53 protein-coding genes and 3 pseudogenes are annotated in these 55,122 nt (G+C 70.6%); 24 read left to right on the top strand and 32 right to left on the bottom strand.

Translation table 11 applies throughout. The features are described from left to right. Window positions 1–16 precede the first annotated feature (16 nt). From ACZ4SA_RS15265 to ACZ4SA_RS15250, 4 genes are all read right to left on the bottom strand, one after another. Window positions 17–313, bottom strand: a complete 297-nt coding sequence (locus ACZ4SA_RS15265; protein ID WP_468274167.1) for a TFIIB-type zinc ribbon-containing protein — start codon at window positions 311–313, stop codon at window positions 17–19. Window positions 314–381: 68 nt separating this feature from the next. Continuing rightward, complete coding sequence (locus ACZ4SA_RS15260; protein ID WP_468274164.1) at window positions 382–1,377, bottom strand: phosphotransferase family protein; 996 nt, start codon at window positions 1,375–1,377, stop codon at window positions 382–384. A 152-nt stretch (window positions 1,378–1,529) separates the two neighbouring features. Continuing rightward, entirely contained in the window at window positions 1,530–1,736 is a 207-nt protein-coding gene (locus ACZ4SA_RS15255) for a hypothetical protein (RefSeq protein WP_468274162.1), read from the bottom strand. Between the two features lie 221 nt (window positions 1,737–1,957). Further along, on the bottom strand, window positions 1,958–2,188 hold the full coding sequence (locus ACZ4SA_RS15250; RefSeq protein ID WP_468274161.1) for a hypothetical protein: 231 nt from the start codon (window positions 2,186–2,188) through the stop codon (window positions 1,958–1,960). Window positions 2,189–2,417: 229 nt separating this feature from the next. On the opposite strand from ACZ4SA_RS15250, the gene ACZ4SA_RS15245 reads away from it, so the two are divergent. After that, window positions 2,418–3,584: a protein kinase domain-containing protein gene (locus tag ACZ4SA_RS15245; protein WP_468274159.1), complete on the top strand. Its 1,167-nt coding sequence runs from the start codon at window positions 2,418–2,420 to the stop codon at window positions 3,582–3,584. 27 nt (window positions 3,585–3,611) lie between these two features. Here the strand turns inward: ACZ4SA_RS15245 and tnpA are convergent. Continuing rightward, window positions 3,612–4,127, bottom strand: a pseudogene (gene tnpA, locus ACZ4SA_RS15240) (IS200/IS605 family transposase). Between the two features lie 735 nt (window positions 4,128–4,862). Between tnpA and ACZ4SA_RS15235 the strand changes: the two are divergent. The 3 genes from ACZ4SA_RS15235 (at window position 4,863) to ACZ4SA_RS15225 (ending at window position 9,126) form a co-directional block, all read left to right on the top strand. Continuing rightward, complete coding sequence (locus ACZ4SA_RS15235) at window positions 4,863–7,658, top strand: ATP-binding SpoIIE family protein phosphatase (protein ID WP_468274157.1); 2,796 nt, start codon at window positions 4,863–4,865, stop codon at window positions 7,656–7,658. A 51-nt stretch (window positions 7,659–7,709) separates the two neighbouring features. Then, the gene (locus ACZ4SA_RS15230) at window positions 7,710–8,471 is read left to right on the top strand and encodes a DeoR/GlpR family DNA-binding transcription regulator (protein ID WP_468274155.1); all 762 of its coding nucleotides are present in this window, start codon (window positions 7,710–7,712) and stop codon (window positions 8,469–8,471) included. Window positions 8,472–8,943: 472 nt separating this feature from the next. Further along, window positions 8,944–9,126: a hypothetical protein gene (locus ACZ4SA_RS15225; protein ID WP_468274153.1), complete on the top strand. Its 183-nt coding sequence runs from the start codon at window positions 8,944–8,946 to the stop codon at window positions 9,124–9,126. A 274-nt stretch (window positions 9,127–9,400) separates the two neighbouring features. Here ACZ4SA_RS15225 and ptsP read toward each other — a convergent pair whose 3' ends face one another. Beyond that, window positions 9,401–11,050: a phosphoenolpyruvate--protein phosphotransferase gene (ptsP, locus tag ACZ4SA_RS15220; RefSeq protein ID WP_468274151.1), complete on the bottom strand. Its 1,650-nt coding sequence runs from the start codon at window positions 11,048–11,050 to the stop codon at window positions 9,401–9,403. After that, complete coding sequence (locus tag ACZ4SA_RS15215; RefSeq protein WP_468274149.1) at window positions 11,047–11,313, bottom strand: HPr family phosphocarrier protein; 267 nt, start codon at window positions 11,311–11,313, stop codon at window positions 11,047–11,049. Before ACZ4SA_RS15215 ends, ptsP begins: the two co-directional genes overlap by 4 nt. A 317-nt stretch (window positions 11,314–11,630) precedes the next feature. On the opposite strand from ACZ4SA_RS15215, the gene ACZ4SA_RS15210 reads away from it, so the two are divergent. From ACZ4SA_RS15210 to ACZ4SA_RS15190, 5 genes are read left to right on the top strand one after another with little or no spacing between them, the layout of a single operon-like run. Next, a complete protein-coding gene (locus ACZ4SA_RS15210; protein WP_468274146.1) occupies window positions 11,631–12,392 on the top strand; it encodes a DeoR/GlpR family DNA-binding transcription regulator in 762 nt (253 codons plus the stop codon). After that, the gene (gene pfkB, locus ACZ4SA_RS15205) at window positions 12,389–13,411 is read left to right on the top strand and encodes a 1-phosphofructokinase (protein WP_468274144.1); all 1,023 of its coding nucleotides are present in this window, start codon (window positions 12,389–12,391) and stop codon (window positions 13,409–13,411) included. Before ACZ4SA_RS15210 ends, pfkB begins: the two co-directional genes overlap by 4 nt. After that, window positions 13,404–14,795 carry a PTS mannitol transporter subunit IIBC gene (locus ACZ4SA_RS15200; RefSeq protein WP_468274141.1) on the top strand — a complete coding sequence of 464 codons (1,392 nt, stop codon included), beginning with the start codon at window positions 13,404–13,406 and terminating at the stop codon, window positions 14,793–14,795. The genes pfkB and ACZ4SA_RS15200 overlap by 8 nt, the downstream gene beginning before the upstream one ends. Then, window positions 14,788–15,234 carry a PTS mannitol transporter subunit IIA gene (locus ACZ4SA_RS15195; RefSeq protein WP_468274139.1) on the top strand — a complete coding sequence of 149 codons (447 nt, stop codon included), beginning with the start codon at window positions 14,788–14,790 and terminating at the stop codon, window positions 15,232–15,234. The genes ACZ4SA_RS15200 and ACZ4SA_RS15195 overlap by 8 nt, the downstream gene beginning before the upstream one ends. Continuing rightward, window positions 15,231–16,271 carry a zinc-dependent dehydrogenase gene (locus ACZ4SA_RS15190; protein WP_468274137.1) on the top strand — a complete coding sequence of 347 codons (1,041 nt, stop codon included), beginning with the start codon at window positions 15,231–15,233 and terminating at the stop codon, window positions 16,269–16,271. The genes ACZ4SA_RS15195 and ACZ4SA_RS15190 overlap by 4 nt, the downstream gene beginning before the upstream one ends. 549 nt (window positions 16,272–16,820) lie before the next feature. Here the strand turns inward: ACZ4SA_RS15190 and ACZ4SA_RS15185 are convergent. The 9 genes from ACZ4SA_RS15185 to ACZ4SA_RS15145 all read right to left on the bottom strand — a co-directional run bounded on the left by ACZ4SA_RS15185 (window position 16,821) and on the right by ACZ4SA_RS15145 (window position 29,029). Further along, a complete protein-coding gene (locus tag ACZ4SA_RS15185) occupies window positions 16,821–17,717 on the bottom strand; it encodes a TrmH family RNA methyltransferase (protein WP_468274134.1) in 897 nt (298 codons plus the stop codon). Window positions 17,718–17,797: 80 nt separating this feature from the next. Further along, entirely contained in the window at window positions 17,798–19,030 is a 1,233-nt protein-coding gene (cobA, locus tag ACZ4SA_RS15180) for a uroporphyrinogen-III C-methyltransferase (RefSeq protein ID WP_468274132.1), read from the bottom strand. Window positions 19,031–19,236: 206 nt separating this feature from the next. Further along, window positions 19,237–22,812, bottom strand: a complete 3,576-nt coding sequence (cobT, locus tag ACZ4SA_RS15175; RefSeq protein WP_468274129.1) for a nicotinate-nucleotide--dimethylbenzimidazole phosphoribosyltransferase — start codon at window positions 22,810–22,812, stop codon at window positions 19,237–19,239. A gap of 308 nt (window positions 22,813–23,120) precedes the next feature. Then, complete coding sequence (gene cbiE / locus ACZ4SA_RS15170; protein ID WP_468274127.1) at window positions 23,121–24,392, bottom strand: precorrin-6y C5,15-methyltransferase (decarboxylating) subunit CbiE; 1,272 nt, start codon at window positions 24,390–24,392, stop codon at window positions 23,121–23,123. A 130-nt stretch (window positions 24,393–24,522) separates the two neighbouring features. After that, window positions 24,523–25,152, bottom strand: a complete 630-nt coding sequence (locus ACZ4SA_RS15165) for a GNAT family N-acetyltransferase (RefSeq protein ID WP_468274124.1) — start codon at window positions 25,150–25,152, stop codon at window positions 24,523–24,525. A 177-nt stretch (window positions 25,153–25,329) separates the two neighbouring features. After that, window positions 25,330–26,190 carry a MetQ/NlpA family ABC transporter substrate-binding protein gene (locus ACZ4SA_RS15160; RefSeq protein WP_468274122.1) on the bottom strand — a complete coding sequence of 287 codons (861 nt, stop codon included), beginning with the start codon at window positions 26,188–26,190 and terminating at the stop codon, window positions 25,330–25,332. A gap of 76 nt (window positions 26,191–26,266) precedes the next feature. Next, window positions 26,267–26,938 (bottom strand): methionine ABC transporter permease, encoded by a 672-nt coding sequence (locus ACZ4SA_RS15155; RefSeq protein WP_468274119.1) that lies wholly within the window; start codon window positions 26,936–26,938, stop codon window positions 26,267–26,269. After that, window positions 26,935–28,005, bottom strand: a complete 1,071-nt coding sequence (locus ACZ4SA_RS15150; RefSeq protein WP_468274117.1) for a methionine ABC transporter ATP-binding protein — start codon at window positions 28,003–28,005, stop codon at window positions 26,935–26,937. Before ACZ4SA_RS15150 ends, ACZ4SA_RS15155 begins: the two co-directional genes overlap by 4 nt. Window positions 28,006–28,384: 379 nt before the next feature. Then, window positions 28,385–29,029, bottom strand: a complete 645-nt coding sequence (locus tag ACZ4SA_RS15145) for an HAD-IA family hydrolase (protein WP_468274114.1) — start codon at window positions 29,027–29,029, stop codon at window positions 28,385–28,387. 86 nt (window positions 29,030–29,115) lie between these two features. Between ACZ4SA_RS15145 and ACZ4SA_RS15140 the strand changes: the two genes are divergently transcribed. Together ACZ4SA_RS15140 and ACZ4SA_RS15135 are read left to right on the top strand one after the other, a co-directional pair. Beyond that, window positions 29,116–29,475, top strand: a complete 360-nt coding sequence (locus tag ACZ4SA_RS15140) for a hypothetical protein (RefSeq protein WP_468274112.1) — start codon at window positions 29,116–29,118, stop codon at window positions 29,473–29,475. Between the two features lie 2 nt (window positions 29,476–29,477). Continuing rightward, on the top strand, window positions 29,478–29,918 hold the full coding sequence (locus ACZ4SA_RS15135; RefSeq protein ID WP_468274110.1) for a hypothetical protein: 441 nt from the start codon (window positions 29,478–29,480) through the stop codon (window positions 29,916–29,918). A 24-nt stretch (window positions 29,919–29,942) separates the two neighbouring features. On the opposite strand, the gene ACZ4SA_RS15130 is transcribed toward ACZ4SA_RS15135, so the two are convergent. From ACZ4SA_RS15130 to ACZ4SA_RS15120, 3 genes are all read right to left on the bottom strand, one after another. Continuing rightward, window positions 29,943–30,446, bottom strand: a complete 504-nt coding sequence (locus ACZ4SA_RS15130; protein ID WP_468274107.1) for a GNAT family N-acetyltransferase — start codon at window positions 30,444–30,446, stop codon at window positions 29,943–29,945. A 38-nt stretch (window positions 30,447–30,484) separates the two neighbouring features. Continuing rightward, the gene (locus tag ACZ4SA_RS15125; RefSeq protein ID WP_468274106.1) at window positions 30,485–31,024 is read right to left on the bottom strand and encodes a sigma-70 family RNA polymerase sigma factor; all 540 of its coding nucleotides are present in this window, start codon (window positions 31,022–31,024) and stop codon (window positions 30,485–30,487) included. A gap of 433 nt (window positions 31,025–31,457) precedes the next feature. Then, a complete protein-coding gene (locus ACZ4SA_RS15120) occupies window positions 31,458–32,606 on the bottom strand; it encodes a glycerophosphodiester phosphodiesterase (RefSeq protein ID WP_468274103.1) in 1,149 nt (382 codons plus the stop codon). 226 nt (window positions 32,607–32,832) lie between these two features. On the opposite strand from ACZ4SA_RS15120, the gene ACZ4SA_RS15115 reads away from it, so the two are divergent. Next, on the top strand, window positions 32,833–33,504 hold the full coding sequence (locus ACZ4SA_RS15115) for a lysophospholipid acyltransferase family protein (protein ID WP_468274269.1): 672 nt from the start codon (window positions 32,833–32,835) through the stop codon (window positions 33,502–33,504). A gap of 406 nt (window positions 33,505–33,910) precedes the next feature. On the opposite strand, the gene ACZ4SA_RS15110 is transcribed toward ACZ4SA_RS15115, so the two are convergent. Genes ACZ4SA_RS15110 through ACZ4SA_RS15100 form a run of 3 tightly spaced genes read right to left on the bottom strand, consistent with a single transcriptional unit; the run spans window position 33,911 to window position 37,379 of the window. Then, on the bottom strand, window positions 33,911–35,455 hold the full coding sequence (locus tag ACZ4SA_RS15110) for an MFS transporter (RefSeq protein ID WP_468274101.1): 1,545 nt from the start codon (window positions 35,453–35,455) through the stop codon (window positions 33,911–33,913). Beyond that, a complete protein-coding gene (locus tag ACZ4SA_RS15105) occupies window positions 35,452–36,003 on the bottom strand; it encodes a TetR/AcrR family transcriptional regulator (protein ID WP_468274099.1) in 552 nt (183 codons plus the stop codon). The genes ACZ4SA_RS15110 and ACZ4SA_RS15105 overlap by 4 nt, the downstream gene beginning before the upstream one ends. 38 nt (window positions 36,004–36,041) lie before the next feature. Next, the gene (locus ACZ4SA_RS15100; protein WP_468274096.1) at window positions 36,042–37,379 is read right to left on the bottom strand and encodes a BTAD domain-containing putative transcriptional regulator; all 1,338 of its coding nucleotides are present in this window, start codon (window positions 37,377–37,379) and stop codon (window positions 36,042–36,044) included. A gap of 114 nt (window positions 37,380–37,493) precedes the next feature. Between ACZ4SA_RS15100 and ACZ4SA_RS15095 the strand changes: the two genes are divergently transcribed. Together ACZ4SA_RS15095 and ACZ4SA_RS15090 are read left to right on the top strand one after the other, a co-directional pair. Further along, window positions 37,494–38,039, top strand: a complete 546-nt coding sequence (locus ACZ4SA_RS15095; RefSeq protein ID WP_468274093.1) for a hypothetical protein — start codon at window positions 37,494–37,496, stop codon at window positions 38,037–38,039. Between the two features lie 24 nt (window positions 38,040–38,063). Next, window positions 38,064–38,567, top strand: a pseudogene (locus ACZ4SA_RS15090) (hypothetical protein). Between the two features lie 9 nt (window positions 38,568–38,576). Here ACZ4SA_RS15090 and argH read toward each other — a convergent pair. Beyond that, window positions 38,577–40,004, bottom strand: a complete 1,428-nt coding sequence (gene argH / locus ACZ4SA_RS15085; RefSeq protein WP_468274092.1) for an argininosuccinate lyase — start codon at window positions 40,002–40,004, stop codon at window positions 38,577–38,579. Between the two features lie 86 nt (window positions 40,005–40,090). Beyond that, entirely contained in the window at window positions 40,091–41,284 is a 1,194-nt protein-coding gene (locus ACZ4SA_RS15080) for an argininosuccinate synthase (protein ID WP_468274090.1), read from the bottom strand. 141 nt (window positions 41,285–41,425) lie between these two features. On the opposite strand from ACZ4SA_RS15080, the gene ACZ4SA_RS15075 reads away from it, so the two are divergent. From ACZ4SA_RS15075 to ACZ4SA_RS15060, 4 genes and pseudogenes are all read left to right on the top strand, one after another. After that, complete coding sequence (locus ACZ4SA_RS15075; protein ID WP_468274088.1) at window positions 41,426–42,841, top strand: hypothetical protein; 1,416 nt, start codon at window positions 41,426–41,428, stop codon at window positions 42,839–42,841. A gap of 7 nt (window positions 42,842–42,848) precedes the next feature. Continuing rightward, window positions 42,849–43,016: pseudogene (locus tag ACZ4SA_RS15070) on the top strand (pyridoxamine 5'-phosphate oxidase family protein); the annotation flags it as partial. A 127-nt stretch (window positions 43,017–43,143) separates the two neighbouring features. Continuing rightward, window positions 43,144–43,617, top strand: a complete 474-nt coding sequence (locus ACZ4SA_RS15065; RefSeq protein WP_468274085.1) for a hypothetical protein — start codon at window positions 43,144–43,146, stop codon at window positions 43,615–43,617. 97 nt (window positions 43,618–43,714) lie between these two features. Continuing rightward, a complete protein-coding gene (locus ACZ4SA_RS15060; protein ID WP_468274082.1) occupies window positions 43,715–45,595 on the top strand; it encodes a site-specific integrase in 1,881 nt (626 codons plus the stop codon). On the opposite strand, the gene ispF is transcribed toward ACZ4SA_RS15060, so the two are convergent. Beyond that, window positions 45,579–46,112 (bottom strand): 2-C-methyl-D-erythritol 2,4-cyclodiphosphate synthase, encoded by a 534-nt coding sequence (ispF, locus tag ACZ4SA_RS15055; protein ID WP_468274080.1) that lies wholly within the window; start codon window positions 46,110–46,112, stop codon window positions 45,579–45,581. The genes ACZ4SA_RS15060 and ispF overlap by 17 nt on opposite strands. Before the next feature lie 140 nt (window positions 46,113–46,252). Between ispF and ACZ4SA_RS15050 the strand changes: the two genes are divergently transcribed. Together ACZ4SA_RS15050 and ACZ4SA_RS15045 are read left to right on the top strand one after the other, a co-directional pair. Continuing rightward, a complete protein-coding gene (locus tag ACZ4SA_RS15050) occupies window positions 46,253–46,786 on the top strand; it encodes a hypothetical protein (protein WP_468274077.1) in 534 nt (177 codons plus the stop codon). Beyond that, window positions 46,783–47,328 carry a hypothetical protein gene (locus ACZ4SA_RS15045; protein ID WP_468274075.1) on the top strand — a complete coding sequence of 182 codons (546 nt, stop codon included), beginning with the start codon at window positions 46,783–46,785 and terminating at the stop codon, window positions 47,326–47,328. Before ACZ4SA_RS15050 ends, ACZ4SA_RS15045 begins: the two co-directional genes overlap by 4 nt. Window positions 47,329–47,386: 58 nt before the next feature. Here ACZ4SA_RS15045 and ACZ4SA_RS15040 read toward each other — a convergent pair whose 3' ends face one another. Genes ACZ4SA_RS15040 through ACZ4SA_RS15030 form a run of 3 tightly spaced genes read right to left on the bottom strand, consistent with a single transcriptional unit; the run spans window position 47,387 to window position 49,433 of the window. Further along, window positions 47,387–47,674 carry a hypothetical protein gene (locus tag ACZ4SA_RS15040; protein WP_468274072.1) on the bottom strand — a complete coding sequence of 96 codons (288 nt, stop codon included), beginning with the start codon at window positions 47,672–47,674 and terminating at the stop codon, window positions 47,387–47,389. Beyond that, window positions 47,671–48,132 carry a hypothetical protein gene (locus ACZ4SA_RS15035; RefSeq protein WP_468274069.1) on the bottom strand — a complete coding sequence of 154 codons (462 nt, stop codon included), beginning with the start codon at window positions 48,130–48,132 and terminating at the stop codon, window positions 47,671–47,673. The genes ACZ4SA_RS15040 and ACZ4SA_RS15035 overlap by 4 nt, the downstream gene beginning before the upstream one ends. After that, window positions 48,072–49,433 carry a hypothetical protein gene (locus ACZ4SA_RS15030; RefSeq protein ID WP_468274067.1) on the bottom strand — a complete coding sequence of 454 codons (1,362 nt, stop codon included), beginning with the start codon at window positions 49,431–49,433 and terminating at the stop codon, window positions 48,072–48,074. Before ACZ4SA_RS15030 ends, ACZ4SA_RS15035 begins: the two co-directional genes overlap by 61 nt. Before the next feature lie 71 nt (window positions 49,434–49,504). Here ACZ4SA_RS15030 and ACZ4SA_RS15025 point away from each other — a divergent pair, with 71 nt between their 5' ends. Continuing rightward, on the top strand, window positions 49,505–50,260 hold the full coding sequence (locus ACZ4SA_RS15025; RefSeq protein WP_468274064.1) for a Tn3 family transposase: 756 nt from the start codon (window positions 49,505–49,507) through the stop codon (window positions 50,258–50,260). A gap of 85 nt (window positions 50,261–50,345) precedes the next feature. Here ACZ4SA_RS15025 and ACZ4SA_RS15020 read toward each other — a convergent pair whose 3' ends face one another. From ACZ4SA_RS15020 to ACZ4SA_RS15010, 3 genes are read right to left on the bottom strand one after another with little or no spacing between them, the layout of a single operon-like run. Further along, entirely contained in the window at window positions 50,346–50,582 is a 237-nt protein-coding gene (locus ACZ4SA_RS15020) for a hypothetical protein (protein ID WP_468274266.1), read from the bottom strand. A 44-nt stretch (window positions 50,583–50,626) separates the two neighbouring features. Beyond that, the gene (locus ACZ4SA_RS15015) at window positions 50,627–50,842 is read right to left on the bottom strand and encodes a hypothetical protein (RefSeq protein ID WP_468274062.1); all 216 of its coding nucleotides are present in this window, start codon (window positions 50,840–50,842) and stop codon (window positions 50,627–50,629) included. Window positions 50,843–50,902: 60 nt separating this feature from the next. Further along, a complete protein-coding gene (locus ACZ4SA_RS15010; protein ID WP_468274060.1) occupies window positions 50,903–52,159 on the bottom strand; it encodes an MFS transporter in 1,257 nt (418 codons plus the stop codon). Between the two features lie 107 nt (window positions 52,160–52,266). Between ACZ4SA_RS15010 and ACZ4SA_RS15005 the strand changes: the two genes are divergently transcribed. Further along, window positions 52,267–52,797, top strand: a complete 531-nt coding sequence (locus tag ACZ4SA_RS15005; protein ID WP_468274058.1) for an ArsR/SmtB family transcription factor — start codon at window positions 52,267–52,269, stop codon at window positions 52,795–52,797. Window positions 52,798–52,897: 100 nt separating this feature from the next. On the opposite strand, the gene ACZ4SA_RS15000 is transcribed toward ACZ4SA_RS15005, so the two are convergent. Next, a complete protein-coding gene (locus ACZ4SA_RS15000; RefSeq protein WP_468274056.1) occupies window positions 52,898–53,833 on the bottom strand; it encodes a helix-turn-helix domain-containing protein in 936 nt (311 codons plus the stop codon). Between the two features lie 159 nt (window positions 53,834–53,992). Between ACZ4SA_RS15000 and ACZ4SA_RS14995 the strand changes: the two genes are divergently transcribed. Together ACZ4SA_RS14995 and ACZ4SA_RS14990 are read left to right on the top strand one after the other, a co-directional pair. After that, a complete protein-coding gene (locus ACZ4SA_RS14995; RefSeq protein ID WP_468274054.1) occupies window positions 53,993–54,529 on the top strand; it encodes a hypothetical protein in 537 nt (178 codons plus the stop codon). Between the two features lie 162 nt (window positions 54,530–54,691). Beyond that, window positions 54,692–54,973, top strand: a complete 282-nt coding sequence (locus tag ACZ4SA_RS14990) for a hypothetical protein (protein ID WP_468274052.1) — start codon at window positions 54,692–54,694, stop codon at window positions 54,971–54,973. Window positions 54,974–55,122 lie beyond the last annotated feature (149 nt).

Genomic DNA, 55,122 nt, shown 5'->3' with positions numbered 1-55,122 from the left:
ACGCACGACGCCGGACTCACGAAGAGAAGAGCATCCGCCCGAAGCTGCGCTGGCGGTGGTGCCCGTGGTGGCCGCCGTGGTGACCGCCGTGCTGCGGTGCGCCCCACGCCGGCGCCGCGGGAGCAGGCGCGGCCGGGTAGCCCTGGACCGGCGGCGCGGGCGGCGCCTGCTGGGTCCACTGCGACTCGAGACGGGTCAGGGACTCCAGCTCCCCGTAGTCAAGAAATATGCCCCGGCAGCCGCTGCACTGCTCGATCTGGACGCCATTGCGGTTGTACGTGTGCATCGCTGCATGGCATTTGGGACACTGCATCGTCGGCTCAGCTCCTCGCCGTTCGGTCGACATCGCCGGAATGCATGCCCGGCGACGAGAACTTCACCCTACGACGGAGCCGCGGCTTCCAACTCGGGTGGCAGTGTCCCGATTCGGGTACAGGCGTCGATCACCGCCTGCTCCACCTCGTCCGGTTGACGCTGCTCCGACGCAGCCCTCGCCAGCGCGAGCGCGGCCGTCTGAACAGTCAGCGCCCGCGCCGGAACGTCCAGTTGAGGCCAGGGGTCACCGGCCGCCGGGACCGCCGGACCGTGTGCGGCGGTGTACGCCCCGAGGAAGCGCTGCCAGACCTCCGGCGGCAGCAGCCCGGCCGCGAACCAGGCAGCCGGGCGGGCGAGGTCCCACGCGGGATCGCCGACACCGAGATCGTCGACGTCGATCAGCAGCCAGGGGCCGTCCGGCACCGGGTGACGTACGAGCTGGCCCAGATGCAGGTCGCCGTGGCACACGGCGTCCCGGCGCGGGGAGAGTGCCTCGCCGCGCGCCCAGGCGGGCAGCCGCGCCCACGCGCGCCGGACGTCGGGCGCAGCCCGGTGGTCCCCTGCGGCCGCCTCCATGCGGGCCATCGCAGCGGCGGCCTTCACCGTGCCGCGATGGTCCGGGAGCGGACCGGGGAGGCGCGCCGGCTCGAGGCGGTGCAGACGCGCCAGCAGGACGGCGGCGTCCTCCCAGGGGGCGGCGTCCGGGTCCGCCGGGTCGATGGGCGTGCCGTAGGGCCACGCCGTGACGGGCCGGTCCTGCGGCGCGGCGACGGTCCCGCGCGGGAGCGGCAGTGGCGGCAGCAGGATCCCGGCAAAGGCCGGGTGGGCGGCCAGGGCGAGGCGGGCGCGGTGGGCGAGGCGGTCGGTGTCGGGGGCGTGGGCCTTGGCGACGGCGGCGCCGTGACGGACGACGATGCCGTCGGGGCGGTCGGCGAGTGTCTCGCCGCAGTGTGAACCGGGGACGTCGTGGGTGGCGCAGGCTCGGCAGGAGGCACGGGGGACGGTGAGGTGGGCGGCGTCGCGGGCGACGTCGGCCAGGGCACGTACGACTGGACCGGTCACCGGTGGAGCGTATCCCGGGTCCGCAATGCGCGATGGCCGGTCAGCTCCCCAGCTGACCGGCCAAACGCTGCCGTCCGCCGCACCCCCGTCCCCACGGGGCTGTTGGCCGGATGTCCCCGACCCGGACCGCTCTTCCGGGCCCGGGGCGCCTTTCAGCGCCCCAGCATCACGCCCACGGACGACGCCTGTGTGACCACCGCATCCCAGCCGCCGAAGACGACCACGAGCAGTGCCGCGAGGGGAAGGACCATGGCCGTCGCCACCAGCGGGTGCCGGGTGCCGGACGGACGGGCGCCGAACGCGGCGGAAGCCCTGCGTCCCTGCGCGCGGATCATCGTCCGCGATGCCGTGTCCGCCATGGTCCTTCTCCTGTCGTGATTGGCAGCGGCGGGTGTCTGACCTCGGGGGACGAGTGCTGCACCCGCCGCTTGACATCAACATTAGGGAAGCGGAGGGGTCCGGGCGTCATGCCCTCGTACCGATTGGCGGGCCTCCCGGAGGATGAGCCGTCACCCCCCGGCGTACTCCCCAGGGTGGAGACGCCGCTTCCGGAGTTGGGGTCTTCCCTGAGGGGGCGCGGTCAGTCGGTGGCATCCTCGCGCGGGATCGGCTGCTCGACCAGGGCCAGTACGCGATTGGCCATGAACCGGGCCGTGCGGACGACGGTCCCGGTGCGAGTGACTTCGCTCACTTCGACCACCCCCCTGCGCACCGCCGTCTCGACCCTGCGGCCCGCCCTGCTTGCCACCACTTCGTACGTACGGGTCGTGTCCCCCGCATCCACGACGATCTCCACGCGGTCACCCTTCATCGATCCAATCCCCCTTCTGCGACAAGGCGTTGACATCTCGAACGGACGGAGCTGGATCCGGCCTCCGCTGACCACTCCTCAAGTGTCCTATCGGGCACTGACAATCGATCGGCTCACGAGGGCGCGGCCTATGAGCGCACCGGCGCGGCGGTACGTAAGCTGTGCCACGTCAAAAGCGGACGACCGGGCAGCGGGGTGGGGCCTTTCCCACCGTAGGTAGGGGACGGACATGGCGATGATGCGGCTCCGGCGCGAGGACCCGCGTGTCGTCGGCTCGTTCAGGCTGCACCGGCGGCTCGGCGCGGGCGGCATGGGCGTCGTGTACCTGGGGTCGGACCGGCGGGGCCAGCGGGTCGCGCTGAAGGTGATCCGGCCGGACCTGGCGGAGGATCAGGAGTTCCGATCGCGGTTCGCGCGCGAGGTGTCCGCCGCGCGTCGGATCCGCGGCGGCTGCACGGCCCGGCTGGTGGCCGCGGACCTGGAGGCCGACCGGCCTTGGTTCGCCACCCAGTACGTCCCCGGCCCCTCACTGCACGACAAGGTGGCGGAGGAGGGCCCGCTGCGGGCGGCCGACGTGGCCGCGATCGGCGCGGCGCTGTCGGAAGGTCTCGTCGCGGTCCACGAGGCCGGTGTGGTGCACCGCGACGTGAAGCCGTCGAACATTCTGCTGTCGCCCAAGGGGCCTCGGATCATCGACTTCGGCATCGCCTGGGCGACCGGCGCGAGCACGCTGACCCATGTGGGCACGGCCGTGGGGTCGCCCGGGTTCCTGGCTCCCGAGCAGGTGCGCGGTGCCGTGGTCACGCCGGCCACGGACGTCTTCGCGCTGGGTGCCACGCTGGCCTATGCGGCGGCGGGCGACTCACCGTTCGGACACGGCAGTTCCGAGGTGATGCTGTACCGGGTGGTGCACGAGGAGCCGCAGCTGCACGAGGTGCACGACGCGCTGGCCCCGCTGGTTTCCGCCTGTCTGGCGAAGGATCCGGAGGAGCGTCCCAGCACCCTGCAACTGTCCATGCGGCTCAAGGAGATCGCAGCCAGGGAGGCCCAGGGGCTGCACGACGCACGGCCGCCGGCGCAGCGGGAGCGGGTGGAGCTGGACCGTGCCACCGCGCGCTACCCGCAGCACATGGAGCGTACCGAGCGCATGGAGCGGCGTACGGGTGGCTCGACGAGGCCGCAGGCGCCCTCCCGTACCGGCGGCGGGTCCCGGCCTGCGCAACCGCGCAACACGGGCCGTACGAACGGCCGGCAGGGCGGTACGCGGCCGGGCGCGAGGACGACGTCGACGGGGCGGCGACCGGCCAATCCGCGGCTGCTGCGTCAGCGGATCACCGTATTCTTCGTGGTGACGCTGATCGTGGCGCTGGGCATCGCGGCGGCCCAGAAGCTGTAGCCTCTATCAGCTGTACGGGGAGGCCGGCTACCGGGGGCGGCCGGTCGCGACCGCGTAGAAGGCGACCGCGGCCGCGGCGCCCACGTTGAGCGAGTCGACGCCGTGTGCCATGGGGATGCGGACCCACTCGTCGGCGGCCATCAGCGCCTTGGTGGACAGCCCGTCGCCCTCCGCGCCGAGCATGAGCGCTACGCGCTCCAGGCGGTGCGGGGCCGCCTCTTCGATGGAGGCGGCCTTCTCGTCGGGGGTGAGGGCGAGCAGCCTGAAGCTTCCGTGCATGACGGCGCGGTTGATCCGGCCGGTGGACTCCTGCCGTATCCGGCGAGCGGAGACGCCCTTGAGGCTGTTGACCAGCTTCGAGACGGCGACCTTTGGGCGGGCAGTGCACCAGGAGGTGGACGTGATCGCGTTCGCCGTTGAACTCCTTCGGTTCCCCTTCGAAGTCCTCGCACACCTTGCGCCTGATCTCTTCGCAGCGCGTCAGCATCTCGTCGTTGAACACCCCGCCCGGTACTTCGTCACGAAGACCAAGGGCACATGCATTGCCGAAACAACATGTCCGCCACGCCGCCGGACGGGCGGAGACGCTAAACGCCTGTGGAGCGCCGGTAAGACGGGCACACGTGCCCGCGCAGCGCGGTGAAGCAGGAAGCCCCCGGAAGGGTCAGACGCGCCAAGCCGGAATCCCTGGATTCCAGGCCAGGGAGCACGTCAAGGGAAGTGGCATGCGGCATCATCTGCCTCCGCCGACTCCGCACCTCATGCTGAAACAATCTGTTGGTCGATTTCCCCGGCGGCAGACGAGAATCGTCGCTGCCACCTCCTGCCCGACTGGCATCGCCCACCCGCACATGGCTGCCGAGGCTCTGGAGTAGGCCGCCATCCACGCCGGGCACCAGATCACGGTGGAGACGCAGGGCGCGACGGGCGCACTCCCGCTGACGGCCGAGCAGGTGGCCGCCGCGGGCCCGAGGCCGCCGCTCGCTGGATGCGCCGCGCGGTGCACCTCTGGCCAGGCCTGCGAGGCAGCGCAATCCAGCCATCGGAGTATCGTGAAATCGGGTACGAGGGCGAGCGGAATCATGGTCGCCGAGCCGGGTCCGCTGCCCTCAGGCGAAGGGCATCACATGCCGAGTCCTGGCGCCCAGGACGTTTCTCCTGCGCATTCGGAGTTCTCGGCGGGATCGCCCGCCCGATCCACAGGTCATTCTCGCTCACAGTCCCAGAGAGTGAGCCGAGCCCGTTCAGGCTCCTCGTCCGGGGAAGGAAGTGATCCCGGTGGCGGACATCTGGGGCGACCGTGATGTCGTAGCCCGCAGCCGTGAGCGGGTGCTGGCCGGCGAGCGGGCCGTGACAAGCCTGAGGATCCCGGTCCTGCGTTCATGGCGGCGCTGCCAGTCCCTGGCACTCACACCGGATGTGATCGCACCCCCCTACCAGTCGGATCTCGCCCCGGAAGCCCACCTCTTCCAGGCTGCCGTGCCCGTGCTCGAGCGACTGGAATCCGAGGTGGCGGGCACCCGCGTGGGCGTGGTTCTCGCCGACCGACACGGAGTGGTCCTCCGCTGCCGGGCCGGGGAGAAAGCCCTCTACAAGCACCTCGAAGCGGTTCGTCTCACACCCGGTTTCAACTACTCCGAGCAATACGTCGGCACCCACGGTATCGGCACGACGCTCGAGGAGCGGCGGGCTTTCCACGCCTTCGGCGCCGAACACTTCGCCGACTGCCTGCAGCCGTTCATGTCATCGGGCGCCCCCGTACGGGACGCCCTCAGCGGGCGCCTCGAAGGCGTCGTTGCTCTCACGTGCTGGTGCTCCGATGCGGATCCGGCCATGGCGGCCATGGCCCGAGAGGCAGCCGAAGCCATCGAGCGGCGGCTACTGGCGCAGCGCACGGAGCGGGAGCGCGGCCTGTTCCAGGAGGTTCTCCAGGTCCCGCGCCACCTACAAGGAGAAATGGCCGATGTGGAACAGAGCCTCGCGCGCTCGCAGGACGCGAGCCTCACCGACAGTGACAGGCACGTTCTGCGGGAAAGGGCCACAGAACTGATCTCCGCGGCCCGCACCGCTACGGTGCGCGTGCCGCTGTCCGGAGGCCGGCTCGCCACACTCGTGTGCCGACCGGTGGCGGGTTCCGCAGGCGAGGACGGTGTGGCAGTCAGGGTCAGCCTCCCCGGGGAGGTATCGCCGCATCACGAGGCGACTGCTGCTTCCGAATCGTGTCACTTCACCGACGCCGCGCCGAGCGACACGCAAACCGCGGCACCTCCGGCGGAGGGCGAGCCAGAGCCTGAGGGCACGCAGGAGGCCGCGGAGACGGATGCTCCTGTCGACTGGTTGCTGTCAGTTGGGCACCCGGAGGTGGGACGGCTCGCGATGGCCGCGCGGGAGCGTCTGGGACTTCTGTACGACGCGGGTGTGCGCATAGGCAGCACGTTGGACGTCACGCGCACCTCAGAGGAGTTGGCTGAGCTCGTCGTCCCGCGGTTCGCCGACTTCGTCACGATCGATCTGCTGGAGCCCGTGCTGCATGGAGACGAACCTCTCACCCCTGACGTCCCACTGCAACGGGCGGCGTTCGGCGCCCGGCGCGCCGACTCGCCGCTGGACCCGGTGGGCGGGCGGGTCAGCTTCGCCTCCTCCGCGCCGCAGGCCCGATCCTTCGCCGACGGACAGGCCATCCTGGAACCGGACTTGAACGCCGTCCCCGAATGGCTGGCCCAGGATCCCGATCGCGTCCGGAAGGTCCTGGAGTACGGTATCCGCTCCCTGATCACCGTCCCGCTCTGCACACGCGGGGTGGTCCTCGGCCTGGTCAGCTTCTACCGCTGCCAGGAGTCCAGGCCCTTCGAAGAGGACGACCTGCACCTGGCCGAGGAGCTCATCGCCCGCGTCGCCATGTACATCGACAACGCCCGCCGCTTCACCCGCGAGCAGACCATCGCCCTCACCCTGCAGCACAGCCTGCTGCCGGGCGTCCTCCCAGAGCAGACCGCGGTCGAAGTCGCCCATCGCTACATTCCCGCCCAGGCCGGCGTGGGCGGCGTGGGCGGCGACTGGTTCGACATCATCCCACTGCCCGGAACGCGCGTCGCCCTGGTCGTCGGCGACGTCGTCGGCCACGGCCTTCATGCTGCCGTCACCATGGGCCGCCTGCGTACCGCGGTACACAACTTCGCCGCCCTGGACCTGTCCCCCGACGAGCTCCTCGGACGCCTCGACGACTTGGTCATCGCTCTCGACCAGGAGGAGGCCGCGCACCCCGGCGGAGGCGACATCATTGGCGCCACCTGCCTGTACGCCATCTACGACCCGGTCTCCCAGCGCTGCGCGGTGGCCCGCGCGGGCCATCCCCTGCCCGCGGTGGTCCACCCCGACGGCGCCGTGCGCCTCCCGGATCTCCCCTCCGGCCCTCCCCTCGGCCTGGGCGGCCTGCCCTTCGAATCCGCCGAACTGCACCTGCCCGAAGGCAGCCAGCTCGTCCTCTACACGGACGGGCTCATCGCAGACCGCGACTGGGATGCCGACTACGGCCTCGAACAGCTGCAGTGCGCCCTGTCGCATCCCGACCGGCCCCCCGAACAGACCTGTGAGGCGATCCTGCAAGCCTTGCCCGGCCCCCGGTCCAGTGACGACGTGGTCCTGCTGGTCGCCCGCACCCACGCCCTGCCGGCCGAGCACATCGCGAACTGGGATGTGCCCGACGACCCGTCCGCGGTCTCCGGCGTACGCGCAGCCGCCGTCCGGAAGCTGACCGAATGGGGCCTGGACGCATGCGCCTTCACCACGGAACTCCTGCTCAGTGAGCTGGTCACCAACGCCATCCGGCACGCCAGCGGCCCCATTCAGGTACGACTGCTCCGCGACCGCGCTCTGATCTGCGAGGTCTCCGACGCCAGCAGCACCTCCCCTCACTTGCGCCGTGCCGCCGAAACCGACGAGGGCGGACGCGGTCTGTTCCTCATCGCCCAGCTCGCTCAGCGGTGGGGCGCTCGCTACACCCCCCGAGGCAAAGTCATCTGGACCGAACAGCCCCTGTGCCCAGCACCCTCTCTCGGACGGCCCTCCCGGTGACTCGCCCCACCGAGTGCACTCAGAAGGGCCACGACAGCAAGAGGTGATCACATGCAGGCCGAGGAACGCCAGCGAGAGATCGTCGCTCTGGCTCGCCGGGAAGGGCACGCGAGCGTAGAACGGCTGGCTGCGGCGTTCTCAGAGACACGGGAGACGATCTGGCAGGACCTGGCCCTGTTGGAACGCCAGGGCCTGATGCGGCGGGTACAAGGTGGGGCCATCCCGCTCAGGCGGCTCGGCTTCGAACCGGACCTGCCCACCCGTGGCGGGTCCATGGAGGAAGAGAAGAAGAGGATCGCCCAGGCCGCGTTGGACGAGGTGCCCGCCGACGGGGCGATCCTGCTCGACTCCGGGTCAACCACCTCACACCTTGCCGAACTGCTGCCCCTCAACTGTGAGCTGACGGTGATCACCAACAGCCTGCCGATCGCCCAGCTGCTCGCAGGGCATCCTCATCTCACGGTCATCACCCTGGGGGGCCGGGTACGAGCCCGCACACTTGCGGAAGTCGACGTGATAGCCATCCGCACCCTGAGCACGTTCCTCATCGACGTGTCCTTCCTGGCGACCAACGGAGTCTCGGTCGAACACGGCCTGACCACCCCGGACCTGGCCGAAGCGGAGGTCAAACGGACGATGTGCCAGCGAGCGCGGCGGCGGGTGCTGCTCACCGACAGCAGCAAGATCGGGAACGACACCTTCTGCCGATTCGCCGACCTCCGCGACTTCGACGTCGTGGTCACCGACACCGCGATGGAGGAAGAGGTCGCGGCGGATTTCGCCGCGATGGGGCCACGCGTCGTGCGCGTGTAAGGCAATGCCGACGAGGCGCGGGTGGCCCCGGCTTCGATGCACGGGCGCACTGAGGTGCTACGGCTCTTGGGCAGCGGGGGTGCTGACAGTGTACGTGCCATATGCCGCATCCACGCCGGCCACCGGCCCCAAGGGCGATCAGAGACGAGCGGCATCGAAGACCAGCCTCCACCGCCTCGTGCGCCGCCACCACGGAGGACGCCCCAGCCGACCTGCACCCCGCCCGGCCGGCCCGCGCGGCCTTCGTCCAGCAGACCGCCCGCGGATCTGATGGAGGGGCACGCCCCGCGCGTGGTCGCCGACCTGGGCGCCCACTGGCGTGCCCGCGCCGACCACGACCGCCCAGCCCGGGGAATGGTGCGTGCCACCGCCTACCTGACGGCCAAACAAGCCCTGCCCCAACTACCACATCCCCCTCGCCCTGGGCTGGCCGATCGCCACCGGCGTCGTCGAAGGGTCGTGTCGCTACCTCGTGAAAGACCGCCTCGATGTGACCGGGGCGAGATGGAGCCTGGACGGCGCCGAAGCCGTCCTCCTCCTGCGCGCGGTCATCGCCAACGGCGGCTTCGACGCCTGCTGTCGATTCCATGTCGATCGCGAGGACCGGCACACCCACACCGCCCGCTTACGGCAGAACTTCGACCTCACAGCGTGATCGTCAAGAAAGCAAGGTCACTCGAGACGAAACGCACCCAGGCTGACGGCCGTCCGGTCGTCTCGCAGGCCGGTACGGTCCTGCTGGTGGAGACGGCCCGCAGGATCGGTCTTGACCAGGAGAGGGGGCCGAAGTCACCGCAGGCCGATCCCGGCTGCGGGACGCTCTGTTGGGCGGGCGGTTGGCTCGTCGGGCCTGATGACTGGGGCGGTGTGGGAGGGCAGCGGGACCGGTGAGGTTTGAGGGTCCCGGTGCCGCGGCGGATGCCGGCTGCTCAGGACATCCGGCGGCGGACCTCCGCACGTGCTGTGGCCGCGTCGGGTGCCTGGCGGGCCATGTCGGCCAGGGCCTGACAGTGGGCGTGGGAGTGTGAGGCGAGGGCGGCGCGGACTTCGGGCAGGCAGGCCGGGGCCATGGACAGGCTCGTGACACCGAGCCCTACCAGGACCAGGGCGAGCGCCGGGTCGGACGCCGCTTCGCCGCACACGCCGACGGGTCGGCCGAGGTCCGCGGAGGCGCGGGCGGTGGTGGCGACCAGGTCGAGGAGGGCGGGTTGCCAGGGGTCGAGAAGTTCGGCGAGGGCGCCGAGGGTTCGGTCGGCGGCGAAGGTGTACTGGGCGAGGTCGTTGGTGCCGATGCTGAGGAAGTCGCAGACGTCCGCCAGCCGGTCGGCGCGCAGTGCGGCGGCCGGGACCTCGACCATCGCACCGGCCACCGGTAGTCCGTATGAGCGGACCCGGGCGGCGAACTCCGCGGCCTCGTCGGGCAGGGAGACCATCGGCGCCATGACCCAGACGTCGGCGATGTTGCCGCGGGCCGCCTCGGCGATGGCGGCCAGTTGGGTGTCCAGCAGTCGTGGATCCCGCGCCGCGGTCCGCAGGCCGCGCACGCCGAGGGCCGGGTTCTCCTCGTCGTCGGCGGTGGCGAAGGGGAGCGGCTTGTCCGCGCCCGCGTCGAGGGTGCGTACGACCACCCGGCGGCCGTTGAAGGCGTCGAAGACCTGGCGGTACGCCTTTGTCTGCTCGTCGAGGCCGGGTGCCTCGGTTCGGTCGAGGTAGAGGAACTCGGTGCGGAACAGCCCGACGCCTTCGGAGTCAGCGGCGGCGGCGCGCGGGAGCTCGTGCGGTGCACCGAGGTTGACGAGTAGCGCCACCGGGTGCCCGTCCGCGGTGAGGCCGGGTCCATGGACGGCCGCCGCCCGGCCGCGGCGCCGTCGTTCCCGGCAGGCTGCCTCGGAGACCGCTTCCGGTGACGGGTCGACTTCCACCGTGCCGTCGTTGACGAGCACGGTCTGGCCGTTCTGCAGGTAGGCCGCCGAGGAGCAGCCGACGACGGCGGGCAGGCCGAGTGCCTTGGCGAGGATCGCGGTGTGGCTGGTGGGGCCGCCGCGTGCGGTGACCAGCGCCAGCACCCGCTTCGGGTCGAGGAAGGCGGTGTCGGCCGGGGCGAGGTCGTCGGCCACCAGAATGTACGGGTGGCCGGGGTCGGGCAGCCCCGGTAGCGGGAGTCCGAGCAGGTGGGCGACGGCGCGGTCGCGCAGGTCGTCCAGATCCGCAGCGCGTTCGGCGAAGTAGCCGCCGGCGGCCAGCAGCCGGGTGCGGAAGCCGTCGAAGGTGGCGGTCAGCGCGTGGGCGGGGTCGGTGCCCTGGTGGACCGCGTCTACCGCCTGATCGGCCAGGGCTGGGTCGGCCGCCATTTGCGCCTGGGCGTACAGCACGTCGGCGGCGGTCTGGTTGGGGGCTCGCGCGGCGCGGTGGTCAAGGTCTGCGACCAGGCTGGTCAGGGACCGGCGCAGGGCGGCCGCGTCGGCTTCGGGGTCGGTGACCGGGCGGGGGGCGGGCAGTTCGGGCGGTGGCGTCATCCGGGCCACCGGACCCGAGGCGCTTCCCGTGCCGACGCCGATACCGGGCAGGACCGCGCTCATGCGTCCAGGTCCTGAGACAGCAGCAGGGCCAGCTCTTCGAGGGCGGCCTGGGCATGCTCGCCCTCGGCGGCGAGCTGCAGGGTGTCGCCGTGCTCCGCCGCGAGAGCCAGCACGGACAGCAGACTCCCGGCGTCCACGGGGGGCTGGCCGGGGCGGCCGACGGTGACCTTGACGGGCTGGCGGGCTGCGGCCTGCACGAACAGGGTGGCCGGGCGGGCGTGGAGCCCGTGCCGCGGGCCGACGGTGATCAGGAGGTGGGGCATCGCGATTCCTTCGACGGTGATGGCGAGCGGCAGCCTTCAGGAAGGGGTCGGCTACCGCGTATGTGTGTGGTGGTGGGGCAGTCCGAAGGCGGTCGGACTGCCCCAAGTCCGGACCCGCGGTCAGGGGGGTACGTGTCCGGACGTCTGTGGTTGCCGCCCGAGGGAGGCGGTTTTGACGGTTCTACGTCCGCCAGCCCGGTGATGTCAACACATTCAGAAATAGAATCAACGCACTCAGACGTATTGCCTTTCCTGCGGATGCGAGTAAGGTCCGTCGTAGACAGGCATCACCCCACATGAAACGGACCTGAACCCACATGTACGCACCCGAGCGTCAGCAACGGATCGTTCAGCTGGCCCAGGAGCGCGGCCGGGTCGAAGTCCCCTCGCTGGCAGAAGACTTCGGCGTCACACAGGAGACCGTCCGGCGCGACCTGACCGTTCTGGAACGGGCGGGACTGCTGCGCCGGGTGCACGGCGGCGCACTGCCCGCCGGCGGACTCCACCTTGAACCGGGGCTAGCGGAGCGGGACTCCACCGCCGCGGCCGACAAGGAGCGGATCGCCAAGGCCACCCTGGCCCTGCTGCCCGAAGAGGGCAGCCTGTTGCTGGATGCCGGCACCACCGTCTCCCGGCTGGCCGTCATGCTGCCCGTGGACTCCACACTCACCGTGGTCACCAATGCGCTCCCGGTGGCCGCCCGGCTCGCGGATCACCCCCAGCTGGACCTCCACCTGGTCGGCGGCCGGCTGCGGCACCGTACCCAGGCGGCGGTGGACGCCTGGGCCCTGCGCGACCTGGCCGACCTGGATGCGGACACCGCTGTCATCGCGACCAACGGCTTCTCACCGGAAGGCGGACTGACCACCCCGGACCTCGCCGAGGCCGCGGTGAAGCGAGCCATGGTCGCCAGCGCCCGCCGGGTCATCCTGGTAGCAGACTCCTCCAAGTACGGCGCCCGGCACTTCGCCCGGTTCGCCACGCTGCGGCAGGTGGACGTGCTGGTCACGGACACCGGGCTGACCGAGGAACAGGCCGACGAGATCGCCGGCCTCGGACCGGAGGTGATCCGGGCATGATCGTCACCATCACCCCGAACCCGAGCCTGGACCGCAGTTTCGAACTGGAACGGCTGTCCCGGGGCGAGATCAACCGTGCGGCAGCCGACCGGGTGGACCCCGGCGGCAAGGGCGTCAACGTGTCCCGGGCATTGAACGCCGCCGGGCACCGGACGACAGCCGTGCTGCCGCTCGGCGGGTTCTCCGGAATGCTGCTGTCCGAGCTGCTCAGCCGCCAGGGCATCGAGGTGGCATCTGTATCGGTGCGCGGCGACACGCGGATCAACGTCAGCGTGGTCGAGAAGAACGGCGCACTCACCAAGATCAACGCGCCGGGCCCTGAACTCACCGCAGACGAATCGGACGCCCTGCTGAACGCCGTGCGCGACCTGATCGGGCCGGACACCGACTGGCTGGCCTGCTGTGGCAGCCTGCCGCGCGGTCTGGCGCCCCAGTGGTACGCCGATCTGGTGGCGCGGGTCCACGACGGCGGCGCCCGTATCGCGCTGGACACCTCGGGTTCCGCGCTGCTGGCGGCGCTCACAGCCCGTCCCGACGTGGTCAAGCCCAACCGGGAGGAACTCGCCGAGGCAGCCGGCCGCCCGCTGGCCACCATCGGCGAAGCGGTGGACGCGGCAGGCGAGCTGCGCAGGCTCGGTGCCCAGCAGGTGCTGGCCAGCCTCGGCGCGGACGGGATGCTGCTGGTCGCGGAGGAGGGCAGCTGGTACGGCAGCGCGCCCGTGGCCACGGTTCGCAGTGATGTAGGAGCGGGTGATGCCTCGCTCGCAGGCTTCCTCGGCGCAGGCGGCGCCGGACCGAAGGCCCTGGCAGCGGCGGTGGCACACGGTGCCGCCGCGGTGAAGCTACCGGGCAGCGCAATGCCGACACCGGCCGATCTCGATCCGGCCGGAGTCACTGTCACGGCGGACATTCCGCTGGACCGGCCGCTCGGCGGCCAAAACGGCGGGCCCACGGCCGGCCGGAGGTCGGGGACGTTTCACATCCCTACACCGAAGCGGATCGGAGAATGTCATGACTGACACCGCGCAACTCAAGCACCTGGAAGGCCATGGGTTCAGGGCCAGGGTCCAGCGTCTTGGGGGCCACCTGGCCGGCATGGTGATGCCGAACATCGCGGCCTTCATCGCCTGGGGCCTGATCACCGCGCTGTTCATCCCGACCGGCTGGCTGCCCAACGAGACGCTCGCCAAGCTGGTCGGGCCGATGATCACCATGCTGCTGCCGGTGCTGATCGGCTATACCGGCGGACGCCTGGTACACGGCCAGCGAGGGGCGGTGGTCGGCGCGATCGCCACGGTCGGCGTGGCGGTCGGCTCCGACGTCCCGATGTTCCTGGGCGCGATGATCATCGGCCCGCTGACGGCCTACCTGCTCAAGCTGGTCGACGGCGTCTCTGCCCGCCACACCCGCGCCGGCTTCGAGATGCTGGTGGACAACTTCACCGCCGGCATCCTGGGCGGCGCCATGGCTCTGGCCGGACTGCTCGGCATCGGGCCGGTCGTCTCAGCACTCACCAAGGCCGCGGGCAACGGTGTCGACTTCCTGGTCGACACCGGGGTCCTGCCTCTGGTGTCGGTCATCGTCGAACCCGCCAAGGTCCTGTTCCTCAACAACGCGATCAACCACGGGGTGCTCTCCCCGCTGGGCGTGCAGCAGGCCACCGAGACCGGCAAGTCGATCCTGTTCATGATCGAGAGCAACCCCGGCCCGGGCCTGGGCATCCTGCTCGCCTACTGGTTCTTCGGCCCCAGACGGCTGCGTCCCACCGTGCCCGGCGCGATCATCGTCCAGTTCCTGGGCGGCATCCACGAGATCTACTTCCCCTACGTGCTGATGAAGCCGCGCCTCATCCTCGCCGCGATCGCGGGCGGCATGGCCGGCGTGGCGACCGCCATGGCCACGGGCGCCGGCCTGGTCGCCACCCCGTCGCCGGGCAGCATCTTCGCCTACCTCGCGGTCACTCCCAGGGGCGGCTACTTCCCCGTCCTCCTCTCCATAGTGGTCGCCGCCGCTGTGTCCTTCGCCTCGGCCGCCGCACTGCTGCGCATCGGGCGCACCGAGGAGCCGGAGGCCGACGAGCCAGGGACCACCGACATGCGGTCGGTCCCCGCCACGGCGGTGACCAGCGTGGTCGTCGCCTGCGACGCGGGCATGGGCAGCAGCGTGATGCTGGCCAGCCAGCTGACCAAGCGGCTCAAGCCGTACGGCGTGACGGCCACGCACAAGCCGGTCAACGACATCCCCCCGGGGACCCAGGTCGTGGTGACCCACAGCAATCTGGCCGATCGCGCCCGCGCGGTGGTGCCCGACGCGGTGATCATCCCCTTCGAGTCCTTCCTCAACGATCCGGCCTTCGACCTGCTCGAGGCCTCCATCCGAGACGGTGGTGACATCCATGGCTGACGTGCTGACCCGCGAGGGCATCCGACTGGGCCTGAGTGCCGACAACCGGTGGGACGCCGTGCGCCAGTGCGGCGCGGTGCTGGAGGAACTCGGCGCTGTGGACGACGGATACGGACTCACCATGCTGGAGCGCGAGCGCTCGATCAGCACCTACGTCGGCGAGGGCGTGGCCATCCCCCACGGGACCGAAGCCAGCCGCGACCTGGTCCGCCGCACCACCCTCGCCGTTCTCCAGTTCCCCGTCGGCGTGAACTGGGACGGCGAAACGGTCACCACATGCGTGGCCATCGCTGCCAAGGGCGACGAACACGTCGCGGTGCTTTCCGCGCTCGCCCTCGTCCTCCTGGAACCCGACCAGGCGGAAAGGCTGCGTTCTTCCTCCGACCCCGACGAGATTTACCACCTGCTCAAGTCGATCAGTAAGGACATTGCACCATGAGAGTGGCACGCTTCTACGCCCCCGGTGACCTCCGGCTGGAGGACGTACCGGAGCCCTCACCGCAGCCGAACGAGGTCAAGATCCGCGTACGGAACTGCTCGACCTGCGGCACCGACGTGAAGATCTTCAACCACGGCCACCAGCACCTGTCCCCACCGCGTGTGATGGGACATGAGATAGCCGGCGAGATCGCCGAGGTCGGCGCCGAGGTAGACGGCTGGTCCGTGGGCGACCGCGTCCAGGTCATCGCCGCCGTACCGTGCGGCGACTGCCACGACTGCCACCGCGGCCGCATGACGATCTGCCCGAACCAGACCTCCGTCGGCTACCAGTACGACGGCGGCTTCGCCGAATACCTCATCATCCCGCACGCCGTCCTCACAGTGGACGGACTCAACCGGATCCCCAACGGCGTGAGCTTCGCCGAGGCATCCGTCGCCGAACCCCTCGCCTGCGTCCTCAACGGCCAGGAACTCGCCGGAGTCGGAAGCGGCGACGACGTGGTCGTGATCGGGGCCGGACCGATCGGCTGCCTGCACGTGCGCCTCGCCCGCGCCCGCGGCGCCCGCCGGGTGATCCTGGCCGACCTCAACGCCGCGCGACTGGAGAAGTCGGCCGCCCTCGTACAGCCGGACGAGACGGTCTGCGGAGCGGACGGCGACATCGTGGAGGCGATCCTCAAACTGACCGACGGCCGGGGCGCCGACGTGGTGATCACCGCAGCCGCCTCGGGCGCGGCACAGGAAGACGCGCTGCGCATGACCGCACGCAGCGGCCGCGTCAGCCTCTTCGGCGGCCTGCCCAAGACCGCCCCCACCATCACCCTCGACTCCAACCTCGTGCACTACCGCGAACTGACCATCGTCGGCGCCAACGGCTCCAGTCCCGCCCACAACAAGCGGGCCCTGGAACTGATCGCCTCCGGTGCAGTCCCCGTAGGCGACCTGATCACCCACCGGATGCCTCTGGACAAGGTCCCGGACGCGATCAGCACCGTCGCGGCCGGTGACGCGATCAAGGTGACGATCGAACCCTGACACCCGCCGCCGGTCGCGGTGGCCCGGTCGCACCGCCGAGACGGTCCGACCGGGCCGGCGCGACCCGCACGAAGCAACGAGGGGGCGGCCACCGCCACCGATGACCACTCAGTGGCGTGGACGCTGATCCCGGGACGGGCCGAGCCCGTCGACACCTCTCCGGCAGGCAACCCGACAGGGATACCTTGACGAAAACATAGAGGCACCCCCCGCTCACCGCAGCCCGCGCCGAATGAGCCGCGCGGACCGACACGACCACCAACGCCGAGGCCGCGCGATCCCGCCGGTCCAAGACCAGCCCGAGGGCTGCGACTCCGACGTCGTGCTCCGATGGCTGTCGCGAACGCCCAGCCCAAAGGCCTCGCCCGCCCCTCCGCTCCAGGGACTTTTCAGGGACCTTCAACACTGTCCGAGGGACTTCCGAGGGATTCTTCGCCGCCCAACACAGCAAGCCCCTGAAAGATCAGAAAGGGTCTCCATCGCAGATCAGAGGCTCTTTTCAAGGCAAAGCCGCAGGCAGCGGCAGACGAGTCGGGCTGCACGCCGGGTTCAGGCAGCTCGCGGCCGGGTGGCGTAGAAGGCCACAGCCGAGGCGGCCGCCACGTTGAGGGAGTCGACACCGGCGTCCATCGGGATGCGGACGTGCTCGTCGACAGCGGCGAGGGTCCCGGGGGTGAGGCCGGCGCCTTCCGTGCCGAAGACCAGGGCGAGTCTCTCGTCGTTCCGCGCGGCGAGTTCATCGAGGGTGATCGCTCGGTCACTCAAGCAGAGCGCGGCGACCGTGAAGCCCGCGGAACGCAAGACCTCGACATCCTTCGGCCAGGACTCCAGGCGAGTCCACGGCACCTGGAAGACGGCCCCCATCGAGACCTTCACGGACCTACGGTAGAGAGCATCGGCACAGCGCGGGGTGAGAAGGACCGCGTCGACGCCTAGGGCAGCGGCGTTCCTGAAGGCAGCCCCCAGGTTGGCATGATCAACGATATCCTCGAACACGGCGACGCGCCGAGCTGCACCTTCTTGCAGACCCGAAGGCACCACCGCGCCGATGTTGGTGTGGTCGTTGACCGATTCCATGACGACCACCCGGCGGGCGGTGGACAGGAGTTCGGCCGCCGCGGGGAGGGGCTTGCGCTGCATGGACGCGAGGGCGCCCCGGTGCACGTGGTAGCCGGTGACACGTTCCGCGACGGCGGGGTCGACGGCGTACACGGGCGCCGGGACCTCGTCGATGACGTCGCGCATCACGTCGACCCACTTGGCGGAGAGCAGCATCGACCGCATCTTGTAGCCGGCCTGCCGGGCGCGGCGGATGACCTTCTCGCCCTCGGCGATGAACAGGCCTTCCGCCGGTTCGCGGCGGCGGCGCAGTTCGACGTCGGTCAGACCCGTGTAGTCGCACAGGCGGGGGTCGTCGGGGTCCTCGACGGTGATGAGTTCGGCCACAGGGTGATACTGCCTTCTTGGATGTGCGGTGCCAACGGTTCCCGCACGACGCGGTTACCGGTGGTTACGTGTGCCGGTCGTTACTTGGTCGGGCCGACGGAGACGACGTCACCGATGACGATGACCGCCGGAGGCCGTACGTCCTGCGCCGTCACGGCCTCCGCCACCGTGGCGAGCGTGGCGTCCACCCTCCGCTGGGCGGCGGTCGTGCCCTCCTGGACGAGGGCCAGCGGGGTGTCGGGCGCCTTGCCGTGGGTGATGAGGGCCTGCGCGATGGCGCCGATCTTGTCGACTCCCATGAGGATCACCAGTGTGCCCCGCAGGCGGGCCAGGGACTTCCAGTCGACGAGCGAGCGCGGGTCGTCGGGGGCGACATGGCCGCTGACGACGGTGAACTCGTGAGCGACGCCGCGGTGGGTCACCGGGATACCGGCGGCGGAGGGGACCGAGATGGAGCTGGAGATGCCGGGCACGACGATGCAGGGGATGCCCGCCTCCGCGAGGGCCTGGGCCTCCTCCATGCCGCGGCCGAAGACATACGGGTCGCCGCCCTTGAGCCGCACGACTGCCTTGCCGGCCCGGGCGTGCTCGATCAGGGCGTTGTTGATGGCCTCCTGGGCCATGAACCGACCGTACGGGATCTTCGCGGCGTCGATCACCTCGACGTGCGGCGGGAGTTCGTCGAGCAGGTCGCGCGGGCCGAGGCGGTCGGCGATGACGACGTCGGCCTCCGCGAGCAGCCGGCGGCCGCGGACGGTGATCAGGTCCGGGTCGCCGGGTCCCCCGCCGACGAGGGCGACGAACGGGGCGCGGCTGCGATGGTGCGGCGCGGCGAGGGTGCCGTCGCGCAGCCCCTCGACGATCGCGTCGCGTACGGCGGCGGAACGGCGCGGATCGCGGCCGGTGAGGACGGCGACGGTCACGCCGTCGCTGCGGCCTGTGGCCGGGGTCCAGGCCGTGGCGGCTTCCGCGTCGTCGCTGCGGACGCACCAGGTCTTGGTCCGCTCGGCCTCCGCGGACGCGCGGGCGTTCGCGTCGGGGTCGCCGGTGGCGACGAGGGCGTACCAGGCGTCGGCGATGTCGCCGTCCTCGTAGCGGCGGCGGGTCCAGGTGATCTCGCCGGACTCTGCCATGGCCTCGACGGAGGGGGTGGCGGACGGGGAGATCAGGGTGACGTCGGCGCCGGCCGCGACCAGGGCCGGGAGCCTGCGCTGGGCGACCTGCCCGCCGCCGATGACGACGACGCGCCGCCCGGCGAGACGGAGACCGACGGGGTAGGCGGGTTGCTCGGCGTGCGGGACGTGCTCGGCCATGGCGGTGCGGCTCCTCGGGCGGGGCAGTGCGGTGAGTGAGGCCGCTGCGACGCTGAAGCGGCTGGTGGGGGCGGGTGCAGGATCCTGGCCACCACGATACGACCCCGGGCCGGGGGCCTCGGGGGCCGTTGCGGAACAGTTGCTTCCGAGACCTGTGCGCCGCGCACCCGGTACGGAGCGGACCGGGTGCGCGGTGCGGAAGCGACCTACTTCTCGGTGACGCCGGCCGAGTCGAACGTCGCCACCTCGTGCATGGCGCGCGCGGCACTCTGCACCACCGGCAGCGCCAGCAGGGCGCCTGTGCCCTCGCCGAGGCGGAGATCCAAATCGACCAGCGGACGCAGGCCCAGCTTGTTCAGCGCCGCCACATGGCCGGGCTCCGCGCTGCGGTGACCGGCGATGCACGCGGCCAGCGCCTCGGGGGCGATGGCGCGGGCGACGAGGGCCGCCGCGCCCGTGCTGACGCCGTCGAGGACGACCGGGGTCCGCAGCGAGGCGCCGCCGAGGATGAGACCGACCAGCGCGCAGTGCTCCAGGCCGCCGACTGCCGACAGAACCCCGATCGGGTCCGCCGGGTCGGGCCGGTGGAGTTCGAGGCCGCGACGGACGACGTCCACCTTGCGGGCGTGCATCTCGTCGTTGATGCCGGTACCGCGACCGGTGATCTCCGACGGGTCGGCGCCCGTGTAAACGGAGATCAGCGCTGCGGACGTGGTGGTGTTCGCAATGCCCATCTCACCGGTGAGCAGCGCTTTGTTGCCGGCGGCCACCAGGTCGCGGGCGGTCTCGATGCCGACCTCGATCGCCGAGAGCACCTCCTCCCGGCTGAGAGCCGGTCCGGTGGTGAAGTCGGCGGTGCCGGGGCGCACCTTGCGCGGCAGCAGGCCGGGGGTGGCCGGCAGGTCGGAGGCCACGCCCACGTCGATGACGCAGACCTCGGCCCCGACCTGGTTGGCGAAGGCGTTGCAGACCGCCCCGCCGCCGAGGAAGTTGGCCACCATCTGGCCGGTGACCTCCTGGGGCCAGGCGGTGACGCCCTGGGCGTGCACGCCGTGGTCGCCCGCGAAGATCGCGACGGCCGCGGGCTCCGGGATCGGCGGCGGGCACATCCTGGAGAGGCCGGAGAGCTGTGCGGAGATGATCTCCAGCATCCCCAGCGCACCGGAGGGCTTGGTCATCCGCTTCTGGCGTTCCCACGCCTCGCCGAGCGCCTTGGCGTCCAGCGGGCGGATGTTGGTGATGGTCTCCTGCAGGAGGTCGTGCGGTTCCTCGCCGGGCAGCGCCCGGCGGCCGTACGTCTCCTCGTGGACGACCCACGACAGGGGGCGGCGCTTGGACCAGCCCGCCTGCATCAGCTCGGGCTCCTCGGGGAACTCGTCGACGTATCCGACGCAGAGGTAGGCGACGACCTCGAGGTGCTCGGGCAGACCGAGCGTACGGACCATCTCGCGCTCGTCGAAGAAGGAGACCCAGCCGACGCCGAGCCCTTCCGCGCGGGCGGCGAGCCAGAGGTTCTCGACGGCGAGCGCCGAGGAGTAGGGGGCCATCTGCGGCTGGGTGTGCCGGCCGAGGGTGTGCCGGCCGCCGCGGGTGGGGTCGGCCGTGACGACGATGTTCACCGGGGTGTCGAGGATGGCCTCGATCTTCAGTTCCTTGAACTGCTTCGCCCGGCCCTTGGGCAGCGACTTGGCGTACGCCTCGCGCTGGCGCTGGGCGAGTTCGTGCATCGTGCGGCGCGTCTCGGCAGAGCGGATGACAACGAAGTCCCAGGGCTGGGAGTGGCCGACGCTGGGCGCGGTGTGCGCCGCTTCGAGGACCCGCAGGAGTACCTCGTGCGGGATGGGGTCGCTGCGGAATCCGTTGCGGATGTCGCGGCGTTCGCGCATGACGCGCAGGACCGCTTCACGTTCGGCGTCGTCGTAGCCGGGCGCGGGGGCCGTGACGCTCTCGACCGGCTGTGGGGCCTGCGGGGGCTCGCCGGCGGGCTCGCCGTCGGCCGCGACGGGAGGCGCGATGGTGTCCTGGCCGGGAGCGGGCTCGACTGGCTCCGGAGCGGGGTGCGTGTCCGTCAGTGCCACGTCCGCGGGGGTCCCGCCGGGACCCGCTTCGGGAACGGTGTCGGACGCCGCCCCGGCTGCAGCGGGTACGGGCTCCGCGACGGCCTCGGGGGCGGGTTCCGGCGCGGCTTCGGCAGCCGGTGCGGGCGCAGGGGCCGCGGCTTCCGCGGCCGGCGCGGGCACGGCTTCCGGCACGGGCTCCGCCTCGGGAGCCGGCGCGGACGGCGCGGCGGCCGGAGTCTCTGCCTGCGGGACCTCGACGGGGGCGGGTTCAGCGGGAACGGGCTCGGTCTGCGGAACCTCGGCCTCGGCCTGCGGGACCTCTGCGGCAAGCACGGGCTCGGCCTCCGGGACGGGGGCCGGCTCCTTCGGCGCCACCGGCTCGGAGCCGCCCATGCGCGGAGCGGGCACGGTTGCCTCCGCCGCGACGGGCGCCTGCTCCGACGCGGCCTCAGCCGCAGCCTGTTCGGCCGTCGGCTCTGTCGCCGGTTCGGCCGACGCCGCCGGTTCGACCGACGCCGCCGGTTCGACCGATGTCTGCGGGACGACCGTTTCTGCGGGGGCCATGGGGGTGGCCGTGGGCGCCTGGTCCTGTGGAGGCCGGGGATCCCAGGGGGCACCGGCCTGCGGAGGGATCTCCCCCAGCTGCGGGCCGGGCAGCTCGGCGGCGGGCTCCTCGCGCGGTACGTCGAGGTATTCCACGCCCGTCTGGGCGGGCTGCGCCGGGGTGGGGCGGACGACCATCGGGTGCGGCGGCGTTCCCGCGGGCCCTCGGTCGGCGAGCGAGCGGACTACGCCGCTGGAGGTATCGGGCACAGGCGGTCCCATGTGGAGCGGGCGACGCGCCGGCGGGGGCGTCGTCATGGCGGAAGTGGCGGCCGCGGGCATACGTACGGCGCCAAGGTCGACGGATCCGGAGTCACGGCCACCCGCCTCGTGGGCGCCGGTCTCGTGGCCCGCCGTCTGCGTGGCGGCGGCCGCCTCGTACTGCGGCGCGCCCTGCGCGTGCGCTGCAGCGGCGACCGCCTCGGCCGGGGCTTCGGCCTCGACAGAAGCCTCGACAGGGGGCTCGACAGAGGCGTCGGCCGCGACGGGGGCCTGCGCGGCGACGGCGGCCGAGTCGGCCGGCGCCACGCCCGGGACCACCGACATCGTCCCCTGCACCTGCACCAACGGCTCCTGCGCGGCGGCTTCCTGCGCCGGGACCTGGAACTGCTGAGAGTCCTGGGGCATGGCCCGGACGTCCTGGAACTGGGGCTCCTGGGCTGCCGGAGGCACCGCGACGAACTCGGGGGCCGCCACCGCCTCCGGCGCCGGCCCCGACGCGAACGCGGGCTCCCCCGACCCCTGCTCGACACCGTGCACCGCCGGGGCGGCCTGGTAGTCGTGTGCCTGATAAGCGGCGGAGCCGTAATCGGTCTGGTACTCGCCGCTCTGTTGCAGCGCCGCGTCCTGGGGCGCCATCGGCTGAACTGCCGCGGGCGCCACCGCGTACTGATCGGTGGCGGGCGCCGCCTGCATGTTCCCGGCCGGAGCCGTGGCAGCGCTCTGGTGGTCGCTCCACGCGCCCTGTGCACCAGGCATCAGCAGCAGGTCGTCCTCTTCCGGGCTGTTCTCGGAGGGTTCGAGGTAGGTGTACGCGCCGGGAGCGGGGACGCCCGGCTGCTCCACCATGCCTGCGTTCTCCGGCAGCCCCTCGCCCGGGATCTGGCCGGTGTCAGTCATGCGCGTACCCCTCGCCCATCGGTTGCTCCTTCGCCCATCGCCCGGGACGTCCGACAGCGGCATACCTGACGCCCGTCAACAAGAACGAGCGTGTGCGCCGCGCGGCACGATTGACCCTCGGACCCAGACATTGTCGCGGTCGTTCGCCGCCGCGGCAGCAAGATCCGCCGCGGTCGGCTGTGGGCTGCGCCACGTCGCGCGACCCCCCGGTATCGGCGTACCACATTTGGGAACCAAAGTGGCTCCCTTTTCCGGACATTGACGAACGAAGCGACGAACACCCGGCTGCGGTACAACGATCGGCCAGCCTACCCCGGACCGTCCGTGGCGGGGGGCCGGGGGCGCGGGTCGGGCTGCCGTCCGCAGAGCAGGAAGACGACCGACCGCTCCCGCTCCGACCAGTCGGAGGTGTCCATTTCGACGGACTGGAGCAGGGCGCATTCGACGGCGTATCCGCCCGCGGCGAGCGCCGCACCGATGGCCTCCGCCTCGTCACGCGTGGAGGCGTGGGCGACGATGCGCTCCGGCCGCCGGTCCGCCACGGCGGTGACGACCGGCACTCCCCCGCCGCCGATGCGCACGACGTCGGGTTCGGGCAAACGTTCGAGAACGTGCGGCGCTCGTCCCTGGACCACTTGGAGTTGGACACCAACGCGGCGGGCCGCCGCCTCGGTGCGACGACAGGCGTCGGGGTCGGCGTCGACGGCGATCACGGCGGCACCGAAACGCGCGGCTTCCGCGGCGAGTGCGCCACTGCCGCTGCCGATGTCCCAGAGGAGGTCACCGATGCGGGGTCCCAGCCTGGCGAGTTGCGCCGCCCGCAGTCCGGCGTATTCACCTTCGCCTGTGGCCGCTTCGGTGTGTTCGCCCGTGGCCGTCTCGGCGTGTGGCAGCGCCCAGCCGCGCAGGGCCGGCGGGTAGCCCGGGTCCCGGCCGGCGATCCAGCCGCCGAGGCCGGTGTGGGCGGCGGCGCTGCCGGTGCCGCCGATGACGATGACGACATTGGGGTCGCGCCACATGTGGTCGGCGACCTTGTCGGAGGTGAGGACGGTGACCTGTTCCCGATCGGTGCCCAGTTCCTCACAGATGACGAAGGTGCGGTGGATGCCGTCGAGCAGCAGCGCCAGCTCGGCGGGCCCGGCGCCCGGGGAGGTCAGGACCGCGACCTTGGTGTGGGCCCGGCACACGTTGACCGCGCGGCGCAGCGTACGGCTGTGTGCGACGACGATCTGGGCGTCGTCCCAGGGCATGCCCGCCCTTGCGAAGGCAGTGGCCACGGAGGCCACGGCGGGGACGACCTCGACCTCGAGGCCGTACTCGGGTGCCCGCAGCGTGCGTACGACGCCGAAGAAGCCGGGGTCGCCGTCGGCGAGGACGACGGCGCTGCCGCGGTGTCCGGCGATCCTGCGGGCGGCGAGGTCCACGCTGCCGAGCCGGATGCGTTCGGCGGCGGGCGGTACTTCGGGCAGTGCCAGGTGGTGGGCGGCGCCGGCCACCAGGGTGGCGGCCGACAGCGCGGACCTGGCCGCCTGGGTGAGCGGCGAACCGTCCCAGCCGATCACCGTGACCCGGTCGGCCATCGTCGTCAGTCTCCTGGAGGTTGTCGCAGGTCGGAGCAGTCGCGCGGGTATGCGTCGCAGGGTGAGGGTACCTGGCGGCCCCGGCGGCCGGCCCTGGGGAGGGGCGTCCGCGCGCCGCGCGCCGGGGCGATCAGTTCCAGTCGGTGAAGGAGGTGTAGCCCGCCTCGGCCATGCGGTCGGCCTCCAGGTCCTCGGGCAGCAGGCTCCACACGATGAGATCGGTACGGATCTCCGCCCACGTGCCGTCCTGTGTCTGGGTGCGCGCTATCCAGGCGTTGCGCAGGACGCCTTCGCTGATGCAGCCGATCTTCTGTGCCACCTGCTGGGAGGCTGTGTTGTCCGCCGCGGTGCGCAGTTCCATGCGCTCGAACTTCTGGTTGCGGAAGAGCCACTGGGCCACGGCGAGGACGGACTCGGTCGCGTATCCCTCGCCGCGCGCCCAGGGGGCCGTGACGTAGGACACCTCGGTGGACAGTGTGCGCCAGTCGGTGTTCTGCAGGTGGACGACGCCGACGAGCCGCTGGGTGAGGAACTCGGTGACGGCAAGGACGATGCCGTGGCCCTCCGCGCGTATCGCAGGAGCGATCCTGCGCACCCATTCCTCGGAGTCCGCGGCCGTGTAGGGGTGCGGCACAGAGGTCCATGCGGTGACCGTCTCGTCGTTCATCATCTCGGTGTGGGCCGCGATGTCGGCGTCCTCGTAGGGGCGCAGCACCAACCGCTCCGTACTGATGGACACGTCCGGGAAGGCGGTAGTCATGCGCAGCTCCATGCCGAAGACTGTCGATAAATGGTCAAAGCCGTTGGGTCGTCGTAACCGTAAAGGCACAGCATGCAACATCGGGTGCGGGCCGTGCATGGCCGGGTGGGGTACGACGGCGGCCCCGCGCACCTTGGTAGGTGCGCGGGGCCTGAGTCAAGTGAGGCTGCTCGAGCCTTACTTGGCGGCGCCGAAGGCGGGCACGAGGGAGCCTGCGTACTTGTCCTCGATGAACTTCTTCACCTCGGGCGAGTTGAGAAGCCCGGCGAGCTTCTGCACACGGCTGTCGTCCTCGTTGCCTTCCTTGACGGCGAGGAAGTTGGCGTACGGATTGCCCTCCGCCTTCTCCAGCACCAGCGCGTCGGAGGCGGGCTTGAGGTCGGCCTCGATGGCGTAGTTGCCGTTGATGACGGCGGCGTCGACGTCGTTCAGGGCGCGGGGCAGCGTGGCTGCCTCCAGCTCCTTGAACTTCAGGCCCTTCGCGTCGGCGATGTCGGAGAGCTTCGCGTCGGTGCCCACACCGTCCTTGAGGGTGATCAGACCGTTGTCGGCGAGCAGATGGAGCGCGCGGCCCTCGTTGGTGGTGTCGTTGGGGACCGCGACGGTCTGGCCGGCCTTGATGTCCAGGATGTCGTCGGCCTTCTTGGAGTAGAGGCCGAGCGGCTCGAGGTGGACGTTGACGACCGGGGCGATGGTCGTCTTGTTCTTCTTGTTGAAGTCGTCGAGGTACGGCTTGTGCTGGAAGAAGTTGGCGTCGACCTGGCCCTGCTGGGTGGCGGTGTTCGGCAGGACGTAGTCCGTGAACTCCTTGACCTCCAGCTTGAGGCCCGCCTTGGCCGCCAGGTTGTCCTTGACATAGGTCAGGATGTCGGCGTGCGGCGTGGGAGACGCCGCGACGACGAGCGCCTTGGACCCGTCGGCCTTGGTGCCGGAGTCGGACCTGGCGCCAGGATCGGAGGCCGTGCCGCAGGCGGTGAGGCCGAGGGCGAGAGCTGCGGTGGCGGCGGCAGCCGCGGTGAGCTTGATCTTCTTACGCACGAAAAGTGCCTCTTTCTGGTGGTGGAACGTCGCCCGGACAAGGAGTGCGGGCTGTGTGGGGAGAGAAGGTCGGGGCTCAGCTCGCAGCGCGTCCGCGCCGGACGAGGAGCCGGACGACTCCGTCGCCGACGAGCTGCACGATCGTCACGACGGCGATCAGGATCACGACCGTGATGAGCATGAACTGCGTCTCGAAGCGCTGGAATCCGTAGGTGACGGCCTTGGATCCGAGGCCTTCGCCGCCGACCGCGCCGGCCATCGCCGAGTAGCCGACGAGGACGATCACGGTGGTGGTGACGGCGGAGACCAGCGAGGGCAGTGCCTGCGGCAGCAGCACTTTGCGGACGATGGTGGGGATCGAGCCGCCCATGGACTGGACCGCTTCGACCAGACCGTGGTCGACCTCGCGGACAGCCGTCTCCACGAGCCGTGCGAAGAAGGGGATGGCGCCGACGGCGAGCGGCACGATCATCGCGGTGGGGCCGATGAAGGTGCCGACGACAAGGGTCGTGAACGGGATCAGCGCGATCAGCAGGATGATGAACGGCAGCGAGCGGCCGATGTTCACGGTCACGCCGACAACCTTGTTCACCGGGGTGTTCTGCAGCAGTCCCCCCTTGTCGGTGAGGACGAGGAGCACACCGAGCGGCAGTCCGCCCGCGACGGTGACGAGGGTGGACCACAGCACCATGTACAGGGTGTCGAGGGTTCCCTGACTCAGCAGGGGCTCCATCTCGGACCAGGTCACTTCGCGACCTCCTTGACCAGCTCGGGGGCGCCCTGCGCGGGGACGAAGGCCGACCGGCCGCCGGGGCCGACGATGTCGACCTGGAGGCCCTGCTCGCGCAGGAAGCCGACCGGGACGACGTTCTCCTCGTAGCGGCCGGGCAGTTCGATGCGCATCCGGCCGATCTGCTTGCCGCCGACGGTGTCCATGGCGGCGCCGAGGATCGAGATGTCGATGTTGTACGTGCGCGAGAGCTGGGAGATCACGGGCTGGGTGGCGGCCTCGCCGTGGAACGTGACGTCGATGACCGTGCGGTCGGGGCCGGAGGCCTCGCCGCCCACCGGGAACAGCTCCTGGGCAAGCTCGGAGCCGGGGGTCGCGAGCAGTTCGCTCACCGTTCCGGATTCGATGATCTTCCCCTTCCTCATCAGGGCGGCCGAGTCGCAGATCGTCTTGACGACGTCCATCTCGTGGGTGATCAGCAGCACCGTGAGTCCGAGCTGCCGGTTGAGGTCACGCAGGAGCTGGAGGATCGAGCGCGTGGTCTCGGGGTCGAGGGCGCTGGTGGCCTCGTCGGACAGCAGCACCTTCGGGTCGCCGGCGAGTGCGCGGGCGATGCCGACGCGCTGCTTCTGGCCGCCGGAGAGCTGGCCGGGGTAGGTGTTGGCCTTGTCGGCGAGGCCCACCAGGTCGAGGAGTTCCAGGGCCTTGCGGGAGCGCTGGGCACCCGAGACGCCGAGGATCTCGAGGGGGAGCTCGACGTTGCCCTTGACGGTCCTCGACGACAGCAGGTTGAAGTGCTGGAAGACCATGCCGATGCGGCTGCGTGCCTCGCGAAGTTCCTTGGAGGCGCGGCGGCCTCGGCCGGCGAGGGCGGTGAGGTCCGTTCCGTCGACGGTCACGGTGCCGGAGGTGGGGCGCTCGAGGAGGTTGACGCAGCGGATCAGCGAGGACTTGCCGGCGCCGCTCTGGCCGATGACTCCGAAGACCTCGCCTTCACTGACGTGCAGGTCGACGCCGTCCAGAGCGGTGACCTCGCGGCCGCCTCGCGACTGGTAGACCTTGGTAAGGCCCGTAGTGGTGATCAAGGGGTTTCCGTCACTGTCGAGTGCACGGCGCGGTGTCCGCCGGGCACGGGGCATTCAGTTCCGACGCGGCACGGCCGGTTCGGCTGGTGGCCGGGGCAACGTGTGCGCGGGGCAGGCTCGGTCCGGGTGCGTTCCTGGTTCTTCCGGGGACGATCGGACGCGGCGCGACTGTCGGTCTCGCTTCGGGGCGCGAGGCTCTGGCAGGGGCCCTCAGATGGCGCACATTCGACACATACAACGAGCACCGGGCGTCGTGATCGCCTCGGTCGCAAAGGTGCGGCTGCTCGTCGTGGTCATGGCTGCAAGTAAAACAGACAGGCCGTCGATCGAACCGGCACTGTCCGCATAGCGGACGCTTCTGGCACGCTATGCGGACAGCTCATTCCCCGGCGGTGATCTCGACGCCTACGGCGGTGACCTGCACCGAGACGGCGGAGAGGTCGGGGACGACCACGTCGGCCGCGAGTTCCTCGCGCCCGTGCGTTGTGGTCAATGCCACCGTTCGCATGCCCGCGGCGCGTCCGGCGGCAAGACCGGCGGGAGCGTCCTCGAAGACCACGCAGCGGGCGGGATCAACGCCGAGGCGGCGTGCGGCGAGCAGGAACGGCTCCGGGTCGGGCTTGCCACGGGTCACGTCGTCGGCGGCGATCATCATCTTGGGCAGCACGCCGACCTCCGCGAGCCGGGCCTCGGCGAGCCGCCGGGTGGCGGAGGTGACCACGGCCCACCGCTCCGGGGGGAGCTGCGCGAGCAGGGCGGACGTCCCGGGCAGCGCCACCACTCCGCCGGCCACGTCCTCGACCTCGAGGTGCTCGATGCGCGCCACCGCCTCGGGGAGGATGCGGGCGGGCAGCAGGTCGGCAGCTATCTCGGCGGCCGGGCGGCCGTGCAGCTCGACGCGGGCGAACTCCGCCGTGATGCCGTACTCACCGGCCCACCGGGTCCAGCAGCGGTTCACCGACTCCATGGAGGAGATGAGGGTTCCGTCGTTGTCGAACAGCAGGGCTTCGGCGTGGAGCTTCATGCCGCCGACCATAGGTGGGCAGTCGCCCTCCGGTTGCGCCGGGGCCGCGCGCATCGCGCCCTTTGGCCCGTAATACCCTCGAGCCCATGCTTGACGCCCTGACGGTCGCGGTCGCCGTGACCGCGCTCGCCCTCGCCGTGTGGTGCGGCTTCGCCGCGTACCGCGACCAGCCCACCAAGGACTGGCACTTCATCGGCATGGCCGTGGTGAGCGTGCTGGCGCTCGCGCAGCTGGTCGTCGGGATCGTCCAGCTCGGACGGGGCGAGAACGCCGCCGAGGGCACCGCGATCTTCCTGTCGTATCTGATCGGCTCCGCTCTGGCGGTGCCCGCGGCCGGCTTCCTGTCACTGGCCGAGCGGACCCGCTGGGGCTCGGCGACGGTCGCGGCCGGCGCGGTGGTGCTCGCGGTCCTCGAGGTGCGGCTCCACGACATCTGGGGAGGCTGACCATGGCCGAGCCCACCGCGCAGGAGGACACGCACGAGAGCACGCATAAGAAGCGGACGAAGCTGGTCGCCGGACCGGGGCTGCTGCTGGTCTGGCTCTACGGTGTGATGTCCGTCGGCGCCGTGTCCCGGTCCGTCTACCAGATCCTCACGGACTTCGGCAGCGCCCCGCTCGCGCATGTGCTGTCGGCCGTCGCGGCCGTGGTGTACGCCTTCATCACCTACACGCTGGTGCGGGGCGGCGAGACCGCCCGCAAGGCGGCGCTGGTGTGCTGCGCCGCCGAGCTGGCGGGCGTGCTCATCGTGGGGACGTGGACGGTACTGGACCCGTCGGCGTTCCCCGACTCGACGGTGTGGTCCGAGTACGGGATGGGCTACATCTTCATCCCGGTGCTGCTGCCGGTCACCGGGATGCTCTGGCTGCGGCGCTCGCGGGTCTCCTGAACTCTCCGGGACTTGCTCGAGGCGTCAGGCGCTGGCCGCATACGCGCCGGCGGACGACTCCTTCTCCAGGGTGACCAGGGTCAGGCGCGGTCCGACCTGCTCGCGGGAGACCGGCACATAGCCGCGGCTGCGGTACAGCCGCAGGTTGCTCTCGCTGCGGTGGCCGGTGAAGAGCTGGAACCGCTTGGCCGCCGGGTCCCCGGCGAAACGCTGCTCGATCGCGTCGAGCAGCCGGCCGCCCAGGCCGTGCCGCTGCATCCGGGGATGGACGATCAGCTTGGCGATGCGGGCCGTCCCCGTGGCGTCCGTCCGGGCGCGCACGGAGGCGACGACCTCGTCACCGAGCTTGGCGACGAGGGCGGGGCCCTCGGCGATTTCGGCCCTCAGGTCCGCGAGCGACTGGGTCAGGGGCTCGATTCCGTAGTCGCCGTAGAGCTCGGCCTCGGTCTGATAGCACAGATACTGCAGCTTGAGGATGTGCTCCGCGTCGGTCTCCGCCGCCGCCGAGATGGTCACGCTCATGCCCATGTGCGCACGCCTCCCGCTCACCTGTCACCACCGGTTGTCTACCGCTCCTTTCCCCGATGTTCAGGAGCTGCAACCTCTGTCGCGAGCATTCTGCGCAGACATCCCAGGCAACGGGAACGCAGCGGCCCCAGACTTCCTTGTGAGATACCCAACGTCCCTGCGATTTCTCGGTAGGTAGGGTCCTGGGGCGACAACATCGCAGTCAGCAGACGGGGGCAGTCCCCCGGAGTGCGGGCCACGGCGGCTCGCAGCGCACGACGGCGCTCGCTCCTGAGCACGGCGCGCTCGGGCCCGCCCGCAGGGTCGGCGGAGGGTTCCTGACGGTACGGAAGTTCACGCGCGGCCTTCCTGCGGGCGCGGCGCGCCTCCGCCCGTACGGCAGCCCTGACCCAGCGCACGGCGTCGGGCGGCAGCCCGTCGCCGCCGAGCCGCTCCAGAAGCCTTACCCATACGGCCTGTTCCAGGTCACCGGCCTCCATCGAGGCGCCGGGTGCTTCAGCCGTGGCCTCGGCGCTCACCAGGTCCCTGAGCGCGCCGACGACATGGACGGGGGTCGGTGTTTCGTCGAGAACGGTCACGCCGGGCGGGACGGCGGACGGAGGGGCAGCGGTTGCCCGGCGACGCTGCCGTCACCCGTACGGGGTGGAGCGGGGGCGCGGCCGTCCGGGGATCACGGGCGACGCCGCGTCAACCTCGTGTGGAGACAGCGGTTGACGCGGCGTCGGGCCGCGCGGGCTCCGGAGCCGGACCGGCGGCGTCGGCGGCGGCCGGAGTCGGGCCCCGCGGAGTCGGCGCCCGACCACGCGGCGTAGGCCAGCGGCGTTGCCGACCCGGCGGCGTCGGCGGTGGCCGGAGTCAGGCCGGCAGAGTCGGTTGCCGACCGCGCAGCGTCGGGCCGCGCGGGCTCCGGAGCCGGACCGGCGGCCTCGGCGGCGGCCGGAGTCGGGCCCCGCGGAGTCGGCGCCCGACCACGCGGCTTCGGGCGGCACGGAGTCGGCTGCCTGCCCTGGCTCAGGCCGTGAAGTCGGCTGCCGCCAGCAGGCCCGTGTCCGGGTTGTCGGTGAAAATGCCGTCGATCCCCGTCGCGAAGTACACCTGGTATGCACCGAAAACATCCCCGTAGGCATTCGGGTCGGTGCCGCGCCGGAAGTCGGCGGGAAGGAACGTGTTCTCGTTGCGCATTGTGTAGGGGTGCAGGATCAGGCCCTCGGCGTGGGCGTCCCGCACCAGCGTCGTCGGCGTCGTCAGACGGCCGTTCGTGTCCTTCGGGATGACCAGGTCCAGCGTCGGGCCGAGGCCCTGGGCGAACGAGGCGATCCACTTCAGGCCCTCCGGCTTGACCAGATCCGCTACGGTGCGCGGGTCGCCGGCCTCCACGAAGTCCCACGGGCGGGAGCTCGCGCCCGACAGAAGGACGACCCGCGGCGAGGACACGAGCTTCGCCATCCGCTGCATACTGCTCGGCTCGAACGACTGCACGAAGACCGGCGAGTTGTGGCGGTGCCGCCCGTACCGGCGCAGCAGCTTCGCCAGCGGCTCCTCGAGGCCGAGACCGAGCCCGCGGAAGTAGCTGGGATGCTTGGTCTCGACGTGCAGCCACACCGGGCGGCCGCGCCGGCGGCCCTCCCGCTCGGCCCAGCGCAGCACCTCCTCGAACGTGGGCACGGTCCAGCGGCCGTCATAGAGGGTGTTCTCCTCGCGGGTGCCGGGGATCCGCTCCTTGGCACGCAGGGTCTTCAGCTCGGCGAGCGTGAAGTCCTCGGTGAACCACCCGTTCAGACTGACGCCGTCGACCGACTTCGTGGTCCTGCGCGCTGCGAACTCGGGATGCGCCGCGACGTCCGTCGTACCGGTGATGTCGTTCTCATGACGGCATACGAGATGCCCGTCCTTCGTCGGCACCAGGTCCTGCTCGATGACATGCGCGCCCATGTCGAGGGCGTGCCGGTAGGAGCCGATGGTGTGCTCGGGACGGTAGCCGCTGGCGCCGCGGTGGGCGATCACGGTGGGCACGGGCAGGTCCCCACCGGGCGGGCGCCCGCTTCCCCTGCGTTCACCCGCCTGCGCCGGGCCGGCGCCGACGCCGAGCGCGGCGGTGGTGAGGACCGCGGCTCCCAGCACACTCCGACGCGCCGGACCACTGCTCGCACCTTGTGTCATGAAACGTTCCTCCATGTGACGTCCCGCACTGTCAAGCGACGCCCGATGGTAGGCAGTTGAGCCTTCGCGACGGCAGACCCTGCACGAACACGGCGGAAACACACGTCAACGCCGCGTATCAGCTCCATGAACCCGATGTGCGATCCGGGGTGACCCGCGAGTATCGTCCTCACCTGCACAGACTTCACCGGCCATAACCGCCCGCCCCATGACACCGGAGGACCCGTTGTCCCGCTTGACGCTCATCAAGGCAGTGCTCGGGCCGATCCTGCGCCTGATGTTCCGCCCGCGCGTGGAAGGCGCGGCGAACATCCCCGGAACGGGGCCGGTGATCCTCGCCGGGAACCACCTCACCTTCATCGACTCGATGATCCTTCCGCTGGTGTGCGACCGGCCGGTGTACTTCATCGGCAAGGACGAGTACGTCACGGGCAAGGGCCTGAAGGGTCGCACCATGGCCTGGTTCTTCACCGGCTGCGGCATGATCCCGGTCGACCGCGACGGCGCCAACGGCGGCGTGGCGGCGCTGATGACGGGCCGCCGAGTGCTGGAGGAGGGCAAGATCTTCGGCATCTATCCGGAGGGCACGCGCTCCCCCGACGGCCGCCTGTACCGGGGCCGCACGGGTATCGCCCGCCTGACCCTGATGACCGGCGCGCCGGTCGTCCCGTTCGCCGTGATCGGCACCGACAAGCTCCAGCCGGGCGGCGCGGGCCTGCCGCGTCCCGGCCGGGTGTCGATCCGCTTCGGCGAGCCGATGGAGTTCTCCCGCTATGAGGGCATGGACCGCGACCGCTACGTGCTGCGGGCGGTGACGGACTCGGTGATGGCGGAGGTCATGCGGCTGTCGGGGCAGGAGTACGTGGACATGTACGCGACCAAGGCGAAGGCCGCATAGCGCTTTTTGCGGGGGCGCTGCCCCGGGCCCCCGGGCGCGTCTGAGCCGGCAGGGCCGGAACCTGCCGCCCCTGTCGGGGCTCCGCCCCGAACCCCGCGCCCTCCGTGTCGCAGGGCCAGAACCTTGCCCTGTCGATACTCCGCCCCGAACCCCGCGGCTCAAACTCCCCCTACGGCCTGGCGACCGTGGGCGGTACCCCCGGCGGGGCTGACTTTGCCGGCGTTACGGCGGGCCCTGGCATGGCCCTCCACGCCGCAGGACTGGCTTCCTCGGCGCGATACGGCGCCCCAGGCTCGGCCGCCACGTGGGCAGCGCCCACCTCGGCAACGCGGCACGGCTCCCGACGCAGTAGCGGTGCAGCGGGAAGGGGCGGGCGGGGAATGATCCCCGGCCCGACCCTGACGCGTCAGTGTTCGACGCCGTCCACCAGTTTCTGGCCCCGTAGCAGGAACCACGCCACCACCGCAGTCACCAGCAGCACCACCGCTCCCGCGCCCGCCGCCAGGCTCAGGCCGTCGACGAAGGCCTCCTGCGCCGCGGCGACCAGCGCCTGGGCCTGGTGTGTCGGGAGTACCGCCGAGGCCTCGACCGCGCCGCCCAGCGATTCGTGGGCGGCGACCGCGACGCCCGCCGGTGTGCCTTCGGGGGCGGTGAAGTCCCGGTAGACGCCGTTCACGATCGAGCCCAGCAGCGCGATGCCGAGCGCCGCACCCAGTTCGTACGCGGTCTCCGACACCGCGGACGCCGCTCCCGCCTGCTCCTTGGGGACGCTGGAGAGGATCACGTCCGTGGTGACCGTGAACGAGAACCCGGCGCCCGCACCGACGATGAGCAGGGCCGCTCCGAGCAGCGGATAGCCGGTCGTGCTGTCGAGCAGGGTCAGTACGGCGAGGGCGAGTCCGACGGCGGCGAGGCCGCCGGCCACCACGGAGCGGACGGAGAAGCGGCGTGCGACCTTGCCGGCCACAAGCCCCGTGGCGACCGCGCCGATCGCGGCGGGCAGTTCGGCGAGGCCCGCCTCGAGCGGCTCGCGGCCCTGGACCAGTTGCAGGAACTGGGACAGGAAGAACACCAGGCCGGACAGGCCAAGAATGGTCAGGAGATCCGCGAGTACCGCTCCGGAGAAGCCCCGGTGCCTGAACAGCCGCATGTCGAGCAGCGGCGTGTCGAGCGTGAGCTGCCGGCGGACGAATCCGTACAGTCCGGTGATGCCGATGAGCGCCGCGGCGCCGGCCTCCCAGCCCGGGCCGTGGCTCGCGGCCTCCTTGATCGCGTAGACGACCGCGACCATGCCGACGAGGGACAGAGCGACACTGGTGAGGTCCCACGGTCCGGTGACCGGGTTCTTCGACTCGGGCAGGAGCTTGATGCCGACAACGACGAGTACGGCCATCACGGGCAGGTTGATCAGGAAGACCGAGCCCCACCAGAAGTGCTCCAGCAGGAACCCTCCGACGACGGGCCCGACGGCCGCGCCGGCGGACGCCGCGGCGCCCCAGATGCCGACGGCGAGGCTGCGCTCCCGCGGGTCGTGGAAGATGTTGCGGATCAGCGCCAGCGTGGACGGCATCAGCGTCGCGCCGGCGACGCCGAGCAGCGCCCGCGCGAGGATCATCGTCTCGGGAGTGGTGGCGTACGCGTTGAGCACGGAGACCGCGCCGAACGCGACGGCGCCGCTCAGCAGCAGCTTCTTGCGGCCGATGCGGTCTCCGAGGCTGCCCATGGAGACCAGCAGGCCCGCGATGACGAACGAGTAGACGTCGCCGATCCACAGCAGCTGCGTACCGGTCGGCTTGAGATCCTCGCTGAGGAACGGGGTCGCGAGACCGAGGACGGTGGCGTCCACGGTCACCAGCAGAACGGCGAGGACGAGGACCGCGAGTGCCAGCCAGCGGCCGGGGCGGTACAGGGTCTCGTCCGTCCCGGTCGTGTGCTGGACGGTGCTGCTCATTTCTCCACTCTCCGTTGTGCTCCGCCGAGCAGGAGCTCGGCGGTCATGTACTGGAAGTCCTTCTGTGCGACCCGGCCGTCCATCACGGCCCAGGCGCAGGAGCCGATGAGGGCGTAGAGCGCCTCCGTCAGCCAGGCCGGTGTCAGATCGATGCGGAACTCGCCCTGTTGCTGGCCGCGCCGGAACAGGTCGCAGACCCGGGCGTCGAGACGGGCCCAGCCCTCGTTGATCTGGTCGCCCTCGAAGAGCTGGTTCTCGGTGTAGAGGAAGGCCAGCAGATCGGCGGCCGGTTCCGTCTCGGAGATCAGCCGGCGCAGTGCTTCGCCCGCACCGCCCTCATCGAGCCGCGCGCGGTCGAGCGCCGCCTCGAACTCCTGGATGCCGAGCTGCTCGAGCGCCCTGACCAGCGCGTCCCGGCCGGCGAAGTGCCGGTGCAGGGTGGCGCGGCCGATGCCGGCGGCCCGGGCGACCTCGTCCATGGTGGCGGTCGACTTACGGGCGAGGAGGGCGGCGGCTGCGCGGAGCACGTGTTCTCGGTCCATGGCCATGAGACAACCATAGCCCACATGAGACAGCAATGTCTCATTCAGTACGTCGACGTCTCCTTGCCGCAGGTCCCGAGGCTGCACCACCGGCGCCGGCCGCTTTCGTCGGCGAACACCCAGCCGCAGTTCTCCGCCGGGCAGACCCGGACCGTGAAACGCCCGGGATCACCGAGCAGCTCGGCGGCGCCGCGAGCCACGGCCAGGACCGGCAGCCGCAGCCCGGCGGAAGGCGACAGCCGCCACCGGCCCAGACCGTCCTCACCGCGGACGAACACCGACACCTTCGCGGCGTCCTCCGCCACGTCGGCCACCGCCTTGAACGCCCGCATGTCGTCGGGATCGGTCAGGCAGGCGTACAGCTGCGTACGGAACGCGCGAGCCTCGTCCAGCACCGCCGCGGCCTCCTCCGGACGCCGCCGTGCCTGTTCCAGCAGTCCGGCCACCTGCCAGCCCTCGGCCAGATCCAGATGCCCGGTCCACACGGCCAGCGTGGTATAGGTGCGCAGCCACTCGGAACCGGGCTGTGGCGGACCGTTCCAGCCGGCGTAGGTGTTGCAGAACTCGAGCGCGGGTACCCCGCTCGTGCTCCAGGGCAGCCACTCCTCCCCCACCCGTACCGCGTAGAGGGGGGTGGGCGGCCGGTTCAGCCGTGGGTCGCCGTGCAGGATGCGGTCGTGCAGGGTGTGCAGCCCGGCGCCGGGCTCGATGCCCAGCTCGGTCACCAGCGCCCGGCGGGTGACGCGGTACAGCTCGAGGGCGTCGGCCTGCCGGCCGCCGCGGTACAGGGCGGTCATCTGTGCCGCCACCAGCCTTTCCCTGCCCGGGTGTTCGGGGGCGAGCACAGTCAGATCGGCCACCACCCTGTCGTGCAGGCCGAGTTCGAGCTGTGCCTCGGCCCGCTGCTCCAGCGCCGACAGCCGCAGCTCGCCGAGCGGCCCGCCGAGCCGCTCGCGCAGCGTGTCGTCGGCGACGTCGACGAGCAGCGGTCCGCGCCAGAGCGCGAGGGCACTGTCGTACAGCCGCACGCACTGCGCGGGATCGGCGGCGGCCCCGGCCTTCTTGGCGAGATCGACGAAGTCCTGGGCGTCGATCGCATGGCAGCCAGGGTCGAGGACGTAACCGTCGTGGCGGGTGTCCATGTGCAGCCCGTACGGTGCGAGGCGGGCGCGAAGGCGGCCGATGTACGTGTGCACGGTGCCGCGGGCGGAGGCGGGCGCGTCGCCGTTCCACAGCAGGTCGATGAGGCGCCGGGTGGTCACCACGCGGCCCGCCTCCAGCAGGAGGATCGACAGCAGACAGCGCTCCTGGCGGCGACTGCCCACCAGGACCCGGTCTCCTTCGTGACGGGCCTCGAACGGACCCAGTAGCTGGAACTCCATGGCAGCCGCGAGCCTAATCGGCACCGCCGTCGCCGGAAAGCCGTGGTGAGAGCGTGGTCAGAGACCTCGGAGAAGCTGTGCCGGACAGCCGGACCTCTTCCCCAGGGAGACATCATGCGACGAACCGTTGTTGCTCTGACGGCAGTTGCCGCCACCACTCTGATGAGCGCGGCACCCGCGTCCGCGTCCGCCTTGGAGCTCTCCGCCGCTGAGCGAGCCGTCGCTGCCGCCACTGACCTCGGCTGGGAGCCTGCGCCGTCCGCGCCGTGGGACGTCGCCGCGGGTGTGCGGTGCGACTTCGCCGTCCACGGCGAGCCCATCGTCGACGAGGTGGTGCAGCGCGTGCTGGAAACCCACCCGGACGGGTCGCCGAAGCGGGTCGCGTACAAGGGGGACCTGGTCATCCGGGTCACCAACAAGGACACGGGCGACTTCTACGACGCGGACGCGAGCGGTACCGCGGTGGTCGACTACCGCACGGACGGCTCCCAGTTCTGGTCGGTACTGGGACCGGTGCTCGTCGGCATCGGCGAGGGTGATCTCGACCGGGGCCTGTACATCGTCGACGGCGTGTACACGCTGGACATCAGCTCGTCCGGCTACAGGACCGTGACCATGGCCCACGGTTCGGTGATCGACATCTGCGGGCGGATCGACTGAGCCGCTCCCCGCCAGGAGTCGCGCATGAAGCCGTTGCTGTTGACCGAAGTCGACGGCCCGCCAGTCCGTACGCCGCGAAACCCGAGCGCAGGCCGGCGGGTTACCCGACCCACCGGATGCGGCCGACGGCTCGGACGGGGGCAAGCCGCTGCGGGTGTGGCTCCAAATCGGACACGGCACCCAGGTGTCGGCGCTCGCCGAGCACTACGAGCGGGTACGGGCCACGACGTGGAAGGGTGAGGCGAACGACTGGACAGGCCGGCCTCCGGGCCTGCCCGAGCCGCCCTTCATCGACTGGCCACAGATGCACGGACGGGCGCCCCGCGGGACCTTCGGCAAGACGCCGTACACCCTCCGGTACGCCGCGGGGCGCCCGTTCGCCTGGATCGACGACGACATCACGTAGTTCGAGCACGAGTACGTGGAGCAGAACCACCTCGCCGCCACCCTGCTGCTGCGCGTCGACGAACGGATGGGCTGACCGAACCGGACTTCGACGCGCCGGCGGACTGGGCGGCGGCGCTCTGAGAACTGCCACTACTTCTTGGCGTCCGCCCAGGCGTGCTGTATCACCAGGTCGGCCTTGACCTCGTTGAGCTGGGCAGCCACCGCCGAAGGGGCCGTGCCGCCCCGGCCGTTGCGGGAGGCCAGGGCTCCGGGGACGTTCAGGACGGTGCGGACCTCGGGCGTGAGGTGCGCGGAGATCTTCGCGAACTGCTCGTCCGTGAGCTGGTCCAGCTCGATGCCCTGCTGCTCGCACTCCTTGACGCACTCGCCCGCGACCTCGTGCGCCACACGGAACGGCACGCCCTGCTTGACCAGCCACTCGGCGATGTCCGTGGCGAGCGAGAAGCCGGCCGGGGCGAGCTCCTCCATCCGCTCCCGGTTGACCGTGAGCGTGGCCATCATCCCGGTGAACGCCGGGAGCAGCACCTCGAGTTGGTCGCAGGAGTCGAAGACCGGCTCCTTGTCCTCCTGCAGGTCGCGGTTGTATGCGAGCGGGAGGGCCTTCAGCGTCGCGAGCAGCCCGGTCAGATTGCCGATCAGCCGGCCGGACTTGCCGCGCGCCAGCTCCGCGATGTCCGGGTTCTTCTTCTGCGGCATGATCGAGGAGCCGGTGGAGAAGGCGTCGTGGAGGGTCACGAAGGAGAACTCCTTCGTGTTCCAGATGATGACCTCCTCGGCGATCCTCGACAGGTTCACGCCGATCATGGCGGTGATGAACGCGAACTCGGCGACGAAGTCCCGGGAGGCCGTGCCGTCGATCGAGTTGCCGGCCGAGCCGCGCTCGAAGCCGAGGTCGGCGGCGACCGCCTCCGGATCGAGCCCGAGCGAGGAGCCGGCGAGCGCACCGGAGCCGTACGGGGAAACGGCGGTCCGGGTGTCCCACTGACGCAGCCGTTCGGCGTCCCGCGACAGCGACTGGACGTGCGCGAGCACATGGTGGGCGAAGAGTACGGGCTGAGCGTGCTGGAGGTGCGTACGCCCCGGCATGGCGACGTCCGGGTGCGCCTCGGCGAGGCCGACGAGGGCGTCCTGGAGGTCGGCGACGAGAGCGCCGATGACCCGGGCGTGGTCGCGCAGGTACATCCGGAACAGGGTGGCGACCTGGTCGTTGCGGGACCGGCCGGCGCGGAGCTTGCCGCCGAGGTCGGGGCCGAGCCGCTCGAGCAGGCCGCGCTCGAGGGCGGTGTGGACGTCCTCGTCGGCGATGGTGCCGACGAAGTCGCCGGATGCCACGTCCGCTTCGAGCTGGTCGAGGCCGGCCAGCATGCGCGTCAGCTCGTCCTCGGTGAGCAGCCCCGCCTTGTTGAGGACGCGGGCGTGGGCGCGGGAGCCGGCGATGTCGTACGGCGCGAGACGCCAGTCGAAGTGCACCGACGCGGACAGCTTGGCCAGCGCCTCTGCCGGGCCGTCGGCGAAGCGGCCGCCCCAGAGCCGGACGTCACCGTTCTTGCTGCTCACAGTTCAAGCTCCTGAAAGGTTCGGATGTGCCACCGCCTCCCCGTGCCGGGACGGTGCGGGGAGGCGGTCTGTACAACGCGTGCGGGTTACGCGAGGTCCCGCTTGGCGGCGATCTTCTGCGAGAGGCCGAAGATCTCGATGAAGCCCTGGGCCTTGGACTGGTCGAAGGTGTCGCCCGAGTCGTAGGTGGCGAGGTTGAAGTCGTACAGCGACTCGTCCGACTTCCGGCCGGTGACGACGGCCCGGCCGCCGTGCAGGGTCATCCGGATGTCGCCGGTGACGTGCTGGTTGGCCTCGTTGATGAACCCGTCCAGGGCGCGCTTGAGCGGGGAGAACCACAGGCCGTCGTAAACCAGCTCGCCCCAGCGCTGCTCGACCTGCCGCTTGTACCGGGCGAGCTCGCGCTCGACGGTGACGTTCTCCAGCTCCTGGTGGGCGGTGATCAGCGCGATCGCACCGGGGGCCTCGTAGACCTCGCGGGACTTGATGCCGACGAGCCGGTCCTCGACCATGTCGATCCGGCCGATGCCCTGGGCGCCGGCACGCTCGTTGAGCTGCTGGATGGCCTGCAGGACGGTGACCGGCTTGCCGTCGACGGCGACCGGGACGCCCGCCTTGAAGGAGATGACGACCTCGTCGGCCTCGCGGGCCTCCGCCGGATTCGAGGTGTACTCGTAGATGTCCTCGATCGGCGCGTTCCAGATGTCCTCCAGGAAGCCGGTCTCGACGGCCCGCCCGAAGACGTTCTGGTCGATCGAGTACGGCGACTTCTTGGTGGTGGCGATCGGGAGCTGCTTCTCCTCGCAGAAGGCGATCGCCTTGTCCCGGGTCATCGCGTAGTCACGGACCGGGGCGATGCACTTCAGCTCGGGGGCGAGGGCGACGATGCCGGCCTCGAACCGCACCTGGTCGTTGCCCTTGCCGGTGCAGCCGTGGGCGACGGTGGTGGCGCCGTGCTTCTTGGCTGCGGCGACGAGGTGCTTGACGATCGTCGGCCGGGAGAGCGCGGAGACCAGCGGATAGCGGTCCATGTAGAGGGCGTTGGCCTTGATCGCGGGGAGGCAGTACTCCTCGGCGAACTCGTCCTTGGCGTCGGCGACCTCGGCCTCCACCGCACCGCAGGCGAGCGCGCGCTTGCGGATGACGTCCAGGTCCTCGCCGCCCTGGCCGACATCCACGGCAACGGCGATGACCTCGGCGCCCGTCTCCTCGGCGATCCAGCCGATGGCGACGGAGGTGTCCAGGCCGCCCGAGTAGGCGAGTACGACGCGCTCGGTCACGGGTTTCTCCTTACGGTGCAAACGCTGATGGGTATAACTATGCAATCCTCCGTATGCTTTGTCAATCGGCGCGGAAAACACCTGGTCGCAGAGAGTGTCCGACTCATAGGGTCGGTGGACGGACCGGCACGGGGAGGGCGCATGAACGCGGGCAGGCGATGGGACATCACAGCGGGCCGCGAAGCCGCGAGGTATCTGGTCCAGGGAGTCGGCGCTTCCCATGTCCTCAGCTTCCAGGACCCGGACTGCTGGATCGCGCTGGACCTCGGGGTCCGGGACCTCGGCCGGTGGGAACAGGGCATGGCCCAGCAGCTGAAGGCGCGGACCGAGACGGCGCTCTGCCACCCCGACGGCCGGGTGCGTCAGGCCGCCCTCCACAGGGAGCCCGACACACCTGCCTTCTGGCATCTCGTCGTGGTGCGGTGCGCGGACTGGGTGGCACCCGTGCGCGAGCGGGCCCGCCTCCTCCTCGCGGAACGGCTCCGGTCCTCCCCAGAGGACATGTTGCGCACCCTCACGCCGCTGGTGCTGCGGCTCGGCCGCCGGGACGAAGGGGCGTGGGCACGCGATCTCTTCGAGGAGGCACTGCGCAAGCCGCCGCATCCGGTGCTCGGCCTGCTGCGCGACAGCAGGGACACGGCTACGCGGCGGCTCGCCGCCCGCATCAGCCTCGACGAGGGACTGCTCGGCGTCCGGGGCCTGGCGCAGCGCGCGGCCGACGACCTGGACCCGCTGCTGTGGCGGCTGTGGTCGGACGCGGCGCTCGCCGCGATGGCGGCCGACAAAACGGACGTCAAGGCCGTCGACACCCTTCTCGGCGCGCGGGCGCCACTCGTAAGGTCGGCCGGAGTGACCGCTCTGCGACGGGCCGGGCGGTCGGGGGAGGCGGCAGCCCACCTCACCGACCGGTCGGGCCTGGTGCGGGCCTGCGCCCGCTGGCTGGTGAGCCAGGACGGCGGCGACCCGCACGCCTGGTACCTCGAGCGGTGCACCGACCCCGCGGCAGTCGAGCCGTACGCCGTGGCTGGGCTGTCGGAGTGCGGCAGGCGCGAGGACGCGGAGATGCTCCGCCCCTTCCTGGCCCACCCTGCCGCGGCAGTACGCGCCCAGGCCGCCGCAGGGCTGCGGCGGCTCGAGTCGGTGACCGTGGCGGAGATGCTGCCCCTGGTGGACGACCCCTCGGCGGCGGTGGCTCACGAAGCGGTCCGGGCCCTGCTGCCGTACGCGCGGAGCCTGTCCGCGGACCCGCTCGACGAGCGGCTCTCGCCGCGGTGGCCGACTCACACGCGCAGGGCCGCTTTCCGGCTGCTGCGCGCCCAGGGCGGACTCCGGGAACTCCGCGCGGCGGTCGCGGTACTGGACGATCCCGACCGCGACCTGCGGCGGAACGCGGAGTCCGCCGTGCAGCTCCGCCGCTGGGTGGACGAAGTCCCGCCGGGCGACGGGGAGGTGGACCGGTTGCTCAGGCAGTGCACGCACCTGTTCAGCGATTTCGTGATGACCGTGACGCGCGACCGTCTCGGCCTCCCCCCGGCGACGCCAACCCGTGCTCGATAATCCGGTCATGGGGAAAACGTATGAACGCATAGAAGGCCGCCTTCGCGACTTCATCGAGGCACAGCCGGTGTTCTTCACGGCCACCGCGCCGCTGGCCGGGGACGGGCACGTCAACCTGTCGCCCAAGGGCCGCAGCGGCACGCTGCTCGTCGTCGACGACATGACGCTCGCCTACTGTGCGACATCCCGTGAGTTCCCCTGAGCCCCGCTGAGTCCCTGCCCCCGCGGCCAGGGGGTTGTTCCTCCTTCGTGTGCTCTGTGGTCTCGTGACGTAACTTCGGGATTTTTGCAGCGTTCTCATCTTGTCCGACCGATCCGCAGTCGGGCCGAAGGTGAGGGGGCTCGGGTTGGCGGCGCTGGCGGTCGTACGGGATCTGCGTGAGCACTGGGCGCCCGCGTCGGCGGAGGAGCTGGAGCGGTTCGAGACCGACGTGCTGTCCGGGTTCGTTCTCGCGCGGGCCTCGGCAGGGCTGGCGGACGGCACGATCCGCGGGGACGTCGGTCACCTGGATCAGATCAGGTCCTGGTTCGGCCGGCCGCTGTGGGACATGGAGCCCGCCGACGCGGACATGTACTTCGGGAAGGTGCTGCGGCACTCGCCCAGCGGCACTCGGCTGGGCCGGTCACAGGCGCTGAGCACGTACTTCATGTTCCTGGAGTTGCGGCACAAGGTCGAGCTGCACCGGATGACCGGCCGGGTGGTCGAGTGCCCGATCGACGAGATGAACCGGCCGCGCGGGGCCAAAGGACGCTCAGCTGCGGATCCCGCCGAGTGAGCCGGAGATCGGGACGCTGTTCACGGGCTGGGGCGGCGGGCTGGCGACCTGCCGGAAGTTCGCCCCGACGGCCCGGAACTACACCGCCTCGAAGCTGATGTCCCAGGTCGGCCTGCGGGTGAGCGAGGCATGCGGGCTCGACCTGGACGACATCAAGTGGGACCTGGGCCGTTTCGGCAAGCTCCACGTCCGCCATGACAAGGGGGCCCGCGGCTCGGGGCCGCGCGAGCACGAGGCAGGCGTCGCCGGGATCGCGAGGCCGGCCTGTCCTCGCTGTCACCGGGTGGTCCGCATCGACAAGCCGCTCGACGGGCAGCGGGTCTGCCGCAACTGCATCGCGAAGTCCCGCGTCGAAGAATGCGTACGCTGCGGAGCCCGGCGCGAACCGGCCATCCGCGACGCCAAGGGGCGACCGCTGTGTCCGAACTGCCTGGTCACCGACCCCGCGAACGTCGAGGTCTGCGTCGGCTGCGGCGAACGGCGGCGAGTACAGAACCGCACTGCCGATGGCCCTCTCTGCCCCACCTGCTGCCCGCTGCCGGTCCTGGTCTGCTCGATCTGCGGACGCATCGCACCTTGCACCCACTCCCGTCTGACCGGCCTGCCCCGCTGCGGCGGCTGCGACAGACGCCCAGCTCACTGCATCGTCTGCGGACGACTCCGCGGCATCCACTCCGGCACCGGCGACGCCCCGGTCTGCGGACCCTGCACCGCACCGGACCCCGAGCTCTGGCGCCCCTGTCCCACCTGCGGACAAGCCGAACGCCTGCGAGCCTCCGGTCCGTGCCCGCGCTGCACCCTCAAACAGCGGCTCCACGAGCTCCTCGCCGATGACACCGGCTCCATAGCCCCGAAACTGCAGACCCTCCACGAGGCCCTGGCCAGCACCGAAAGGGCCGGCACCGCAATGCGCTGGCTCTCCAAGGGCATAGTCTCCACTGTCCTGTCCGATCTCGGCTCCGGCCGCCGCCCCCTCACCCACGAAGCCCTGGACGAACTCCCCGAAGGCAAGGTCGTCGAACACATCCGCAGCGGTCTCGTCGCCACCGCTGCCCTGCCGAAACGGGACGAGCAGATGGTCCGTCTCGAACGGCACGTGAAAGACCTCGTCACCTCCCACGCGACCACCGAGGGACGGAAAATCCTGCACCGATACGCGACGTGGCACCTCCTGCGCCGACTTCGCCGTCGCAGCCGCGGCAAAGAGATCACCTACTACCAACTCACGGTCGCACGGCAACATCTGCGGGCAGCCGTCTATCTCCTGAACTGGCTCGAGGGCCAGAACCTGACCCTTGCCTCCTGTCGCCAGAGCGACATCGAACGCTGGATGACCAGCGACGATGTCCGTCTTCGCCAGGAGGCAGGCCACTTCGTGCGCTGGGCCCTGGCCCAGAAGATCGTTCGTGATCTCAGCTTCCCGGCCGAGCGATGGAACGGCCCTTCCCAGGCGATGGACGACGAAGCCCGCTGGGCCACCGCCCGACGCCTGCTGCACGACGACACCCTCAAGTCCGCAGACCGCCTCGCCGGCCTGCTGTTGCTCCTCTATGCCCAGTGGCCCGCAGCGATCTCCCGCCTCACCGTCGACCACATCGAGGAGACGGGCGGAGCGGTCCGTATCCGCCTCAGCGCCGTCCCGGTTGAGCTTCCCGCACCCGTCGCTGAACTGGCCCTCCAGCAGGTCGAGGTTCGCCGCAGCCATGCCGTCCTCGGCCGGACAGACTCACCCTGGCTGTTCCCCGGAGGCCAACCCGGCCGTCCGATCAGTGCCTGGGCCATGGGCGAACGGCTCCGCAAACTCGGCATCCGCCTCGCGGAAGCCCGCTCGACCGCGCTGTTCCAGCTCGCCACCGAGCTGCCCGCCGCGGTCCTCGCCCGCACCCTCGGCATCGACATCACCGTCGCCGTCAAATGGCAGCGAGCCGCCGCCGGAGACTGGGGCGCCTACGCGGCTGAGGTCAGCCGCCGTCGATGACGCTCGGCAACTCGATAATCAGTGCGTTGGCGATGGCAGCCAGGCCATCGCCACGGCCGATCCAGCCCAGCCCCTCGGGAGTGGCGGCACCGATGAACACCGGGGCGCCGAGGGCAGCCGCGAGGATCTTCTGGGCCTCTGCACGGCGGGGTCCCAGCTTGGGGCGCTCTCCGATCAGCTGCACCGAAACATTGCCGATCTCGAATCCGGCGTCCCTGACCAGGCGGGCGGTCTCAGCCAGCAGCACGGTCGGAGCGGCCCCCTCCCATTCAGGGGTGGAGGTGTCGAAATGGGCGCCGAGATCGCCGAGATCCGCAGCTGTCAGCAATGCGTTGCATGCGGCATGAACGACGACATCACCGTCAGGCTCGCCCGCCAGGCCCACCGGCTCGTCCGGCCAGTCCAATCCGGCGAGACGCAGTGGCCGCCCTACCGCGAACGGATGGATGTCCACCCCAGTTCCGATCCTAGGCAGCTGGAAGCGAGCAAGCGATGCGTCACCAAGCGACGTCGTCATCGGAACGAGGGTCTCCTTCAAGGCAGCAAGCGGCAGGACGCCGACACTACCGAACGGGTTCTGGGCTGCTGCCCCCGTCCTCCGAGGGCATGGCATTCCGCAGGTTCCAATACCCGACTCCACCATTACGAGTTAAAGAAGTGCGCCTGCGTGAGGTGGTCGATCGCGTCACCCAGATGCAGTTCGACCGTCACGGCACCCGGATCTGGGGCAAGGTCACCACCGTCCTCGACGCCGAGCGCACCCGCCGGGCGGTCGGCTCGGTCCACATTCCCTTCGGCACCTGCTCCGAGCCCTCCAACGTAGCCGCCGGCGGAGGCGCCTGCCCGCTGCGCTTCCGCTGTGTGGGCTGCGACCACTTCTCCACCGACGTCTCCTACCTCCCCGAACTCCGCGCCTACCTCGACGGGCTGCTACGGCAGCGGGAGAAGCTGCGGTCGATGACCGAGGCCGACGACTGGGCCCGCGCCGAGGCCACCCCGTCAGACGAGGAAATCACCCGCGTCCGACGCCTGGTCCGCCGCGTCACCGAAGACGTCGACGCGATCATCGAGGCCGAGCGCAGCGAGATCCAGCAGGCCGCCGCGATCGTCCGCAAGACCCGACTGGGCTTCCTCGGCATGCCCCGCATCCGCCAGCCGCTGCCCGACCTGCGACCGGAGCGACCCGTATGACCACAACCGACCCGGCCGTCCAGGCGATGTTGGACGGCCGAATGGCCGACACCGGCCGACGCCGCCAGCGCGTGCTTGCCGCCCTTGAGGCCGCGAAGGACGGCTCCGAGGTCAGCGTCGCGGCCATCGCCCGCCGCGCGGGCGTCGACCGCACCTTCCTCTACCGCCACCGCGACCTGCTCCTCCAGGTCCACGCCCAGGCCGCCGAGCCGCCCACGGTCCCCGGCGGCCGGGGGCCGACCGTCAGCCGGGCCTCGTTGCAGGCCGACCTGGTGGCCGCCGACGCCCGCACCGCCCGGCTCGCCGCCCAGGCCCGTCGTCTCGAAGCCCGGCTCAGCGAGGTCCTGGGCGAGCAGGTCTGGCGCGAGTCCGGCATCGGCGGCCCCGACGACACCGAACAGCTAAAGGCCCGGATCACCACCCTCGAACAGCAAGTCGTCGACCTGGAGCTCAAGCTCCAGGACCGCGACGACGACCTCGCCGCCGCCCGCGCCGCCAACCGTGAGTTCATGACCCAGATTAACCGAGGAAGCGACGCGTGAATGCGCACCGTCGAAGTTCCCGGTTGGTGACGCCCGGCGCCCGGCCGGTGACGCCGACTCACTCCCTGTCCACCTCCGCCAGCGAAGCCCGCAACGTCTCCTGTAGGTCCGGGTGTTCAGCTGCTCGTTCCAGGGCCAGTGCCGCACGGAATTCGCGTCGTGCCCGCGCCCGCGCACCTGCTGCCGCGTACGACTGACCCAGGCGGCGCCGGATCTCCATCTCGAGCCGCGTGCGGTGCGGCTCCGAACTCTGCGAGATGCCTGCGTGCAGCGCCAACGCCTGGCGATGGCGGCGTTGCGCCTCTGCAAGGTCCTCCGCGACCGACCCCAGCCGTGTCAACGTCAACGCCAGCAGCATCGTGTCACCGGCCTCCCGCAGCAGCGCTCAGCGCGCAGTAGCACCGCCCGTGCCTCCGCCCGTTCGCCGAGCCCCGCATGCCCGTCCGCAAGGGAGATGAGGCGCTGGCTGACCGGAATCGGGCGGCCGTTGCGCTCTGCCGCGGCGAGCGCCGCCCGCGCGTCGGCGAACGCTGTGCGCACCTCACCCTGCATGAACCGGCTCATCGACCGCAGCGCCAATGCCAGCGACACTCCCCACTCGTCGTCGGCCCGTTTCAGGACCGGCAGCACCTCATCCATGGTGGCCGTCACCGTGTCGTACCGCCCCTGCAAGAAGTCCTGGATGGCCAGACCGGTCACAGGCAGCGCCGCCATCGTCTCGTCGCCGTTCTCGCGGGCGGACTTCAGCGCCTGCCGGAACCAGTCGCCACCCTGCGCGAGCCGGCCCTGCTGGTAGTCCAGCAACCCGAAGGACGCCGCCACCAGGACCCGCAGCGCCGGGTCTCGGCTCCGCCCGCGGCTTGCAGCGCCGTCGTCAGCGCCGCGCGGCCCTCGTCGTAGCGATCGTGGTGGAGGAAGTAGTCCCGCAGCGCAACACCCAACTGCGCCGTCAGGACGTCCTCGCCATGCTCCGCCGCGTACCTCGGTACATCCGCCAGGTCCGCCCCCGCCTCGTCCAGCCACCGCGCCGCGTCCCGCGCGGAGTCGAACCGCTGCGGATCCCCGTCCGATGCCCGGCCGTCGTCACCGGTGAGCCGGCCCGCATGGACGTACAGCTGCAGTGCCCTACGGCGGGCTTGCGCCGTCTCCTCGGGCCGGGCGTCGGCCAGCTTCCGGGCGTGGACCCGCACGAGGTCGTGGAGGCGGTACCGCCCCGGGTCTGGCTGCAGCACCAGGCTTGCGTCGTACAGCTCCTCCAACATGATCTCCGCCTCATCGACGCCCACCCCGAGCATCACCGCCGGCGTCCACGCGTCGAACTCCGGCGTCGGCGCATGGCCCAACAGCCGGAACGCCCGCTGCTGAGCCTCACTCAACTGCTCGTAGGACATGTGGAAGGCGGCCTCCACGCTGCGGTCCCCGGCGCTCAGCTCGCCCAGTCGCCGCTCCTCCCGCGCCATCCGCGCCGCTAGGTGAGCCGGCGACCACGACAGCCGGTGCTGCAACCGCGCGCCGGCGATCCGCAATGCCAGCGGCAGACCCCCGCACAGCCGCGCCAGGTCGGTGACCGCCTTGAGGTCGGCGTCAGTGCGCGCCTCGCCGATCAGGCGGCGCAGCAGACCAATCGAGTCGGCGGTCGGCAGCGGCTCCAGGGTCACGCACCGGTCCGCGTCCAGTCCGGTCAGCCTGCGCCGTCCCGCCACCAGCACGTGGCTGCCCGGACCGGCAGGCAGCAGTGGCCGCACCTGCGCGGCGCTTCCCACGTCGTCGAGAACGAGCAGCAGCCGCAGCCCGCTGGTGGCGTCGCGCCATGCGGCGATCAGGTCGTCGCGGTCCTGGGGAACGTCCGCGTCGGCCGTGCCGAGCGTGCGCAGCAGCCGCTGGAGCAGCCGCTTCATCAAGGGGCGCTCGCCCACCGGTGAGCGGTGCGTGAGCAGATCGAGGAAGAGAACGCCGTCCGGGTGCTGCGGGCGAAGCGTCCACGCCGCGTGCACCAGCAGCGATGTCTTCCCGACCCCGGCAGGCCCGTCCACCGTCGCGACGGTGACGGCATCGTGGGGGGCGGGCGCGGTCAGTGTGGCGACCTCCGCGACGCGGCCGATCAACTTACCTGCGTTTCCGGGCAGTTCGTTTACTGTGCGACGCGGCCGGGCCTGCGCCAACACCGGCGGCAACGATGCCCTGGGACGCCGCGAGGCAGCCTTCGAGGCGGGCACTGCGTCCGGGAAGACAGAGCCGCCGGCGGTGGCCGAGCCGCCGAGGACGGCCGGGTCGTCGTGACGGAGCACTGCCGCGTGCAGATCCCGCAGGGCCGCAGATGGTGCGGCCCCCAATGCCGCTCCAGCCGGTCTCGAACCACACGATCCGCCTGGACCGGATACGCGCCCACTGGGGCGACATGCTCCGTGTGGCGGGCTCCCTGACCCTGGGCGAGGTCCGCGGTCACGACCTGATCCGCATGCTCTCCCGGGACGGCAAGCCCACCGGGCTGGGCTACGCGTTCGCCCACTACGGACGGATCTTCAAGACCCTGCACCTGCTCCAGTTCGTCTCCGACGAGGGATACCGGCGGATGATCGGTACCCAGCTCAACGTCACCGAGGCCCGTCACCGTCTCGCCCGGAAGATCTTCTTCGGGCAGCGAGGGGAGCTGCGCCAGCACTACCGCGAGGGCATGGAGGACCAGCTCGGCGCCCTCGGCCTGGCGCTCAACGCCGTGGTGCTGTTCAACAGCCTCTACATCGACGCCGCTGTGAAGCAGCTCGCCGCCGACGGCTTCCCCGTCACCGACGAACTCCTTGCAAGGCTCTCACCTCTCCAGTACGACCACATCAACTTCCTCGGCCGCTACGCCTTCACCCGGCCGTCGGAGCCGGGCTTGCGCCCCCTGCGTGACCCCCGTGCCACAGACGAGAACTTCGAAGAGCAATAGGGCGCTGGATCCCCTCGGGGGATGCAGAACTCGGAACGGCTCTTCACGCTGGGACGTTCTGGTCCTGGGTGTGTCCCTGGCAGGGTCACATGGGCAGCGACAGGAGGCGGACCGCCCCAGGAGGCCACGGCACTGCGGCGCCAAGGGATGTCCACATGGCCGGCAGGGGCATAGTGAGGTTGCCGCCGGGTTGTTGGACTATGACGTCAGTGGGTAGAGGAGTCCACCCCATCTTTCGGTAGACAGGCATACGATCCGGGCGGCAGAACAGGAGACCGAACTCCAGACCCTGTGCCGATGCCTGAGCCATGGCTGCGGACACAACAAGCCTCGCCAAGCCGCGGCCTTGCAGTTCCGGTGCAACGATCACGCCCCCAGGCCGGCCACCCGCAAAGTAGTGTCGGCGACGGAGACGGGTACGGCGACCCGGCAGGCATGGGCCACCAGGCGGTTCTCCGCCCTGATACCGAAGTGCTGTTCCTTGGGGCGCCAGGTCAGCCCCAGAGTCGAGACTTCAAACGGATCGCGGTCGTCCCCGGCGATGTCGCGCAGGTCGGCGGGCGTGTACTCCTGGAGAGCCACTGCCTGCGGGAAGGGGAGGAGCGTGTGGGTCTCCTCGGCCCTCGGTTCGTCCTGCGTCGTTCATCCCTTCTTCGCGGCGTCGGCTTCGTGCGGCCGGTGACTCGCGTTCGGCCCGGCGGGTGGTACGGCGCGGGGACGGCCGGTGATCGCGAGCAGCATGGCCGTCGTCAGGCCGAGCACACCGGCTGCGAGGAGTTGAACCCTGTAGTCCAGGGTGGCCACCAGTGCTGTGCCCGCGAGGATGGCGAGCCCGGTCGGTGCGAATACCAGCGTGTTCGCGGTGGCCGCCACCCGGCCGAGCAGTTCGTCTGGTGTCTCCTTCTGGACCGTGGTCAGGGCGCTGATGAGCGGCCAGGGCAGGCCCAGACCGATGAGCAGGCTGCCGGCCACCACTACGGGGAGGAAGCCGGTGACCCGGGCCAGTGCCCCGAGGGCGAAGAGCGTGAGGCCGAGCACTGACAGGAGGCGGGCCGGGACGCGGCGCATGAGCGCCCCGGTCGCCAGACCGCCGATGACCGACCCGAGCCCTTGGACCGAGCTGAGAACGCCGGCGAATGCCGCGGGCTGCCGCAGCCCGGTATCGAGGAGCGCGTAGGTCGCCGTGCTGCTGAGGCTTGATGCCGCCATGGCACAACCGCCTGCGACGACCAGAGCTCGCAGCGCCCTGTGCCGCCACAGGTAGCGGACGCCTTCGGCGGTCTCGGCGGTCCAGTTCCGCCGTAACCGACGTGCGGGCGCGGCTTCACGCACGCGGATCAGGCTGAAGGCGGCCGCGCCCAGCAGGAAGGACAGCGCGTTCAGCAGGGCGACGGTCGGGCCGCCCAGAACAGTGAACAGGCCAGCGCCGATCAGAGGGCCGAGCAGGCTGGTGCTCTCGATCGCGGCCCGGGACAGGCCGTTGAAGTCCCCGCGTATGTCGCCCGGTATTGCGGAGGCAATCAACGCGGTCTCGGCGGCGTCCATGAGCACGGTTCCCGTGCCCACCATGGTCAGCACGGCGAAGAGCAGCCAGACATCCTCCGGAGCGCGCACGGCGATGGGTGCCGTCATGACAGCGGCCAGCACCAGGCTTGTGGCGATCAGGAGCGTGCGGCGGCGCATTCGGTCGGCCACGTTGCCGAGGAACGGTCCCGCAAGGGCCGGTGCCCAGGCGCAAAAACCCACCAGGGCGGCCAGGCTGTCGGAACCGGTGAGCTCCTTCACCCAGACCCCGGAGGCCAGAAGCATGGCCGAGTCCCCGAAGCCGGAGACGATGACTCCCGCCAGGTAGACGCGGGCGTTGCGGTCCCGCAGCACCGTGAACAGTCCCATGGCCATGCCCGGCCCCCCTTGATGATCTCGCTCCGCAGGCTTCGGCACCCTACCCCCAACAGAATGGTTGGCGGTAGGGTGCCGTGGTGGCGGCATGCGCTTTACTGACTGGCGTGACCGACGCAGACCCCGCCCTGAGGGCCCTCGCCCATCCCGTGCGGCTGCGGATGCTCACGCTCATGTGGCCCGGACCGATGTCCGCCGCCGAACTCGCTCGTGAGCTGGACATCTCGCATGCCCTGGCCAGCCGACACCTACGGCGCCTGGATGCCGCCGGTCTGGTGGAACTGGCCGAGGAACGCACCCGCCGCGGAGGCCGGGAGCGCCGCTACCGAACCGTCCACGGCTCCCCACTGTCCGACCGCCGCGATGGGGCCCGGATGCTGGCAGCGACCCTGGCGCACACCCTTCAAGAGCGCGCCGCACGCCGGGCTCCAGACGGCAAGGGGGTAACCGTCGACGCGGAACTGTGGGTGGCGCCGGAGGTGTGGGAAGCGGCCAGGCAGCGGCTCGCCGATGTCGCGGCCGAACTCCACGACGCCGCGCACCCGCCACGTGCGCCCGGAACGATCCCCGTGGGCATGAGCCTGATGATCTTCCCTTTGCAAGAGGCCCCGCATGCTGACGCTGATCGGGAACCGTGACGAGCACCGCCCTCCACTTGATCTTGTTCGGGAATCGACCAATTGATGAGCAAGATCAACTAAGGAGGGTGTGAATGCCGACACGGGACGACTTCGCCGATTAGTTAGCCCCCTTCAAGGGCAGCAAGCCGCCCTGGGTACCTGCGAATCCGGGGTCTTCCCAACCGGGCGGGTAGACGGAGTCATGGATACGGGCGCTGCTGGAGGTGGTGTACACCCCCTCCTTGGTCGGAGGACCGAGCGTGAACGGTCCGCAGGTCTCGACCCGGTCGCCGTTGTCAAAGTGGACCCGGCAGCGGCGCAGAGTCGACTCGTTCCGGGTCAGATGAAAAGTGCGGTCCTCAATCATCTGCGGGTCCTGGTGCATAAGCCAGAGCCACACGGTTACTTCTCCCGGAATCCCGTCCTGCGGGATCGCCTTGACCTTGACGGAGATCGTGACGCCGTCGGTATCGCGTTCGATGCACGGCATCACGTACAAAGAAGCCTGCGGCACCGGCGCCCAATCGCTGCGGCACTGCTGAGCGAGGGGCTCGGGGGTGGTGGGTGCAGAGGGGGTTCTGTCTCTGTCGCCGAGCCATGCGGTGACCCCCGTGCCCGCCAGCCCCACAAAGCCAGCGGCGGCAAGGGCGACGATGACAGGGCGGCGCCACGGCGCTCGCGGCCTGTTGGCCAGTGTCTCGGGCGCGCTGGCGGCGTCCTCTGGTAACAGGGTCTGCTCGGACAGGCCGTTGGCTTCGGGCGCGGCGGACGGTTCCGCTTCCGGCTGGGAAGCCCGCAGGGCGTCGGAGCGCCGCTGCGCCCATTCATCCGGGTCCGCGCCGCACGCCTGGGCGTATGCCCGTACGTAGTCCTCGGTGAGATTGCCGTTGCGGGGATCCAGGGCGCGGGAGAGGTGGGAGGAGCTGTACCCCATTGCCTCCCCCACGGTGGTCAAACTCTGACCGCCACGCAGTTTCCGTAGATCATCGATGAACGCGTGCCACGGACTGGCATCGCGGTCGATCGGCTTCTCCTTGCGTCCCCGTACGCCCATGCTCTCCCCTGCGTCAGACCTTCGCATTGTTGCGTTCATTGTTGCTTTTAATGCGCAGGTCAGAAGGGGTTCGCGAAAAATCCCGGGCGGCGAGAGTGATGGCAGATCCGGTTCGTTGACCGGAGACCTCATCATCCGACCGAAGGGAAGAACCCCGCGATGTCCCGTACCTCACGAGGCCGCCGCTCTGCTGTCGGCCTGGCGCTCGGCGCTGTCCTTGCCGGCGGGCTCGTCCAGGCCCCGGCCGCTCAGGCCGCTCCAACCGGCTACGTGTGCATGTTCAAGTACCCCTACCGCGTGGACGCGGCGGCCGGACATGTGGCCTGGGCGTTCCAGACCGCCCCGGACCGGTGGACCTTCGGCTCGTACTCCACGAAGCCGTGGTCGAAGTCGAGCTGGACCGGAAGGGACATGGTGAACAACTTCAAGAAGCAGGGGTACGACGGCTACCGCTGCAAGAAGACCCACCAGCGGCTCTCGGCGGCCGCCACCACAACGTGGAAGAAGCTGCGCGGTACGGAGTACCGACTGTGGACGAACAACTGTCTGACCGTCAGCCTCGCCGTCTTCCGCAGCTACAGCCGGGAGCTCCGGAGCCTGTCCACTCCGACAGCGGGGAATAACAAGCTCCCGCGCACGTACTACGACCAGACGCTCCCGAAATACGGCTTCGGGGCGAACGTCCGGCTGAAGTAGAAGGGCCCCGAGGCGAACGAGGTTTCGATGCGGCCAGCGGGCCCCGGAACGGCGGTTGGCCGCACCCCTGCCCCGCGCACGAACCTCGTCGGAATGGCGGACCGCCGACGGTCCATTCCCCAAATCTCCACTCACTCGAACAAACAGCCGAGGAGAACTGTCATGGCAACCGAAGAGATGAAAGTGCAAGGAGTGGCGGCAGGAACTCGCCTCCAGATCAAGGGCAAGGAGTTCGTGGTCTTGGAAGGCGGCGCATTGGCCGAAGTGCTGGAGGACGCCGACGACGCGGCGCAGACAGGGTCGGCGCGCGGGCGGAGCCCGCAGCTGGCGGCGCGTGGCGTGGGCGCCAACATCGCGATGGGTGCCCGGGCTTCCGACATCGCCGTCAAGGCACTGACCGCCGGTACCATCGTGGCCATTGCCGTTGCCACCGGCGGCCTGTGACCGCTGACAAGGCACCGAAGCACATAGTCGGCTTTGCGGTCCCAGCCGGCTGGGACCGCAAAACAATACACGACTCGGAAACCTCGCGCCGCCCGCGGGCAGAGGGTAGGAGCGGGAAGACCTCCCACGAAGAGGAGATCCAGCGATGG

The sequence above is a fragment of the Streptomyces sp. NPDC027962 genome (genome assembly GCF_055566095.1).
This window is presented reverse-complemented; position numbering and strand designations above follow the sequence as displayed.

Excerpts from the sequence above, each read along its gene's own strand:
- ACZ4SA_RS15255 (WP_468274162.1), bottom strand. The coding sequence starts at position 1,736 with ATGGCGGACACGGCATCGCGGACGATGATCCGCGCGCAGGGACGCAGG.
- cbiE (WP_468274127.1), bottom strand. The coding sequence starts at position 24,392 with ATGGCCGACCGGGTCACGGTGATCGGCTGGGACGGTTCGCCGCTCACC.
- pfkB (WP_468274144.1), top strand. The coding sequence starts at position 12,389 with ATGATCGTCACCATCACCCCGAACCCGAGCCTGGACCGCAGTTTCGAA.
- ACZ4SA_RS15190 (WP_468274137.1), top strand. The coding sequence starts at position 15,231 with ATGAGAGTGGCACGCTTCTACGCCCCCGGTGACCTCCGGCTGGAGGAC.
- ACZ4SA_RS15095 (WP_468274093.1), top strand. The coding sequence starts at position 37,494 with ATGCGACGAACCGTTGTTGCTCTGACGGCAGTTGCCGCCACCACTCTG.
- ACZ4SA_RS14995 (WP_468274054.1), top strand. The coding sequence starts at position 53,993 with ATGTCCCGTACCTCACGAGGCCGCCGCTCTGCTGTCGGCCTGGCGCTC.
- ACZ4SA_RS15215 (WP_468274149.1), bottom strand. The coding sequence starts at position 11,313 with ATGCCCCACCTCCTGATCACCGTCGGCCCGCGGCACGGGCTCCACGCC.
- ispF (WP_468274080.1), bottom strand. The coding sequence starts at position 46,112 with ATGACGACGTCGCTTGGTGACGCATCGCTTGCTCGCTTCCAGCTGCCT.
- ACZ4SA_RS15265 (WP_468274167.1), bottom strand. The coding sequence starts at position 313 with ATGCAGTGTCCCAAATGCCATGCAGCGATGCACACGTACAACCGCAAT.
- ACZ4SA_RS15045 (WP_468274075.1), top strand. The coding sequence starts at position 46,783 with ATGACCACAACCGACCCGGCCGTCCAGGCGATGTTGGACGGCCGAATG.
- ACZ4SA_RS15135 (WP_468274110.1), top strand. The coding sequence starts at position 29,478 with ATGGCCGAGCCCACCGCGCAGGAGGACACGCACGAGAGCACGCATAAG.
- ACZ4SA_RS15010 (WP_468274060.1), bottom strand. The coding sequence starts at position 52,159 with ATGGCCATGGGACTGTTCACGGTGCTGCGGGACCGCAACGCCCGCGTC.
- ACZ4SA_RS15120 (WP_468274103.1), bottom strand. The coding sequence starts at position 32,606 with ATGACACAAGGTGCGAGCAGTGGTCCGGCGCGTCGGAGTGTGCTGGGA.
- ACZ4SA_RS15195 (WP_468274139.1), top strand. The coding sequence starts at position 14,788 with ATGGCTGACGTGCTGACCCGCGAGGGCATCCGACTGGGCCTGAGTGCC.
- ACZ4SA_RS15245 (WP_468274159.1), top strand. The coding sequence starts at position 2,418 with ATGGCGATGATGCGGCTCCGGCGCGAGGACCCGCGTGTCGTCGGCTCG.
- cobA (WP_468274132.1), bottom strand. The coding sequence starts at position 19,030 with ATGGCCGAGCACGTCCCGCACGCCGAGCAACCCGCCTACCCCGTCGGT.
- ptsP (WP_468274151.1), bottom strand. The coding sequence starts at position 11,050 with ATGAGCGCGGTCCTGCCCGGTATCGGCGTCGGCACGGGAAGCGCCTCG.
- ACZ4SA_RS15000 (WP_468274056.1), bottom strand. The coding sequence starts at position 53,833 with ATGGGCGTACGGGGACGCAAGGAGAAGCCGATCGACCGCGATGCCAGT.
- ACZ4SA_RS15060 (WP_468274082.1), top strand. The coding sequence starts at position 43,715 with ATGTCCCAGGTCGGCCTGCGGGTGAGCGAGGCATGCGGGCTCGACCTG.
- ACZ4SA_RS15230 (WP_468274155.1), top strand. The coding sequence starts at position 7,710 with ATGCAGGCCGAGGAACGCCAGCGAGAGATCGTCGCTCTGGCTCGCCGG.
- cobT (WP_468274129.1), bottom strand. The coding sequence starts at position 22,812 with ATGACTGACACCGGCCAGATCCCGGGCGAGGGGCTGCCGGAGAACGCA.
- ACZ4SA_RS15140 (WP_468274112.1), top strand. The coding sequence starts at position 29,116 with ATGCTTGACGCCCTGACGGTCGCGGTCGCCGTGACCGCGCTCGCCCTC.
- ACZ4SA_RS15165 (WP_468274124.1), bottom strand. The coding sequence starts at position 25,152 with ATGACTACCGCCTTCCCGGACGTGTCCATCAGTACGGAGCGGTTGGTG.
- ACZ4SA_RS15100 (WP_468274096.1), bottom strand. The coding sequence starts at position 37,379 with ATGGAGTTCCAGCTACTGGGTCCGTTCGAGGCCCGTCACGAAGGAGAC.
- ACZ4SA_RS15210 (WP_468274146.1), top strand. The coding sequence starts at position 11,631 with ATGTACGCACCCGAGCGTCAGCAACGGATCGTTCAGCTGGCCCAGGAG.
- ACZ4SA_RS15200 (WP_468274141.1), top strand. The coding sequence starts at position 13,404 with ATGACTGACACCGCGCAACTCAAGCACCTGGAAGGCCATGGGTTCAGG.
- ACZ4SA_RS15130 (WP_468274107.1), bottom strand. The coding sequence starts at position 30,446 with ATGGGCATGAGCGTGACCATCTCGGCGGCGGCGGAGACCGACGCGGAG.
- ACZ4SA_RS15145 (WP_468274114.1), bottom strand. The coding sequence starts at position 29,029 with ATGAAGCTCCACGCCGAAGCCCTGCTGTTCGACAACGACGGAACCCTC.
- ACZ4SA_RS15025 (WP_468274064.1), top strand. The coding sequence starts at position 49,505 with ATGCCCTGGGACGCCGCGAGGCAGCCTTCGAGGCGGGCACTGCGTCCG.
- ACZ4SA_RS15110 (WP_468274101.1), bottom strand. The coding sequence starts at position 35,455 with ATGAGCAGCACCGTCCAGCACACGACCGGGACGGACGAGACCCTGTAC.
- ACZ4SA_RS15105 (WP_468274099.1), bottom strand. The coding sequence starts at position 36,003 with ATGGCCATGGACCGAGAACACGTGCTCCGCGCAGCCGCCGCCCTCCTC.
- ACZ4SA_RS14990 (WP_468274052.1), top strand. The coding sequence starts at position 54,692 with ATGGCAACCGAAGAGATGAAAGTGCAAGGAGTGGCGGCAGGAACTCGC.
- ACZ4SA_RS15250 (WP_468274161.1), bottom strand. The coding sequence starts at position 2,188 with ATGAAGGGTGACCGCGTGGAGATCGTCGTGGATGCGGGGGACACGACC.
- ACZ4SA_RS15075 (WP_468274088.1), top strand. The coding sequence starts at position 41,426 with ATGAACGCGGGCAGGCGATGGGACATCACAGCGGGCCGCGAAGCCGCG.